Source organism: Thermococcus henrietii, assembly GCF_900198835.1.
GTDB classification, from domain to species: Archaea; Methanobacteriota_B; Thermococci; order Thermococcales; family Thermococcaceae; genus Thermococcus; species Thermococcus henrietii.
Genome location: NZ_LT900021.1, coordinates 383,885 through 439,671 on the forward strand (window position 1 = coordinate 383,885; position 55,787 = coordinate 439,671).

General features: G+C 55.6%; 57 protein-coding genes and 1 other RNA gene (2 of these 58 running past the window's edge). 42 read left to right on the plus strand and 16 right to left on the minus strand.

What is annotated here, in order from left to right; all coding sequences use genetic code 11:
* The 3 genes in view from CS910_RS02155 to CS910_RS02165 are tightly spaced (at most 5 nt apart) and all read right to left on the minus strand, a layout consistent with a single transcriptional unit that may run on beyond the window.
* On the minus strand, positions 1-1,507 hold the 5' portion of the coding sequence (locus CS910_RS02155) for a COG1470 family protein (protein WP_099209523.1). It extends 413 nt beyond the left edge of the window; 1,507 of the gene's 1,920 nt are visible here — the first part of the coding sequence; the start codon lies at positions 1,505-1,507; its stop codon lies off the left edge, out of view.
* 5 nt (positions 1,508-1,512) lie between these two features.
* Complete coding sequence (locus tag CS910_RS02160; protein WP_099209524.1) at positions 1,513-2,529, minus strand: ABC transporter permease; 1,017 nt, start codon at positions 2,527-2,529, stop codon at positions 1,513-1,515.
* Positions 2,526-3,449, minus strand: coding sequence for an ABC transporter ATP-binding protein (locus tag CS910_RS02165; RefSeq protein ID WP_099209525.1), 924 nt, complete (start codon positions 3,447-3,449; stop codon positions 2,526-2,528). The genes CS910_RS02160 and CS910_RS02165 overlap by 4 nt, the downstream gene beginning before the upstream one ends.
* A 109-nt stretch (positions 3,450-3,558) precedes the next feature.
* On the opposite strand from CS910_RS02165, the gene CS910_RS02170 reads away from it, so the two are divergent.
* The 11 genes from CS910_RS02170 to CS910_RS02220 all read left to right on the plus strand — a co-directional run bounded on the left by CS910_RS02170 (position 3,559) and on the right by CS910_RS02220 (position 11,772).
* Complete coding sequence (locus CS910_RS02170; RefSeq protein ID WP_099209526.1) at positions 3,559-4,074, plus strand: YkgJ family cysteine cluster protein; 516 nt, start codon at positions 3,559-3,561, stop codon at positions 4,072-4,074.
* A gap of 27 nt (positions 4,075-4,101) precedes the next feature.
* Positions 4,102-4,668, plus strand: a complete 567-nt coding sequence (locus tag CS910_RS02175) for a hypothetical protein (RefSeq protein ID WP_099209527.1) — start codon at positions 4,102-4,104, stop codon at positions 4,666-4,668.
* Between the two features lie 30 nt (positions 4,669-4,698).
* Positions 4,699-5,202: a PUA domain-containing protein gene (locus tag CS910_RS02180; protein ID WP_042691166.1), complete on the plus strand. Its 504-nt coding sequence runs from the start codon at positions 4,699-4,701 to the stop codon at positions 5,200-5,202.
* 365 nt (positions 5,203-5,567) lie between these two features.
* Entirely contained in the window at positions 5,568-5,915 is a 348-nt protein-coding gene (locus CS910_RS02185) for a hypothetical protein (RefSeq protein ID WP_145955335.1), read from the plus strand.
* A gap of 15 nt (positions 5,916-5,930) precedes the next feature.
* Positions 5,931-6,941: a hypothetical protein gene (locus CS910_RS02190; RefSeq protein ID WP_099209529.1), complete on the plus strand. Its 1,011-nt coding sequence runs from the start codon at positions 5,931-5,933 to the stop codon at positions 6,939-6,941.
* The gene (locus CS910_RS02195) at positions 6,938-7,708 is read left to right on the plus strand and encodes an ABC transporter permease (RefSeq protein ID WP_099209530.1); all 771 of its coding nucleotides are present in this window, start codon (positions 6,938-6,940) and stop codon (positions 7,706-7,708) included. The genes CS910_RS02190 and CS910_RS02195 overlap by 4 nt, the downstream gene beginning before the upstream one ends.
* Entirely contained in the window at positions 7,705-8,124 is a 420-nt protein-coding gene (locus CS910_RS02200) for a hypothetical protein (protein WP_099209531.1), read from the plus strand. The genes CS910_RS02195 and CS910_RS02200 overlap by 4 nt, the downstream gene beginning before the upstream one ends.
* A complete protein-coding gene (locus CS910_RS02205; protein WP_173866213.1) occupies positions 8,121-8,777 on the plus strand; it encodes an ABC transporter ATP-binding protein in 657 nt (218 codons plus the stop codon). The genes CS910_RS02200 and CS910_RS02205 overlap by 4 nt, the downstream gene beginning before the upstream one ends.
* Positions 8,734-10,365: a PEGA domain-containing protein gene (locus CS910_RS02210; protein WP_099209532.1), complete on the plus strand. Its 1,632-nt coding sequence runs from the start codon at positions 8,734-8,736 to the stop codon at positions 10,363-10,365. Before CS910_RS02205 ends, CS910_RS02210 begins: the two co-directional genes overlap by 44 nt.
* A gap of 92 nt (positions 10,366-10,457) precedes the next feature.
* Positions 10,458-11,204 carry a KaiC domain-containing protein gene (locus CS910_RS02215; protein WP_099209533.1) on the plus strand — a complete coding sequence of 249 codons (747 nt, stop codon included), beginning with the start codon at positions 10,458-10,460 and terminating at the stop codon, positions 11,202-11,204.
* Between the two features lie 22 nt (positions 11,205-11,226).
* On the plus strand, positions 11,227-11,772 hold the full coding sequence (locus CS910_RS02220; RefSeq protein WP_099209534.1) for a hypothetical protein: 546 nt from the start codon (positions 11,227-11,229) through the stop codon (positions 11,770-11,772).
* Position 11,773: 1 nt separating this feature from the next.
* On the opposite strand, the gene speD is transcribed toward CS910_RS02220, so the two are convergent.
* Complete coding sequence (speD, locus tag CS910_RS02225; RefSeq protein ID WP_099209535.1) at positions 11,774-12,199, minus strand: adenosylmethionine decarboxylase; 426 nt, start codon at positions 12,197-12,199, stop codon at positions 11,774-11,776.
* 305 nt (positions 12,200-12,504) lie between these two features.
* Here speD and CS910_RS02230 point away from each other — a divergent pair, with 305 nt between their 5' ends.
* The 15 genes from CS910_RS02230 (at position 12,505) to CS910_RS02300 (ending at position 27,313) form a co-directional block, all read left to right on the plus strand.
* The gene (locus CS910_RS02230) at positions 12,505-13,413 is read left to right on the plus strand and encodes a protein translocase subunit SecF (protein ID WP_099209536.1); all 909 of its coding nucleotides are present in this window, start codon (positions 12,505-12,507) and stop codon (positions 13,411-13,413) included.
* On the plus strand, positions 13,410-14,930 hold the full coding sequence (locus CS910_RS02235) for a preprotein translocase subunit SecD (protein ID WP_099209537.1): 1,521 nt from the start codon (positions 13,410-13,412) through the stop codon (positions 14,928-14,930). The genes CS910_RS02230 and CS910_RS02235 overlap by 4 nt, the downstream gene beginning before the upstream one ends.
* Positions 14,930-15,607 (plus strand): potassium channel family protein, encoded by a 678-nt coding sequence (locus CS910_RS02240; protein ID WP_099209538.1) that lies wholly within the window; start codon positions 14,930-14,932, stop codon positions 15,605-15,607. The genes CS910_RS02235 and CS910_RS02240 overlap by 1 nt, the downstream gene beginning before the upstream one ends.
* A 144-nt stretch (positions 15,608-15,751) precedes the next feature.
* Positions 15,752-16,063 carry a V-type ATP synthase subunit H gene (locus tag CS910_RS02245; RefSeq protein ID WP_099209539.1) on the plus strand — a complete coding sequence of 104 codons (312 nt, stop codon included), beginning with the start codon at positions 15,752-15,754 and terminating at the stop codon, positions 16,061-16,063.
* Position 16,064: 1 nt separating this feature from the next.
* Positions 16,065-18,074 (plus strand): V-type ATP synthase subunit I, encoded by a 2,010-nt coding sequence (locus CS910_RS02250; RefSeq protein ID WP_099209540.1) that lies wholly within the window; start codon positions 16,065-16,067, stop codon positions 18,072-18,074.
* 3 nt (positions 18,075-18,077) lie between these two features.
* Positions 18,078-18,563: a V-type ATP synthase subunit K gene (locus CS910_RS02255; protein ID WP_099209541.1), complete on the plus strand. Its 486-nt coding sequence runs from the start codon at positions 18,078-18,080 to the stop codon at positions 18,561-18,563.
* Between the two features lie 35 nt (positions 18,564-18,598).
* Positions 18,599-19,210: a V-type ATP synthase subunit E gene (locus tag CS910_RS02260; protein ID WP_099209542.1), complete on the plus strand. Its 612-nt coding sequence runs from the start codon at positions 18,599-18,601 to the stop codon at positions 19,208-19,210.
* Positions 19,210-20,310 carry a V-type ATP synthase subunit C gene (locus tag CS910_RS02265; RefSeq protein WP_099212375.1) on the plus strand — a complete coding sequence of 367 codons (1,101 nt, stop codon included), beginning with the start codon at positions 19,210-19,212 and terminating at the stop codon, positions 20,308-20,310. Before CS910_RS02260 ends, CS910_RS02265 begins: the two co-directional genes overlap by 1 nt.
* A complete protein-coding gene (locus CS910_RS02270) occupies positions 20,307-20,615 on the plus strand; it encodes a V-type ATP synthase subunit F (RefSeq protein WP_099209543.1) in 309 nt (102 codons plus the stop codon). Before CS910_RS02265 ends, CS910_RS02270 begins: the two co-directional genes overlap by 4 nt.
* 6 nt (positions 20,616-20,621) lie before the next feature.
* A complete protein-coding gene (locus CS910_RS02275) occupies positions 20,622-22,379 on the plus strand; it encodes an ATP synthase subunit A (protein WP_099209544.1) in 1,758 nt (585 codons plus the stop codon).
* A gap of 5 nt (positions 22,380-22,384) precedes the next feature.
* Positions 22,385-23,776, plus strand: coding sequence for an ATP synthase subunit B (locus CS910_RS02280; protein WP_099209545.1), 1,392 nt, complete (start codon positions 22,385-22,387; stop codon positions 23,774-23,776).
* Between the two features lie 28 nt (positions 23,777-23,804).
* Positions 23,805-24,449: a V-type ATP synthase subunit D gene (locus CS910_RS02285; protein ID WP_099209546.1), complete on the plus strand. Its 645-nt coding sequence runs from the start codon at positions 23,805-23,807 to the stop codon at positions 24,447-24,449.
* Between the two features lie 100 nt (positions 24,450-24,549).
* The gene (locus CS910_RS02290) at positions 24,550-25,317 is read left to right on the plus strand and encodes an oxygen-binding di-iron domain-containing protein (RefSeq protein WP_099209547.1); all 768 of its coding nucleotides are present in this window, start codon (positions 24,550-24,552) and stop codon (positions 25,315-25,317) included.
* A gap of 9 nt (positions 25,318-25,326) precedes the next feature.
* Entirely contained in the window at positions 25,327-26,079 is a 753-nt protein-coding gene (locus CS910_RS02295; protein ID WP_099209548.1) for a methyl-accepting chemotaxis protein, read from the plus strand.
* A 10-nt stretch (positions 26,080-26,089) separates the two neighbouring features.
* On the plus strand, positions 26,090-27,313 hold the full coding sequence (locus tag CS910_RS02300) for an alanyl-tRNA editing protein (RefSeq protein WP_099209549.1): 1,224 nt from the start codon (positions 26,090-26,092) through the stop codon (positions 27,311-27,313).
* On the opposite strand, the gene CS910_RS02305 is transcribed toward CS910_RS02300, so the two are convergent.
* Genes CS910_RS02305 through CS910_RS02335 form a run of 7 tightly spaced genes read right to left on the minus strand, consistent with a single transcriptional unit; the run spans position 27,291 to position 34,093 of the window.
* Entirely contained in the window at positions 27,291-28,559 is a 1,269-nt protein-coding gene (locus CS910_RS02305) for an ABC transporter permease (RefSeq protein ID WP_099209550.1), read from the minus strand. The two genes, CS910_RS02300 and CS910_RS02305, sit on opposite strands and share 23 nt — an antisense overlap.
* Positions 28,556-29,623 carry an ABC transporter permease subunit gene (locus CS910_RS02310; protein WP_099209551.1) on the minus strand — a complete coding sequence of 356 codons (1,068 nt, stop codon included), beginning with the start codon at positions 29,621-29,623 and terminating at the stop codon, positions 28,556-28,558. Before CS910_RS02310 ends, CS910_RS02305 begins: the two co-directional genes overlap by 4 nt.
* A 49-nt stretch (positions 29,624-29,672) precedes the next feature.
* Positions 29,673-30,506: a 7-cyano-7-deazaguanine synthase gene (locus CS910_RS02315; RefSeq protein WP_099209552.1), complete on the minus strand. Its 834-nt coding sequence runs from the start codon at positions 30,504-30,506 to the stop codon at positions 29,673-29,675.
* Between the two features lie 27 nt (positions 30,507-30,533).
* Positions 30,534-31,199: a hypothetical protein gene (locus tag CS910_RS02320; protein WP_099209553.1), complete on the minus strand. Its 666-nt coding sequence runs from the start codon at positions 31,197-31,199 to the stop codon at positions 30,534-30,536.
* Between the two features lie 17 nt (positions 31,200-31,216).
* On the minus strand, positions 31,217-32,137 hold the full coding sequence (locus tag CS910_RS02325; protein WP_099209554.1) for a radical SAM protein: 921 nt from the start codon (positions 32,135-32,137) through the stop codon (positions 31,217-31,219).
* Between the two features lie 47 nt (positions 32,138-32,184).
* The gene (locus tag CS910_RS02330; RefSeq protein ID WP_099209555.1) at positions 32,185-32,886 is read right to left on the minus strand and encodes a dihydroorotate dehydrogenase electron transfer subunit; all 702 of its coding nucleotides are present in this window, start codon (positions 32,884-32,886) and stop codon (positions 32,185-32,187) included.
* Positions 32,834-34,093, minus strand: a complete 1,260-nt coding sequence (locus CS910_RS02335; protein WP_099209556.1) for a dihydroorotase — start codon at positions 34,091-34,093, stop codon at positions 32,834-32,836. Before CS910_RS02335 ends, CS910_RS02330 begins: the two co-directional genes overlap by 53 nt.
* Positions 34,094-34,484: 391 nt before the next feature.
* Here CS910_RS02335 and CS910_RS02340 point away from each other — a divergent pair, with 391 nt between their 5' ends.
* From CS910_RS02340 to CS910_RS02375, 8 genes are all read left to right on the plus strand, one after another.
* Positions 34,485-36,971 carry a CGP-CTERM sorting domain-containing protein gene (locus CS910_RS02340; protein ID WP_449353736.1) on the plus strand — a complete coding sequence of 829 codons (2,487 nt, stop codon included), beginning with the start codon at positions 34,485-34,487 and terminating at the stop codon, positions 36,969-36,971.
* A 162-nt stretch (positions 36,972-37,133) separates the two neighbouring features.
* A complete protein-coding gene (locus CS910_RS02345; RefSeq protein ID WP_317450593.1) occupies positions 37,134-38,174 on the plus strand; it encodes an ABC transporter permease in 1,041 nt (346 codons plus the stop codon).
* A 10-nt stretch (positions 38,175-38,184) separates the two neighbouring features.
* The gene (locus tag CS910_RS02350) at positions 38,185-39,732 is read left to right on the plus strand and encodes an ABC transporter permease (protein ID WP_099209558.1); all 1,548 of its coding nucleotides are present in this window, start codon (positions 38,185-38,187) and stop codon (positions 39,730-39,732) included.
* 10 nt (positions 39,733-39,742) lie between these two features.
* Complete coding sequence (locus tag CS910_RS02355; RefSeq protein ID WP_099209559.1) at positions 39,743-40,702, plus strand: ABC transporter ATP-binding protein; 960 nt, start codon at positions 39,743-39,745, stop codon at positions 40,700-40,702.
* Between the two features lie 10 nt (positions 40,703-40,712).
* Positions 40,713-41,720, plus strand: coding sequence for an ABC transporter ATP-binding protein (locus CS910_RS02360; protein ID WP_099209560.1), 1,008 nt, complete (start codon positions 40,713-40,715; stop codon positions 41,718-41,720).
* Positions 41,721-41,744: 24 nt separating this feature from the next.
* Positions 41,745-42,221: a hypothetical protein gene (locus CS910_RS02365; protein WP_145955336.1), complete on the plus strand. Its 477-nt coding sequence runs from the start codon at positions 41,745-41,747 to the stop codon at positions 42,219-42,221.
* Positions 42,218-42,982 (plus strand): NAD+ synthase, encoded by a 765-nt coding sequence (locus CS910_RS02370; RefSeq protein WP_099209562.1) that lies wholly within the window; start codon positions 42,218-42,220, stop codon positions 42,980-42,982. The genes CS910_RS02365 and CS910_RS02370 overlap by 4 nt, the downstream gene beginning before the upstream one ends.
* 9 nt (positions 42,983-42,991) lie before the next feature.
* Positions 42,992-43,846 carry an EamA family transporter gene (locus tag CS910_RS02375; protein WP_099209563.1) on the plus strand — a complete coding sequence of 285 codons (855 nt, stop codon included), beginning with the start codon at positions 42,992-42,994 and terminating at the stop codon, positions 43,844-43,846.
* Here the strand turns inward: CS910_RS02375 and glnA are convergent.
* Entirely contained in the window at positions 43,837-45,159 is a 1,323-nt protein-coding gene (gene glnA, locus CS910_RS02380) for a type I glutamate--ammonia ligase (RefSeq protein WP_099209564.1), read from the minus strand. The genes CS910_RS02375 and glnA overlap by 10 nt on opposite strands.
* Positions 45,160-45,382: 223 nt before the next feature.
* On the opposite strand from glnA, the gene CS910_RS02385 reads away from it, so the two are divergent.
* The 4 genes from CS910_RS02385 (at position 45,383) to rnpB (ending at position 48,082) form a co-directional block, all read left to right on the plus strand.
* On the plus strand, positions 45,383-45,787 hold the full coding sequence (locus CS910_RS02385) for a DUF61 family protein (RefSeq protein ID WP_099209565.1): 405 nt from the start codon (positions 45,383-45,385) through the stop codon (positions 45,785-45,787).
* Positions 45,787-46,068, plus strand: a complete 282-nt coding sequence (locus CS910_RS02390; protein WP_317450594.1) for a hypothetical protein — start codon at positions 45,787-45,789, stop codon at positions 46,066-46,068. Before CS910_RS02385 ends, CS910_RS02390 begins: the two co-directional genes overlap by 1 nt.
* Positions 46,069-46,109: 41 nt before the next feature.
* Positions 46,110-47,723 (plus strand): COG1361 family protein, encoded by a 1,614-nt coding sequence (locus tag CS910_RS02395; RefSeq protein ID WP_099209567.1) that lies wholly within the window; start codon positions 46,110-46,112, stop codon positions 47,721-47,723.
* Between the two features lie 37 nt (positions 47,724-47,760).
* An RNA gene (gene rnpB, locus CS910_RS02400) (RNase P RNA component) lies at positions 47,761-48,082 on the plus strand.
* Here the strand turns inward: rnpB and CS910_RS02405 are convergent.
* From CS910_RS02405 to priL, 3 genes are read right to left on the minus strand one after another with little or no spacing between them, the layout of a single operon-like run.
* Positions 48,068-48,913 (minus strand): DMT family transporter, encoded by an 846-nt coding sequence (locus CS910_RS02405; RefSeq protein WP_099209568.1) that lies wholly within the window; start codon positions 48,911-48,913, stop codon positions 48,068-48,070. The genes rnpB and CS910_RS02405 overlap by 15 nt on opposite strands.
* A complete protein-coding gene (gene priS / locus CS910_RS02410; protein WP_099212380.1) occupies positions 48,910-49,944 on the minus strand; it encodes a DNA primase catalytic subunit PriS in 1,035 nt (344 codons plus the stop codon). Before priS ends, CS910_RS02405 begins: the two co-directional genes overlap by 4 nt.
* On the minus strand, positions 49,937-51,145 hold the full coding sequence (gene priL / locus CS910_RS02415) for a DNA primase large subunit PriL (RefSeq protein ID WP_099209569.1): 1,209 nt from the start codon (positions 51,143-51,145) through the stop codon (positions 49,937-49,939). The genes priS and priL overlap by 8 nt, the downstream gene beginning before the upstream one ends.
* 209 nt (positions 51,146-51,354) lie before the next feature.
* On the opposite strand from priL, the gene CS910_RS02420 reads away from it, so the two are divergent.
* The 3 genes from CS910_RS02420 to CS910_RS02430 are packed head-to-tail and all read left to right on the plus strand — an operon-like array spanning position 51,355 to position 54,414.
* On the plus strand, positions 51,355-52,107 hold the full coding sequence (locus tag CS910_RS02420; protein WP_099209570.1) for an ATPase domain-containing protein: 753 nt from the start codon (positions 51,355-51,357) through the stop codon (positions 52,105-52,107).
* A 40-nt stretch (positions 52,108-52,147) separates the two neighbouring features.
* Complete coding sequence (locus CS910_RS02425) at positions 52,148-53,311, plus strand: hypothetical protein (protein WP_099209571.1); 1,164 nt, start codon at positions 52,148-52,150, stop codon at positions 53,309-53,311.
* Positions 53,290-54,414 (plus strand): tripartite tricarboxylate transporter permease, encoded by a 1,125-nt coding sequence (locus CS910_RS02430; protein ID WP_099209572.1) that lies wholly within the window; start codon positions 53,290-53,292, stop codon positions 54,412-54,414. Before CS910_RS02425 ends, CS910_RS02430 begins: the two co-directional genes overlap by 22 nt.
* Before the next feature lie 4 nt (positions 54,415-54,418).
* Here CS910_RS02430 and CS910_RS02435 read toward each other — a convergent pair whose 3' ends face one another.
* On the minus strand, positions 54,419-54,727 hold the full coding sequence (locus tag CS910_RS02435; RefSeq protein WP_099209573.1) for a DUF5748 family protein: 309 nt from the start codon (positions 54,725-54,727) through the stop codon (positions 54,419-54,421).
* Between the two features lie 94 nt (positions 54,728-54,821).
* On the opposite strand from CS910_RS02435, the gene CS910_RS02440 reads away from it, so the two are divergent.
* A protein-coding gene (locus CS910_RS02440; protein WP_099209574.1) for a class I SAM-dependent rRNA methyltransferase crosses the window boundary here: on the plus strand, positions 54,822-55,787 show its 5' portion. 225 nt of this gene lie beyond the right edge of the window; the window shows 966 of its 1,191 coding nt (coding positions 1-966); the start codon lies at positions 54,822-54,824; its stop codon lies off the right edge, out of view.

A 55,787-nucleotide genomic window follows, 5' to 3' on the forward strand; every position in this document is an offset into this window, starting at 1 on the left:
TGAGCTGGGCTCTGAGCGTGACTTTCTTCTCTACGTCGCTTCCCAGCGACCTTACCGTCAGGTTTGCCGTGTAGTTCCCGAGCTTTGCCGTGTCGGGAGGTATTAGAATCACGTACAGCCTCTTCTCCTTGCCTGCATCTACGTACGTTGAGCTTATACCCGTCCTCGACTCCGGGCTTTCCACTATCATTCCGCCCCAGTTGGGGGGCACGCGGAGCGTTAACGAGTAGCTGTCGCTCTCCTTTCCGAGGTTCCTGAGTATTACCTCGTAGGTCAGCGTCTCTCCGAGAACGACGCTCTTCGAGGGTGCCGGCACGAAGACGTCGAAGTAGTACGGGAGCTTCTCCAGATTGACCGTGACTTCCGTTTTTTCTCCCGCCTTCAGTTGTACCGTCTCGGTGACCTTTTTGTAGGCTTCCTTGGAGACGATAAGCTTGTAAGCTCCCTCGGGCGCGTGGAGGACCGCGGTTCCGTCGGGAAGCGTCACGGCTTGGGTGGTGATTCCACCGCCGGTCAGCTCGACCTTAGCACCTCCCACGTAGGTGCCCGAGCCCTCATCCACGACTCTAACGACAAGCGTGCCGTTTTCCCCAGCGTGGGTCTCGGTCACGTAGACGTGAACCCAAACGCTCTCGTTTCCCGCGAGTATCTTGAGGGGATGGTCGCCTACGCTCGCGTTGCTCGGAATGCTCACGAGAGCGGTTACTGTTCTCTCCCCGCTCACCCTGACGATTCTAACCGGTGAGCCGCCTGCGAGGAACCTAACGCTCCATCCCGGCGGTGCCCGGGCGCTCAATGGGACGTCAGTTGGGGTTGACGAAGAGAGGTGAAGCGAGAAGCTGACGTTCGTCCCAGCAGCGGCCTCCTTCCCCGGGCAATCAACGTACGCTTGGAGGGGTCTTCCCTGGACGACTGCCAGGATTGTGACGCTTGCGTTTCCGGCCCCAACTTTTATCCTGTAAGTTCCTGGTGTACTTCCGGCCTTCAAGACGAGGGTCAGGGGAAAGCTCTCTCCGTGCTTCAGGTAGAGGCCGAGAACGCTGACGCTGCCGGATTTGAGGATTCCAGTCCACCCTCCCGGGACCTGAACGGAAAGGGGGACGTAGCCGGACTCTCCGAGATTCTTCACGGTCAGTCCTATTCCCACCTCTTCCCCTGGCGACAGCAGTACCTCGTGGATTTGGGTGCTCAGCTCGACGTGGGTCTCGCCTCCGGTAAGCTCCACCCGTTTTCCTATGAAGAACAGCCTTGCCTGGCCCCTGTCGGGAAACACGCTCCCGACGACGATGGAGAGGTTGTTGATTGTAACGTTGTCCCCAAAGGAGAGCACGTAGAGAGTTCCGTTGATTCTAACGGCCGCCCCTCCGTTTGAGGAAACGTCCACCAGCGTGACGTTCATGCCGTTTACTTTCACGGTCTCGCCGATGCTGAGCGTCACTCCCACCGTCTCAGCCAGAACGCCCGGAAGAAAAAGGAGGAGTATAAGCCCTGCAAGGGCCCGTCTCATGTTAATCACCTTATCTCAGCTCTCACGAACCCGAGGTACGCCAGCACAAACCAGAGGATTATGTAGGCGAACAGCGTTATTATCTCCTTCTTCGCAAAGGAGAGGCTTTCGCTCAGGCTGTACTTTGGAACCTTTTCCGTGGGGGAGTGGGGGATGAAGTACGATTCGCTGGACTCCTTGTACGGGTCCAAGACGTAGTCCGATATGACCTGGAAGTCGTTCATGGGTGACAGCATGGTTATGTAGTACTCGGTCTTCCAGTACCTCCTGCCCCACTCCATGGTCTTGTTCTCGTACTCCTCCATGAGCTTCTCGTACTTGTTGAGCTCGGCCAGGGTAACGTTCTTGCTGGAGTGTATCTTCTGGGACATTGCTTGGAGCTCCGGCGGCATCTTGGGCTGCGGTCCGACGATGACCCTCGCCACCACCGGGGCCACAGTCATTATGACCACTATGAATATCAGGAACATTACGAGGGAGTACATCAGGGCGTTGCCGCTCTTCTTTGCGTACGCCGAAAAAGCCACCGCCATGGTGAAGAACAGGAACAGATACAGGTAAGCGAACAGGAAGTACGTTATCAGCCTCGTGTAGCTGTCTATGGTTACGCCCGCCCATACGAGCATTCCCGTGACGACGAGGCCGGTTACAAGGACGGCAAATGCGAGGGTTATCGCACCCCCAAGGAGTTTGCCGAGGATTACCTGGTCTCGGAAAACTGGGTGGCTCATGAGAACCTTGAGCGTCCTGTCCTCCCTCTCGCGCGTTATGGCGTCGAAGCCGAGGGCCAGTGCGAAGATTGCCCCGACGAACTGAAGGTTCGACGTAACGCCGAACATCACCTCGTAGACCTTGCGCGTGCTCTCACCGGAAGACATTCCACCCAGGCTTATGACTTCTATGTTGAGCTTAACCTGGATGAGGGCCAGCACCATCACCACGAGCAGGAACCCGAAGAAAATCAGGAAGCGCCTGCTCGTCAGGTAGTCCCTAAACTCCTTCTCGGCTATCGCCCCAATCATTTCGCTCCCCTCCCGTAGACGAGTTCCATGAAGATTTCCTCGAGGCTGGGCTCGTGGAGGTGAACGTCGAGGACGGTGTACCCTTTCGCCCTCAGCTCCGTTACGAGGTCCTCCCTGATGTCCCTTTCAGCGTACACTACCAGTTTCCTGTCCCCGCTCCTCCTCCACTCTATCACGTTCGTTTCGAGACCCTCAAGCTCTAGGGGTTCCTTAGTCTCAACGGTTATCAGGTACCTGCCTTCCATGAACTTCCTCTTTATCTCCTCCTGGCTCCCGCTTATGAGGAGCTTACCCTGGGAGATTATGCCGATTTCATCGCTGACCTCTTCAACCTCCGCGAGTATGTGGCTTGAGAAGAATATCGTCCTGCCGTCCTTCTTCAGTTCCCTCACAAGCTCCCTAAGCTCCACGGCCCCCCTCGGGTCGAGGCCGTTCGTTGGCTCGTCAAGGAAGAGTATCTCCGGGTCGTTGAGGAGGGCCTGCGCGAGCAGAAGTCTCTGCTTCATTCCGGTCGAGAATCCCTCAACCTTCCTGTCCGCAACTTCCTTCAGGCCGACGAGCTCGAGGAGCTCCCTCGCCCTCTTTTCCGCCTCGTTCCTTGGCATTCTGTAGAACTTGGCGAAGTAGAGGAGGTTGTCGATTGCGCTCAAGTTCGGGTAGAGGCCGCCCTCCGCCGGCATGAAGCCCGTTATCCTCTTGACTTCCACGGGCTTTTCCATCACGTTGATTCCAGCGACGTGCGCCGTCCCTTCAGTCGGTTCTACGAGCCCAAGGAGCATAAGGATTGTCGTCGTTTTACCAGCCCCGTTGGGGCCCAAAAATCCATAGACCGTTCCCTTCTTAACCCTGAGGTTGAGGTGGTCCACGGCGACCGTTCCATCGTAGATTTTGGTCAGATTTTCTGTCTCTATCGCGTACATAAAGACCACCATGGGAAATGGAAATTGAAAACATATAAACCTTTCTGCAACTTCAAAATCGTTTGGAGTAAAACGAAGGGTTTTTATGCCGTCATAGTAATGGGGCCCTATGCGCTTTAAACCGAGACCTTTTGTTAAGCCCGTTGACTTCCGCTGTCTCTACTGCCTCGACTGTTGCAGGGGAAGGCACGTCTACCTGACTCTGAAGGACGTCGAGCGAATAGCCAGGGCCGGAAACGACCCCCAGGACTTCGTGACGTTCTCGGTCGAGGGGGACAGGATACGCTTCGTTCTCGCCATCCGCGAGTGGGATTTGGGTTGCGTCTTCCACGACCCGGAAACCGGAAAGTGCAGGATTCACGAGGTCAGGCCGGTTATCTGCCGCATCTACCCCTTCATGGTCTCCAGAAAACCGCTCGGCATCGAGGGTGAGAAGCCGTTCAATTACAAAGGAGAGACCCTGTGGCTCTACTACGACGAGGGCTGCCCTGGAATAAACGCCGAAAACCCGGAAACGACGATAACGCCCGAGGAGATAGCGGAGCTCGGGCTTGAGTTCGAGAGGGAGTTCGAGAAGACCGATATGGACGGCTTTGCAGGGCTCCTCGACGAGCTCGAAAAGTAGATATACAACTTCTCCCTAACACCTCTTATGAGGGGTCTCCTGCTGACTTCCGTTTATCTCGCTCAGGGCGTTCTCAACCTCGTCTTCTACGGGATTCCTTCGATAATGTTCTCCGTTCTCCTACCCCAGCGGGTGTTTCGTGAAGTTGCGTGGTTCCTTCCGTTCCTGGTTCTCCTGTACTTCGCCATCGGGGCGTTCTCCCTCTATTTTCTTGGTTTCACCCCACGGCCCGGTAGGGGGAGGCGCATTGGAGTCGTTTACTTCTCCATTGGGCTGGTTGGTTCAACGGCGGTCTCCCTTGAACCCTTCGGTGAGACTCCCCTCCTGAGGGTTCTCTTCGTTGCCTGGGCTCTCCTCTCGCTCCTCGGCATTTTCCTCCTGCTCCGCACGGAAAACCTTGAAAATGTTTCACCTCTGCTCATCGTTTCGGCGCTCCTGATTCTGCTGTTCTCGGGCGCGGTGAGCTTTCTGACCGCCCAGTGGATTGTTGAGGACTACTACGCCCACGTCCATATGAACGAAAGCGTTCCCGAGAACGCGACCGTTATAGTTGCCTACCCAGAAAACGTCAGTCCTCCTGGCGGAACGGGCTAAGCTTTTAAGTTCCGCGCCAAGGGTAGTGACATGAGCCAGGAACTCCGCTACCGCCGTGCCTCCGCATGGGAATACGACCTCATACTCCGCGAGGCCGAGAAGTACGGCGAGTTGAAGCACCACTTCTTCGCCGTTGTCGAGGGTAAGTTCAGGGACGTTTACGCCGTCAACGAGCGGGTCTGGAGGGAGCTTGAGGGGTTGAAGGTTAAGCCCTACGCTTACGGCACCTTCGTCGGCACGATTAAGGTTGACAATTTGGTTGAGAAGTTCTACCCCAACGTCGAGTTCTTCTACTTCGTTGAGGTCGAGAAGAACTACGCGGTGCTCAGTCCAAAGGCCGGCTTCCTCTTCACCACGGGCAAGGACGTCCCGAGGAGTGGCGTGCGAAAGTACGTCTGGCAGGGGACGAAGAAGCTCGTAATCTACGACGAGAACGGGATTATCCTCGGCATTGGCAGGATAAACCCCGAAAGCAGGAGGAAGTTCATCCTGAACGTCACCGACATCGGGGAGTTCCTGAGACGGAAGAGGTAGAATAACAACCTGCCTTAACCAGTTAGGGTGGGTTGTGCAGGAGAAATAAAGAGTGAAAAAGTTGTTTGGTTTATCCAACAGTCACAACGAGGGCATAGCCGTCGGTTGTTTTAGGTTCCGTCATCCTTATCGTTTCTTTTTTGGTGTTGGACGCCACTCCAGCGTTCCGAGGCCTTTGAGTATGCTGGTGGGTGATTCTGTCGATAATTAATAATTTGTAACCTCATTTTTGTATTTCTCTTTAGTAAAATATTTTTATTTAATGAAAAACTTTATATATTTTGATTATATTGTAATAATGAAAACCTTTGATGGAGGTGATACGTACGAAAAAGCTCGTAAAACTAAGCTTGCTCTTCTGTCTCGTGGGTTTGGTTTCCATAGCCAGCGTGTCCGCGTGGACCTCAAAGGCCCTCATCCCATCGTCTGGATGCTGGAGAATGTACGACCAGGACACCGACACTCCCTCCTGGGGTCAGGATGAGTGGGTCTGGGCCGGCGTCTCTGGATGGCTGAACATCTGCGACGGGAGAATAACCGTCGATACTTCAACCGTGAAGCATGTTGCGTACTGGTCAGGCGTCAAGGTGGACAGGTCCAAGGTGCAGGAATACACTGGAACCAGGGTCTCCTTCACAAAGATACCCTGCGAGAGGTATAACGGGGAGGAAGGGGAGGCTTTTGCATTGATTCCCCACTTCTACAAGCACTGACCTGGGTGACGCCGCGTGCGGGGTAAAATAACTCTTGCCCTCTGGGTTTTAATTTTTTGTCTGGGGGTCACTACAGTATCAGCCGCAGTCCCTGCCTGGCTCAAACCCGGAACCTACGTTACCTACGCGGTCATCGTTCCGAATGACGCGAGGTTCGGGACAAACGACATCATGGTTAAGATTGATATGCTCAACGAGCGCTCCTTCGAGGCGCTTTCTCGTTACCTTCACGTCTCGCGGGATGAGAACTACGTTACCGCCCTCTGGCCGATGGGGACGTCTTACCTCACCTTTAGGGTTCTCTCCGTGGAGAACGACACGGCCAAAATCCCCGTCAGGCTTGAGCTCCACGACGTGGCGATTGAAAGGCCCGACCTCGCGAACGCGAGCGTGCTGGTGCTTTCCGAGGTTCTCACCCTCGACCTTAGAACCGGCATGTACGTTTGCAACGGCACGCCTGTCGGCAGGCCGAGCTTCTTTGTAGACCCCTCCAATCCGCCAGGCCCCGGTGCCATCCTCCTGAACGTCACGGTTCCGGAAGGGGGAGACTGGGTGATGAGGGTTAAAAACCTGAGCTACTCCCGCTACCGTGGCTTTGAAATCCTGACGCACCTGCGCACCTTCCATCCGCCTTTCATCTACCTCGAATCCGACGCGGTGAGGTTCAACCTCCACGGCCCGGACTACAGCTTCTCCGGGGGCACTTCTTTCTCGGCCCTCTACGACCCCTCAACCGGCCTGATGATAGCGTCCGACATGTTCTCAACCCCTCCCGAACTCGTTCTCATGGGCGTGGTTAGCTCCACGATGGAGGACGTGAACGCCTCGCGGGCCCTCCGCAAACTCCTCGCCGAGGACTCTAAGAAGCGCTGGCTCCAGGGCTGGAACCTCTTCGCGACAAACGTGGAGTTCCCGAGGGAGCGCTCCTTTAGGGCGCCGGGCAGCCCCTTCGTTTACTACTTCGTCCTCGCGGTTCTCCTCGCCTTTGCGGTCGGTGTCAGGGACTTCAGGAGGTGGATTGGATGAGGATTCTCCGCTGGGAGCTTGAGGACCCGCTCAACCTTGCCGCGTTCGCCTTCGGCTTCCTTCTCATCGGAACTTCCCTGTTCCTTAAGGGAATTCGGGTCTCAAATCACTTTATGGTATCCCCGCCGAGCGAGGACTTCATAAGGGCTTTCTCCTACAGAACCATGGGCGTCAGCGTTCCCCTTCTCTCGGACGAAGTTTACACCGCCTTCATGCTGACGGCGGTTCTCCTGGCGTCGCTCGTCCTGCGGAACGACAGGGACACTCGCTTCGCCCTCTCGCTCTACTCCCTCCCCGTGGGAAGGAAGAGGCTTGTCCTCTCCAAGGTTCTGGCGGTTTTCGTAATGCTCTTCGTCGCATCTTTCGTCCCGTTCCTTCTGACGGTCATCTACATCTTCGGCGACACCGGGAACTTCCTTCTTACGGTTCTGCTTTCAAAGGGCCTCCTTCCCTTATACCTGCTCTACTGGGCTTTGGCAGTGCTCTACGCGGTCGCGGTTTCCTCCTTGGTGGCCATGAGTTCCCCCAACACCTTCGTCTCGGTGATGGTCGGCCTCTCGGTTCTCTACCTGCCCCACTCGTTCGGAGTCTCTTCCCTGCCCCCGGCGGTTCTAAACTCGGCGGTATTCCACGCGTACACTTCAAGCGTCTCCCTTTCCCACTGGTTCATGAAACTCCTCTCGTCCGCTTTCCTCTCCTGCGTTCTTCTTCCCTTCCTCCTCATCGCCATGACTCTCTACCTCGCGGAAAGGAGGGACGTCAGATGAGGTTCATCAGGCTCATCCTCTTCCTCGTCGCGGCCTTCACGCTGGTGGCCCTCGCGGTTCAGCACGCCGAGCTCTCCAAGCCCTACTCCGACTTCGCGGTTGGGCCCTCCTGCGCGGTCGTCCCGTCGGCGAGGGTTCTCGTTCTCAACATGAACGGTCAGGGCAACTACTCCGTGACGTTCTACGACCCAGTTGAGAACCGGGTCGTTTACTCCTCCACGCTCTCTGGCTACGGGAGAAAGGTCGTGAAGTTCAGCCACTCGGGCCCCTACTGTGTCGTGGTCTCCTCCGAGGTGCCGGCTTCCGTGGCAATCTCGGGTCGGGAGAGCTACCCCTCTTCGAGGGCCCTCTCGATTGAGTACCTCGTGGGCGGCACCTCGGCGCTCCTCTTCGCCCTCCTGGGGGTGAGGAGATGATAATCCGCGCAAAGCACCTCACGAAGCGCTTCGGCCACGTAACCGCGCTCGACTCGGTGAGCGTTGAAATCGGCGGGGGCGTAACCTTAATCCTCGGGCCCAACGGCGGGGGCAAGAGCACGTTCCTGAACCTCTGCGCCGGAACCTACAGGCCGACGGCCGGGACGGTCAGAGTGTTCGGCGGCGACCCGTGGGCCGATGAAGAAGTCAGGGCGAGGTTCGGCGTCTCCTTCGACCCGCCTGCCCTTCCGAGACATAGAACGGGCCGTGAGTGGCTTGAGTTCCTGGCCGAAATCCGCGGCGGCTCCATTTCGGAGGTCGTTGAGGCGTTCTCCCTCGGGGGCTTTATCGACAGGAGGATTTCAACCTACTCGGCCGGAATGGCGAAGCGCCTGAGCATAGCCTCGGCATTCATCGGGGAGCCGGAGCTCGTCCTGCTGGATGAGCCGCTCGCGAACCTTGACTTTGACGCGATACCTGAAATAGCCGGTCTGCTGAGGCGGTTTGCCTCGGAAGGCCTGTCCCTCGTTGTGGTCTCCCACATATGGAAGCCCTTCGTCGAGTTCGCCGACAGGGCGGTTGTTATAGCCGGGGGGAAGGTGAAACAAGATGGCGACGTTGAGAAGGTTGTTTCTGCTCTCAATCTTATTTAGCGTGCTGTTCGTACCGCTGGCGTCCCCAACGCCCGTGCTCTTTAAGTTCAGCGGACGGGTAAGGGTTGGGGATTTAAACGCGACCGCTCCGACCGTGCTGAACCTGAGCAACGGCAGATGGCAGGCTGAGCTGTCCATCGGAAACGTCACCCTCATCTTTAACCTGAGCGTTGGCGGTACGCCCCTCGTGGTTGAGGTGAACGAGTCACTCCTGAACGAATCCCTGGGCGGCTTCTCGACCGCGACCGTTTTCTTAGGGGGAAGAGAAGTCCCCACCCCGAAGTCCGAGGAAACTCCGTGCATGTCAGCTCCCAACTGGACCGAGGGGGAAGGTGCGAACTCGGCGATGGGGCCATCAGAACCGGTCCCCATGGAAACGGTTCTCTTCGCCTCGTGCCGCGTGAGGGACTACCTCCTCCTTCCAAGCGGTCTTCCTGTAGCCGCTGAATACGCAGGGGTCACAAAATACTGCCTCGTCAAAATTTCGGTGAGTAAAAGCGGCTGGAGTTCCTTCGGCGGCTGTTCTAGGGAGCCCATTGAAAACGCAGTAACCCCAGCTCCAGTGAGGATACTCTCAAGGCCGGCCAACGCCACGGTCTACGTCAACGGCTTCCATCTTTTTGGGGAGTGGTTTACCCCGATGAGGCTCTATCTCCCCTTTACTCCCCTGCTGAATTCGTATAACATCTCCCTTGGTGCCAACGGCTATCCGTTTGTCTCCGGCATCGTGGTTTCCGCTGGGGGAAACGTCACGGTCTTCGCCGACCTCTCCCTGCTGTCGCGGGCGGTTTCGGTTCATCCTGAGGCCGGAACCCTTGAGGTCTCGACGAGGCCCTCCAACGCAAGTCTGGCGATTTTTGCGGGGAATCGGAAGGTTTTCTCAGGAAAGAGTCCGCTCAGACTCATCCTTCCTGCGGGCACCTACACGGTCAGCGCTTCCCTTCGGGGCTACGGCGGCGTTGTGAAGAACGTGACGGTTCCGGCCAACGGAAGCGCCTCGCTGAACCTGGCCCTCAGCCCCCTGCCGGCCAGACTCAACGTGAGCACCTCTCCTCCCGGTGCTCTCGTTCGCGTCGGGAACAGGACCTGCACCACCCCGTGCTCCGTGAACCTAACTGCGGGCGTCTACAACGTTTCGGCCGCGCTCAATGGGTATCTCCCAAACTCCACCCTCGTCTCGCTGTCTCCCAATACCTCTGCTCATGTTTTCCTGAGATTAGTTAGGAAGCCAGTCCTCGAAGTTGTGACGTCCCCTCCTGGTGCGGCGGTCTCGGTGGGCGGAAAAACCTGCCTAACTCCCTGCAGCCTCCTCCTGGCCCCTGGAAACTACAGCGTGAGGGTTGAGAAGGAGGGATATGAGAGTGCTTACCTTCAGGTTTCCCTTCAGCCCGGAAAAACGGTCAGAGTAAACCTCTCCCTCACGGAAACGGGAATTCCCCTGGGTACTACCTCATCCTTTTCCCCCACCTTCGAAAGTTCTGGAGCTGAAACGCCATCAGAGACAAAAAGCGCAGGCTTTTCCGTGCTCCCTGCGCTTCTCATCGTGGTCGTGGTTTTGGCTGCGCTCCTTCTCTGGAGGAGGGGCTAACCTTGTTGAATTTTCTAACCGCACGTAACCTTTTTAAGACCTTTTGTGTAGAGCCTAATGGTAACTAAAGGTTACTAAAGGGGGTGACGCTCATGATTAGGAAGGTCAAGACCGGCATTCCGGGCATGGACGAAATCCTTCACGGGGGGATTCCCGAGAGGAACGTCGTCCTGCTCAGCGGCGGGCCGGGAACCGGCAAGTCCATATTCAGCCAGCAGTTCATCTGGAACGGCCTCCAGATGGGCGAGCCGGGAATCTACGTTGCCCTTGAGGAGCACCCGGTTCAGGTGAGACAGAACATGGCCCAGTTCGGCTGGGACGTCAGGAAGTACGAGGAGGAAGGCCTTTTCGCGATGGTTGACGCCTTCACCGCTGGAATCGGCAAGAGCAAGGAGTACGAGAAGTACATCGTCCACGACCTGACCGACATCAGGGAGTTCATAGACGTCCTCAGGACGGCCGTGAAGGACCTCGGAGCCAAGCGCGTTGTTATTGACTCGGTTACGACTCTCTACATCAACAAGCCCGCGATGGCGAGGAGCATCGTCATGCAGCTCAAGCGCGTTCTGGCCGGTCTCGGGGTTACGAGCATACTCGTGAGCCAGATAAGCGTCGGCGAGCGCGGATTCGGCGGACCGGGTGTTGAACACGGCGTCGACGGCATAATCAGGCTCGATTTGGATGAGATTGACGGCGAGCTCAAGCGCTCGCTGATAGTCTGGAAGATGCGCGGAACGAGCCACAGCATGAGGAGGCACCCCTTCGAGATAACCGACAAGGGAATCGTGGTTTACCCTGACAAGGTGCTGAAGAGGAAGACCGTTGTTGAGATTGAGTGAAAACTGAAAGGGGGTGAGAGGTATGGAGGTCCCGCTGAACCCGATTGGAAGGGAGGAGATACACAGGCTCGAGAGCATACTACTCTTCGCGACGCTCTTCAGGCCCGAGGTCATAGAGCTCATCAAGGACCCGGCCGAGAGGCTCACCTGGGTCGACAGCCTCGCCGTTGCAGCTGGAGCGATAGCGAGGGAGAAGGCTGGAATGACCGTCAGGGAAATCGCCGAGGAACTCGGCAGGACTGAGGCTACCATAAGGAAGCACCTCAAGGGCGAGACGAAGGCCGGTCAGCTCGTCAGGGAAACTTATGAACTCATAAAGCAGGGCAAGCTCGACGAGCTCGTCAGGAACGTTGAGGTTCTAGCTAAAGGAGGTCAGCTCGTTGCCATGGAGGAGTATGAGAAGCTCAAGCGCGAGAAGGAGGAGCTCCAGGCAAAGCTCAACGAGCTCCGGGAGCAGGTCGAAAAGCTTGAGGAGCAGAACCGCGAGCTCCAGGCGAAGCTTGAGAACGTCAGAAGGGTTCTAGGCGATGCACTCGAAAGGATAAGGGAAATAGAGAAACTGCTGTGACTTATCCCTTTCCATTCTTTCTGAGGGCCTCTTCCCAGGTCATTATCATGTGGGTGAAGGTGTCGTCGTCCTCTTCAATGCCCCTCTTTATCTCGGAGACGTGGGCGTACTTGGCCTTGAGCTTGTCGAGGATGTAGTCGACGGCCTTCTCGGGCTCGGCCTTGGTCCCGCAGGTGTAAACGTCCAGGGCTGCGTAGCCCTTCTCCGGCCAGGTATGGATTGAGATGTGGCTCTCCGCGACGATGACGACGCCACTGACGCCGGTCGGTGAGAACTTGAAGAAGTAGCTTGACTTGACCTCCATGTTGCCGACCTTTGCCGCCTCAAGGAATATCTGTCTTATCTTGTCAGCGTCACCGAGTATCCCTGGATCGCACCCGGCGGCTTCAACAACGTAGTGAAAGCCAATGGTCTCTATCTCGCTCATGGCTTCTCACCTGAGGGGTGGGTAGTGCGCTCCCTTTTTAAAGTTAATCCCGGAAGTGAACGGGAATGAGCGGACCGTTTCAGTTCTGAACTAACTGGAGCGGAGCTTTATCGATTTAAACTGAAAGTTTCTGGCAGTTTTTAGAAAATCCTGTTACTCTTGGCCAAAATGATTGTTAAGCCCTCTTCTGCCGTTTAAACTTTCCTGATGAGTGGTGCTCAACTCCATCCAGGGAACCACTAATCTTAAAACTCCCCCGTCAAATTAACCACAAGTCGAGATTAAAAACTCCCAGGGGTGAACGTATGGCCAAGAAGAAGGCTAAAAAGCCCGGGGCTACGAACGACTTCCGGGCAAAGAAACGGAACAAACTAAGATTTTTGGCCGAGATGGAACCGAAGAAGATGATAATCTACCCGCTCGTCGTGTTCATAGTTGCCCTGTTGCTCCTGGCGGTGCACTTTCCGCCCCTTGGAATAGACCTTAAGGGCGGTGTCGTCGTCACCGGCTACGGCATAAACGCCAACCCCGACCAGGTTGAGAAGTGGCTCAGCAAGGACCTCGGCGTTGAGGTTACGGTCGAGAGCTTCACGAGCGTTGAGGGTGCCAAGGGAATCCGCGTTTACGCTCCCGCCGGAGTCGACCCGGTTAAGATTATCAACCTGCTTAAGGAGAAGTATCCAAACGCTGAATACACCCACAGCGAGGTCCTTCCGACGTTCGGAGAACTCGCCAAGAAGCAGGGAATCAAGGCTATAGCCTTTGCCTTCCTCGCGATGGCGGTCGTTGTGTTCTTGTTCTTTAGGAACCCGATATCGTCAATGGCCATAATCTTCTCGGCCCTCTCGGACATGGTCATAGCGGTCGCGGTGATGGGAATCTTTAGAATTCAGCTTACAACGGCGACGATAGCGGCTCTGCTGATGCTCATAGGTTACACCGTCGATAGCAACATTCTGCTGACCACGAGACTTACGAGGAGGAAGGAAGACACGATAGAGGAGGCCTATCTAAGCGCGGTTTCAACGGGTTTCACGATGAGCACCACAACGCTGGGAGCGCTCTTCATGCTCTGGCTCATCTCAACGTCGCCAACGATAGACAACATAGCCATAGTCCTCATCTTCGGTCTCCTCGCGGACTTCATGAACACCTGGATTTTCAACGCCGGCGTTCTCAGGTGGTATCTCTCGACAAGGGGGGTTAAGGCATGAACAGGAAGCTTAAGAAGTTGCTCCTCAACTGGAGGATAATCCTTCTCATACTATTCCTCGCGGGCTCGATAGCAACCCTCGCGATGCGTCCCCTGACCTTTGGAATCGACATATCCGGCGGAGTCGCACTCATAGCCCAGACCGAGCATCCCGTCAATTCCAAGACTATGGAGCTCGTCGTTGATTCCCTTCAGAAGCGTTTGAACACCTTCGGTCTGAGGGACGTTCAGGTTCAGGGCCAGGGCAACGACATAGTCGTCGTCAAGGTGGCAAACGTCACGAGCGCGGAAGAGGCGAACCAGCTCAAGAAGGTCATCGAGAGCCAGGGTGTCTTCTACATGGAGTTCGACGGTGTAATCTTTGGAACCGGCAAGGACATAACCTATGTGGGTCCCTACCAGATAAAACCAGACAACAGCTGGTCAGTTCCGTTCAGGATAACCAAGAGTGCCGCCGAGAAGTTCGCGAAGCTGGCCAAGGGAAAGGCCGGCTGGCCGGTTGACATGTTCCTTGACCCCCCAACGAACTCTCTCTTGGTGGTTCCAAAGAGCATGTACGACCTAATGAACAGCACGGCCTTCAACGCCCAGGCACCGGATGCACCCTACCTCATAGTTAGAATCCACAAGGCCTTCAACATAACCACGGTGGCATATACCAACCAGAGCGCGGCCGAGCTCAAGAAGCTCGCCGATGGAAAGCCAATCGTCCTCGTCGCGGTAGGGGAGGACCTCGTGAACCAGCTCAAGTCCATGAACGTGAGCGTTCGCTACATCCCGAGGCAGGCGGGCGTCACTGACACGGCCCTCGTTAAGAGCGTCCTTGGTCTCTACGGACCGTACTCGCTCGGTGAAGGCCTCGCGAACGGAGAACCCCAGACGGACGTCCAGATAACGGGCCATGCCGCCAACAGACTTCAGGCCGAGCAGGAGGCCAAGACGGTTTACACTGTCCTGAAGAGCGGTTCGCTCCCGGTCAAGCTCAAGGTCATTGGAATGCAGTTCATATCGCCCAAGCTGGGTGAGAGCTTCAAGACCCAGGCCCTCTACGCGGGAATAGGTGCCCTGATAGCCGTCCTCCTGCTGGTTTATCTCCACTACAGGAACTGGAAGATAGCCATACCCGTTGCCAGCACGAGCCTCTTCGAGGTCACCATAATCCTCGGAATCGCCGCTTTGATAAGGTGGAACCTTGACCTGCCCAGTATCGCAGGTATTATCGCGGCCATCGGTACTGGAGTGGACCAACAGATAGTCATAACCGACGAGCTCCTCGGCGGTGAAAAATCGAGCAGGATTGCCAGACGTTCGAGCACTCTCAAGAGGATTGGAAGGGCGTTCTTCATCATATTTGCCTCGGCAGCAACCACGATAGCGGCCATGAGCTTCCTGCTGGTTTACTTCGTCGGGACGCTCAAGGGCTTCGCCGTGACGACCATCATCGGTGTCCTCATTGGAATATTCGTCACGAGACCAGCCTACGCTGAGATAGCCAAGTACCTAATCGGTGAGGACTGATGTACGTCATAATAATGGGTGCCGGCAGGGTTGGCTACCTCGTCGCCAAGATGCTCGAGGAGGACGGCCACGATGTCACCATAATAGAGATGGACAGAAAACGAGCGAAGGAACTGTCGATGCAAATAAACGGCCTTGTGATAGAGGGCGACGCGACCGACCCGAAGACGCTGGAAGAAGCAAACATAAAGCAGGCAGATGCTTTCGCCGCCTTAACCGGCAAGGACGACGCAAATCTACTGGCGTGCATACTGGCGAAGAACCTCAACCCCAACGTCAAGACCTCGCTGAGGATAAGCAACCCCAAGAACAGAAAAATCTTCGAGGAGGTAGGCGACCTCAAGAAGTACTTCGACTTTGTGATTTCGCCGGAGGAAATAGCGGCGGAGTACATAAGCAGGAACATAGTCACACCGGGCTTTGACCGTGTTCTCTTCCCAAAGGAGGGGGCCGAGATAGTCCGCTTTAACATCGACGAGAACAGCGAGATAGCCGGAAAGCTCGTCAAGGAACTCAACCTCCCCAAGGACGCTCTCATCATAGCGGTTTACGACGAAAAGGGCAACCTTATCATCCCCTCCGGCGATACGAAGTTGCCGGAGAGGGGTCAGGTAATCGTCTTCGCCAAGAACTCGGTCCTCAAGGAAGTGAAAGAACTTTTGGAAAGGAAGAGGTAGCATAAAAAGCGACCGGAATTTGATGTACATTTTTAATCATTTTTTCATTTCTGTCCCTCAAAACCATAAACTATTTAAACCAATTAGGGAAGCCAAAGGTGGCGAAAAGCTCACCTGTTTTCAGGGTCACCGGAGGGGCGGCTCATGGAGGACGTCATCAAGCGGATTGTTGATGCAGAAAAAGACGCAGAGGAGCGTATCGAACGAGCAAAGGAAGAGGCAAAGGAGATAATTGCAAAGGCCAAAGAAGAGGCCAAGTCCATAGAGGAGGAAATCCTCTCCAAGGCTCAGGTGGAGGCCGATGCCCTCGTTCAGAAGGCGAGGGAGGAGGGTGAGGTCGAGGCTAAGAAAATCCTCCAAGAGGGTGAGAGGGAAATTGATGCCCTTCGCTCGAAGGCCGAGGCCAACTTCGAGAGCGCCATCACCCAGGCAATAGAGCTCGTGAGAGGGGGCTGAGATGTTCAGGCCCGAGGAAATGGTCAAGCTTGACGTTATAACGCTCAACCGCTACAAGGATGCACTCCTCACGTACCTCCACGAAGTTGGTGCGGTTGAGCTCAGGGAGCTCAACGTCAGGATAGCCCAGAAGGACACCCCAAACGAGTACCACCGAAAGGCCGCTTCCTACAGCATAACCATCTCAAGGCTCGCCGACTTTCTTAAGGCCCACAAGAAGGCCCAGGGCGGAGGGATAAAGGAGCTCTTCTTCCCGAAAGAGAAGCCGAAGAAAACCTACCGCTACGAGGGCATCGAAAAGCTCATCAAGGACGTTGAGGACTTCCTCTCGAAGGCTGAGCCCGAGATAAAGGCCGTTGAGGGGAAGCTCAGCTCGCTTCAGACCGAGATTGAGAGGATTAAGGAAGCTATAGCCACCCTCGAACTTCTGTCCGTCTTCAAGCTCCCCGTTCAATACCTCAGGCACGGCGGTCTCGTCGAGGTTTCCGTCGGTTCCGTTGAGAGGGTCAAGCTCGGGGCCCTCCTTGAGGACCTCAAGAAAATAACGGAGGGCAAGGTTGCCGTCGTGACCAAGGAACTCGGCGACAAGGTTCTCCTGGCGATAGCCAACCTCTCGAAGGACCACGACAAGGTCAATTCCGTCCTTGCCAAGCACTCCTTCGAGAGGCTCGAGGTTCCCGAGGGGGATGGAACGCCCGACGAGCTCGCTAAGGAGTACCGGAAGAAGCTTGACGCCAAGCTTGGGAAACTCGACGAGGCGAAGAAAGAAGCCGAGAAGCTCGCCGAGAAGTACTACGACGACGTCGTCTTCTACCAGGAGCTGATGGAGAACGAGCGCGACAAGGCCTCAGTTCTCCCGATGCTCGCGAGGACGAACATGACCTTCGCCCTAACCGGCTGGCTCCCGAGGGTCGACGTTCCGAAGGTCCTCGAGGGTATAAAGAAGGTCACCGACGGAAAGGCCTACATAAACGTTCGCGAGCCTACTAAAGAGGACATCGAGGAGATTCCGATTAAGCTCAAGAACCCCGGCTGGGCGAGACCCTTCGAGATGCTCACCGAGATGTACGGCGTTCCGAGGTACGACGAGATAGACCCGACGCCGATAATAGCCTTCACGTACTCGTTCTTCTTCGGCTTCATGCTCACGGACTTCTTCTACGGCCTCATCGTCGGCATCGTCGCGGCACTGCTCGTCAAGGGCCACAAGAAGTTCAACGACGGAACCTACAAGTTCGCATACACCCTGCTCGTCAGCTCGTTCTTCACGATGCTCATGGGAATCCTCTTCGGCAGTTACTTCGGCAACGCCGGCGACATAGTCCTCCAGTACGTCACGGGCAACCCGAACGCGCACTTCCCGCGCATAGCGGACGCCTTGAAGGACCCGATGTTCGTCCTAATGCTCGCACTCGCCATAGGTCTCGCGCACCTCTTCACCGGCTACACCATAGGCTTCATCGTCAAGTGGAAGAACGGCGACAAGAAGGGCGCGGTACTTGAACAGCTCCCCTGGATGCTCATAATACTCAGCATAGTCTTCTTCGCGACCAAGAACGCCTCGCTGATGCTACCGGCCAAGGCACTCTTCGGAATCGGCATAGTCCTCTTCGCGGTCGGCGAGATAGTTGCCAACGGCGGACTCGCGGCGCTGATGATAATATCGGACTTCTTCGGCTTCGTGGGAACGTGGCTCAGCTACGCAAGGCTTATGGCCCTCGCACTGGCAACCAGCGGAATAGCGATGGTCGTCAACGTCCTTGCTGCGATGGTCTGGGGAATCAAGATAAGCGTCGTTCCGCTCGGAATCATCATAGGTTTGATTATCTTCATCGGCGGTCAGCTGTTTTCGACCGCCATAAACGCCCTCGGAGCGTTCGTTCACTCGCTCCGTCTCCAGTACGTTGAGTTCTTCGGAACCTTTTACTCGGGCGATGGAAAGCCCTTCACCCCGTTCAAGTCCAAGAGGGAGGTTTCGAAACTCGAGTTGAAAGCTGATGGAGGTGCATGAAGGATGGACCCGATAGTTTACGTTGCCCTCGGTGCGGCGCTCGCGAGCGGAATAGCGGGTGCCGCCTCAGCCTTCGGTGTTGGTATAGCAGGCGCTGCGGCTGCAGGAGTCGTTGCAGAGGACGAGAAGAACTTCAAGAACGCGCTGATACTCGAAGGTCTGCCGATGACCCAGAGTATCTACGGTCTCATTACGCTGTTCCTCATCCTGCTCAGCGCGGGAATCATAGGCGGCGGCTTCAAGTTCGCCCAGCCCACGACCGACAACATAGTTAAGAGCGCCATACTCTTCGGTGCCGGTCTTACCGTCGGCCTCACCGGTCTCTCCGCCATACCGCAGGGTATCATCGCCAGCGCTGGAATCGGTGCCGTTGCCAAGAACCCGAAGACCTTCACCCAGGGCATCATCTTCGCCGCTATGGCCGAGACCATGGCAATCTTCGGTCTCGTCGGTGCGCTCATCATGATTGCCACCGGCGTCGGTCTCTGAACCCTCTCCTTTTTACAGCTTGAGGAGGATTGAAGATGGAAGGGGCTGAACTGATAATTCAGGAGATAAACAGGGAGGCCGAGCAGAAGATACAGTACATACTCAGCGAAGCCAGGGAAGAGGCCGAGAAGCTCAAGGAAGAGGCCAGGAAGAGGGCGGAGGCCAAGGCCGAATGGATACTCCGAAAGGCCAAGACCCAGGCCGAGATAGAGAAGCAGAGGATAATCGCCAACGCCAAGCTCGAGGTCAGGAAGAAGAAGCTCGCCGTTCAGGAGGAGCTCATAAGGCAGGTCATCGAGTCCCTCAAGGAGAGGCTCGCGAACCTTCCCGAGGATGAGTACTTCCCGATGCTCGTTGAACTCACCGTCAAGGCCGTTGAGGAGCTCGGAACCGATAAGGTCGTCGTCCGCTCCAACGAGAGGACCCTCAAGCTCATCGTTGAGAAATTAGCCGAGTTCAGGGAGAAGCTCAAGGAGGCCCTCGGAAAGGACGTCGAGGTCACCGTCGGTGAGCCGATTCAGACCATCGGTGGAATCCTCGTGGAGAGCTCCGATGGAAGCGTCAGGGTGGACAACACCTTCGAGGCCAGGATAGAGCGCTTTGAGAGTGACCTGAGGGCTACGATTGCCAAGGCCCTCTTCGGGTGATTGATATGGAGGCAGTAACGGGAATCCTCAACACCACCATTGCAGTCGTCTTCACCTGGGTGGGCTACAAGACCGCCAGGATAATCTGGAAGTACACGCCTTACTCCTATCCAAACGCCAGAATCAAGGCGATGGACGCGAAGCTCCTCACCGAGCAGAAGTTCAACGAGCTGGCCGAAAGCAGGACCCTTCAGAACTTCGTCGTGAACCTGGAGGACACCGACTACAAGGACTATTTCGGAGACGTTTCGAGCTACACCGTTGAGGAGGTTGAGAAGGCCCTCGAGAGGGCCCTGGTTGGAACCTACGGGCTCATGTTTAAGATACTCCCCAAGCGCTCAAGGGGCTTCTTCGAGCTCCTCCTCGAGGGCTGGGACATCAGGAACATAGCCAACGTCGTCAAGGCTAAGCTCGCCGGAGAGCCAGCGGGTGACTACGTTGTCGAGCTCGGAACGATGCTCCCCAAGGTCAAGGCCATGGCCGAGGCGAAGACCCTCGAAGAAATCCTCGTAATCCTCGAGGGAACCCCCTACGAGGAGCCCTACCAGAAGCTCCTGCTCGGCGAGATAGACGTCACGCGCTTCGAGACCGAGCTCTACAGGATGCACTACGGAAAACTGCTGAGCTATGCCCTCTCAAGGAAGGACGACGAGAGGATTATCTTAGAGGAGTTCGTGAGGCTCTCGATAGACAGGGTCAACATCCTTACCGCGCTCAGGGCAAAGAAGGCAGGCCTGTCGGTGGAAGAGATAAAGCCGATGCTGATTCCGGGCGGAACCGTCAAGCTTGACCCGCTCTTGCACGTTGACTCCTTCGACATGGCCTTAGCCGAGCTCGACTCGACCAAGTACGGCCCGGTAATCAGGGACGTCAGGGAGGAAATAGAGAACGACCTAAGCGTCCTTGAGAAGGCACTCAACGACCACATAATCGAGAGGATTTCAGAGCTCGAACGCTTCTACCCGCTCAGCATAGCCACGCCACTGAGCTACGTCCTCAGGAAGGAGAGGGAAATCAGGAAGCTGAGGGCAATAGCCAAGCTGATAGAGAACGGCGTTGAGCCCGAAAGGATAAAGGAGCTCGCGGGTGAGGTGGCATGAAGATAGCCGTGCTCGGCGACAGGGACACCGCTCTGGGCTTCAAGCTCGCCGGTGCTCACGAGGTTTACGCCTTTGAGGATAGCCCCCTTGAGATGGAGAGGCTTAGGAACAAGCTTAAGGAGCTCGTTGAGAGGGGCGACGTGGGAATCATACTCATAACCGAGAGGTTCGCCCAGAGGATTGAAATTCCGGACGTTACGATTCCAATCATCCTTCAGGTGCCGGACAGGTCCGGCTCTAAGTTCGGTGAAGAGGCCCTCCGCGAGATAGTCAGGAGGGCTATCGGTGTTGAGCTCAAGAGGTGAAGGGAAATGGGAAGGATAATTCGTGTTACGGGACCACTCGTCGTTGCGGACGGCATGAGAGGAAGCAAGATGTACGAGGTCGTTCGCGTCGGTGAGATGGGTCTCATCGGAGAAATCATCCGTCTCGAAGGCGACACGGCAGTCATCCAGGTCTACGAGGAAACGTCAGGTATAAAGCCCGGTGAGCCGGTCGAGGGAACCGGTTCGTCGCTCAGCGTCGAGCTCGGTCCAGGTCTGCTCACCTCAATGTACGACGGGATTCAGAGACCGCTTGAAAAGCTCCGCGAGCTCAGCGGTGACTTCATAGCGAGGGGTTTGACGGCCCCGGCCCTGCCGAGGGACAAGAAGTGGCACTTCACGCCAACCGTTAAGGTCGGCGACAAGGTCACCGGTGGAGACGTCCTCGGTACCGTTCCTGAAACCAGCATCATCGAGCACAAAATCCTTGTTCCACCTTGGGTCGAGGGTGAGATAGTCGAGATAGCCGAGGAAGGCGACTACACCGTTGAAGAGGTTATCGCCAAGGTCAAGAAGCCCGACGGAAGCGTAGAGGAGCTCAAGATGTACCACAAGTGGCCTGTCCGTGTCAAAAGGCCCTACAAGAACAAGCTCCCGCCCGAGGTCCCGCTCATCACCGGACAGAGAACTATCGATACTTTCTTCTCGATAGCCAAGGGTGGAACTGCAGCAATTCCGGGTCCGTTCGGTTCAGGAAAGACCGTCACCCAGCACCAGCTGGCGAAGTGGAGTGACGCGCAGGTCGTCGTCTACATCGGTTGCGGTGAGCGCGGAAACGAGATGACCGACGTCCTTGAGGAGTTCCCCAAGCTCAAGGACCCGAAGACCGGTAAACCGCTCATGGAGAGAACCGTCCTCATAGCCAACACCTCGAACATGCCGGTCGCGGCTCGTGAGGCTTCAATCTACACCGGAATCACCATAGCGGAATACTTCCGCGACCAGGGCTACGACGTCGCTCTGATGGCCGACTCCACCTCAAGATGGGCCGAGGCCCTGCGTGAGATTTCCGGCCGTCTCGAGGAGATGCCAGGTGAGGAAGGTTACCCGGCCTACCTCGCCAGTAAGATTGCGGAGTTCTACGAGCGTGCCGGCCGCGTTGTGACCCTTGGAAGCGAGCCCAGGGTCGGTAGCGTCTCCGTCATCGGTGCCGTTTCACCGCCGGGTGGAGACTTCAGCGAGCCCGTCGTCCAGAACACCCTGCGTGTCGTCAAGGTCTTCTGGGCCCTCGATGCCGACCTCGCGAGGAGGAGGCACTTCCCGGCAATCAACTGGCTGAGGAGCTACTCGCTCTACCTCGACTCGATACAGGACTGGTGGCACAAGAACGTTGATCCCGAGTGGAGGAAGATGCGCGACACCGCTATGGCCCTCCTCCAGAAGGAGGCTGAACTCCAGGAGATTGTCAGAATCGTCGGTCCTGACGCGTTACCCGACAGGGAGAAGGCCATACTCATCGTCACCAGGATGCTCCGTGAGGACTACCTCCAGCAAGATGCTTTCGATGAGGTTGACACCTACTGCCCGCCGAAGAAGCAGGTCACCATGATGCGCGTTATCCTCAACTTCTACAACAAGACCATGGAGGCCGTGAGCAGGGGAGTTCCAGTTGACGAGATAGCCAAGCTCCCGGTCAGGGAGAAGATAGGTCGTATGAAGTTCGAGCCCGACGTTGAGAAGATTAGGGCGCTCATAGATGAGACGAACGAGCAGTTTGAAGAGCTCTTCAAGAAGTACGGGGCGTGATGCTCATGCCGGGAATGGAGTACTCCACCGTTAGCAAGATTTACGGCCCGCTGATGATTGTCGAGGGCGTCAAGGGAGTTGCCTACGGTGAGGTCGTCGAGATAGAGACCGAGAGCGGGGAGAAGAGGAAGGGACAGGTGCTCGAGGCCAGGGAGAACCTCGCGATAGTCCAGGTCTTCGAGGGAACCCGCGATTTGGACGTCAAGACCACCAGCGTCCGTTTCACCGGCGAGACCCTCAAGGTTCCCGTTTCAATGGACATGCTGGGAAGAATCTTCAACGGTATCGGTAAGCCCATCGACGGCGGACCGGAAATCATCCCCGAGGACAGGAGGGACGTTCACGGTGCACCGCTCAACCCCGTCGCGAGAGCCTACCCGAGGGACTTCATCCAGACGGGTATCTCGGCCATAGACGGTATGAACACCCTCGTTCGCGGTCAGAAGCTTCCGATATTCAGCGGTTCAGGTTTACCGCACAACATGCTCGCGGCGCAGATTGCGAGGCAGGCGAAGGTCCTCGGTGAGGAGGAGCAGTTCGCCGTCGTCTTCGCGGCGATGGGTATCACCTACGAAGAGGCCAACTTCTTCAAGAAGAGCTTCGAGGAGACCGGAGCAATAGAGAGGGCCGTCCTGTTCCTCAACCTCGCCGACGACCCGGCCATCGAGCGTATCATTACCCCGCGTATGGCCCTGACCGTTGCAGAGTATCTGGCTTTCGACTACGACATGCAGGTTCTGGTTATCCTCACGGACATGACCAACTACGCAGAGGCTCTCCGTGAGATTTCGGCAGCGAGAGAAGAGGTTCCCGGAAGGCGCGGTTATCCGGGTTACATGTACACTGACTTGGCCACAATCTACGAGCGTGCTGGAAGGGTCAGGGGCAAGAAGGGAAGCATAACCCAGATGCCAATCCTCACGATGCCCGACGACGACATCACCCACCCGATTCCGGACCTTACCGGTTACATCACCGAGGGCCAGATAGTCCTCAGCAGGGAACTCCACAGGAAGGGTATCTACCCACCAATCGACGTCCTTCCGAGTCTCAGCCGTCTGATGAAGGACGGTATCGGTAAGGGAAGAACCAGGGAAGACCACCCGCAGCTGGCCCAGCAGCTCTACGCGGCCTACGCCGAGGGACGCTCCCTCAGGGACCTCGTCGCCGTCGTCGGTGAGGAAGCTTTGAGCGAGACCGACAGGAAGTACCTCAAGTTTGCAGACAGGTTCGAGCGCGAGTTCATCGCTCAGCGCTACGACGAGGACAGGAGCATCTTCGAGACCCTCGACCTCGGCTGGGAGCTCTTGGCGGAGCTTCCGGAGAGCGAGCTCAAGCGTGTCAGGAAGGAGTACATCCTCAAGTACCACCCCAAGTACAGGAAGAGGGGCGAGTGAGCCCCTACCAACTTTTTAGGTGGTCGAGATGGCAGAACTGCTCAACGTGAAGCCGACGCGAATGGAGCTCCTCAACCTGAAGAGGCGCATCCAGCTGGCCAAGAAGGGCCACAAGCTCCTCAAGGACAAGCAAGATGCTTTAGTCATGGAGTTCTTCACAATCTACGACGAGGCGCTCCAGCTGAGGCGCGAGCTCAACCTCAAGATGAAGGAGGCCTTTGAGGCCCTTCAGATGGCCGAGATTGACGTCGGAACGCTCCGCCTCAAGGAGATAAGCCTCTCCGTGAAGCCCAACAGGGAGGTCGAGATTAGGAAGAGGAACGTCATGGGCGTTCCGGTTCCCCTCATCGAGGCCGAAAGCTTCAAGAGGAACGCGGGGGAGAGGGGTTACGCCTTCGTTTCGAGCTCCGCCAAGGTTGACCTCGTGGCCGAGAAGTTCGAGGAGGTCCTTGATTTAGCGGTCCGCCTCGCTGAGGTGGAGGAAACCCTCAAGAGGCTTGCGAGGGAAATCGAGGTCACCAAGAGGCGCGTCAACGCGCTCGAGTACATCATAATCCCGCGCATGGAGGCTACCGTCAAGTTCATCAAGCAGAGGCTCGACGAGATGGAGCGCGAAAACTTCTTCAGGCTCAAGAGGGTTAAGGCGTTAATCGAGGCCAGGGGCGGTTCCTGAGCCCACTGAGCTCTCCTTTTTCTGTCCGGCGTTTATGTAGGTGCTTGTGTAGGCAAATCGCTTAAATATAACCTTTCCGTAACTAAACTGGGGGTGAGCGATGGGGGAGTATCACATCGAGCCCGGACTCGACCCGAGAAAGGACCACGTTCTCTACGAGGATGATGAGCACCTCGTCGTTTACCTTGGAACGCAGGAGGGCGGCGAGGACATTGACGTCAACAGCTACCTCATAGTCAGCAGGGGGAAGGGCATTCTCATAGACCCCGGAGGATACAAGATTTTCTCGAAGGTTCTCGCCAACATATCCAAGTACATCGACCCGAGGGACATCGAGTACATCTACATATGCCACCAGGACCCGGACGTTGCAGGCAGTTTGCCCCTGTGGAGGGAGGTGAGCAACGCGAAAATCATAGTTCACTGGCTCTGGACGAGGTTTTTACCGCACTTCGGTTTTGAGGATGCCAAGGCGGTGACCCACGAGCTGCCGGACGAGGGCGAGACGATGCCCTTCGGCGCGACCACGCTCGAGTTCATACCTGCCCACTTCCTCCACAGCCCGGGACACTTCACGATATACGACCACAGGAGCAAGTTCCTCTTCACAGGTGATATCGGCATAGCGCTCCTGGACGAGCCCTATATAGTCGTTGAGAACATGGAAAGGCACATTCAGGCGATGAGGCCGGTTCACGAGAGGCTTATGGCCAGCAACAGGGCCATAAAGGCCTGGCTCGACAGGGTGAAGTTCCTCGACGTCGAGGCGATACTGCCCCAGCACGGGGCGATAATACCTAAGAGGTTCATACCGCGCTTTTACGACTTCCTTGAGAACCTGAAGTGCGGCGTTGACCTCTACCGCTGAGGTGGTAGCATGAACGTCAGGAGCATCGAGAAGGCATCGAACGCCCTGGCCCAGTCGGTTCGTATAAAAACCTCCAGCAGGGAGTCCAGCAAAATCATAGACGAGCTGGCGGAGCAGATTAGCGGGCAGTTCCTTGAGAACAACATGGTGATTATTGAGAACATTGAGAAGCTCTCTCAGGTTATGAAGGAACTTGAGAGGTTCCAGCAGGAGTTCCTTCCCTTCTTCCAGCGCTTTGAGGTCTTTGCCCAGGAGTTCAACACCCTCGTCGAGAACCTTGAGTACGTCTCAAGGATAAGCGACTCGATAGCGAGCGTGGCAAAGCAGACCAACCTCGTTGCCCTGAACGCCTCCATTGAAGCCGCCCGCGCCGGGGAAGCGGGAAGGGGCTTCGCGGTTGTCGCCGATGAGATTCGAAAGATGGCCGTTCAAACGATGAACCTCGCCAAGGAGATAAAGGACTTCAACACCCGGGTCATGGGCCAGCTCGAGACGCTCCGCGACGCCTTGGCCGTCATGGACAGGATTAAAGAGGGCACGGACATACTTGGGAGAGACATAGAGGCCATGGTCGAGATTAGCTCTGTCCTCGACGAGATTTCACGCGAGCAGGAGGAGATAGTGAACGACATCAAGAGGCTCAAGGGAATAGCCTTAGCTTTGAGAAAGTTCGCCGACATGCAGGACAAGTACAACAAGGAGCTGGCTTCCCTCCTCAGGATGATGGTCAGCGAGTACGCGAAGGAGCAGGCCGAAAAGTGAGGTGTTGGGAATGACGGAGAGGCTTTACTATTCCGACCCCTACCTTAAGGAAACCACCGCGAAGGTTGTTGAGGTTAAAGATTTGGGCAACGGCCTCGTTGAGGTCCTCCTCGACAGAACGATATTCTATCCCGAAGGCGGTGGCCAGCCCTCCGACAGGGGGCTTATAGAGGGCGACGGGTTCACGATAGAGGTCACCAAGGTTAAGGAGCGGGAGGAAATCTGGCACGAGGGCGTTATCGAAGGAAGGCTCCCCGGAAATGGCGAGGAAGTTAAGCTGAAGCTTGACTGGGACTGGAGATACGAGAACATGAAGAACCACACCGGCCAGCACATCCTCTCGGCCGTTCTGAAGAAGCTCTACGACCTCGACACGACGGGCTTCCAGATTTTTGAGCACTACAACAAGATTGAGGTCAACGGCCCGCTCGACTGGGAGATGATTACCGAGGCCGAAATCGAGGCCAACAGGGTGATAGCGGAGGGAATTCCCGTAACGGTCGAGGAGTTCAAGTACCTTCCCGACGACATCGTCAAGACCCTCAGGAAGCACGTGAGCAAGGTAACGGACAGGGTCAGGATAGTGAGCATCGGCGACGTTGACAGGACTCCCTGCGGTGGAACCCACGTTAGGAACACCTCCGAGATAGGGTTCATCAAGGTTCTCCGCTTCTACAAGAAGTCCAAGAACCTCTGGCGGATAGAGTTCGTCGCCGGAAACAGGGCTTTAAGGACGCTCAACGAGCTCCTTGAAGACTACTGGAACGCTCTGGACGAGATGCCGAACAAGAACAGACCCCTCGTTGAGAGGGTAGGGGAGCTGAAGGCCGAGATGGATTCCCTTGAGGAAAAGCTCGACGAGCTCAGGCACGAGCTCTGGCGCTGGAAGGGTCTTGCCTTGATTGGGGAGGCCGAGGAGGTCGGGCACTACAACGTGGTTGCCCTCATCGAGAAGTGGCCCATGAAGGATGCCCAGGCCTTTGCGGTGAACTTCGTCAAGGAGAACCCCGGCTCGATACTCCTACTCGCCAGCGAGGAATACGTCCTCTTTGCAAGGAACGAGGAAGTTGAGGTTTCGATGAAGGGGCTCCTCTCGAAGGTCATCGAGGAGCTCGGCGGCAAGGGCGGTGGAACCGACAACCTGGCTAGGGGAAGGGTTGAGGCGGAGCCCGAGGACATCCTCGACGTTGCAAAGGAAAAGCTGAGGGAGCTTATAAACTCTTCCAGGGATTGATAAACCTCTCCTCAATCTCACTTTTTACCAGCAACAGACCTATGGCAAGCAGGGTTATCGCCATTCCAACGGGCAGGACCATCCACCAAGCGTTGTTGTAGATGGCCTTTTGAGTTACCACCATCGTGAACAGTTCCCCCCAGTTGAAGCCGAAACTCACCCTGAAGAACCCAAGTATTGAAATCAACGCTATAACCTTGGCGCTAATCAGGATGAACTGGGAGCTCACGTAGGGCAGAACCGCCCTTAACACATGCCTTCTAAGAACCCATGCATCGCTTGCACCGGCCGCCTTTGAAGCTAAGATGTGCTCTTTGGAGAGTTCAGTCATGGTTATAGTCCTGACATTCTGGCTGACCTTGCCGAAGAGGAGGAGTGAGAGGGCGAGGACAACGGGCCAAAGAGGTATTTTAATCTCCCCATAGTAGCTAACCCCTCCGAGTATCGGGACGAGGAGAATCATCACGGGAATGAGAGGTAGCATTGAGGATACCTTTGCAAAGCCCTCCACGAGGACTCCCAGCTTCCCTGAGAGGGCTCCAAACAGACCGGCCGCGGTGCCGAGCAGAACCGTTGTAAGGGCGGTCATAAAAACTATTACGAGAGTTTGGGGCAGTCCTCCGATGAATATAACCGCTATGTCCCTTCCGTAAGAGTCTGTTCCTAGGGGACCGTAACTCATTCCGACGACCCGGAGGGTTACCTTCGATGATGCCCTAACAGTGAAGAGGTAGTCCCCTTTTACGGGAACCCACTTGCCGCCTTCCTTCCTGAAGAATAGGATTTTGAGACCCTCCCCCGTAACTATCATATCCGAGATGTCTCCTTTAACCCCCATTTGCTTTGCGAGGTTGAAGACTGTGGAAAACGACCTTCCCGTGGACGTTATTCCGGTTACCCTGCCGGAGTAAAGAGTTACCCTTTTTCCGTCAGGGGTTAGTACTCTCACATCCACAAAGCCAGACCAGTTTGATTGAGGTATTATTAAGATGTCTTGGGGTGGCTGGGAGTAATGGAAGTTGTAGACGTATTCCCCGGGTTTTTCTTCCCTTAGGTTGCCCGTTGGGGGAAGGTTCTCTCCAAAAAGGTTGACCCACTCTGGTGGGGCCATCCTTGGATTCTTCTCCCAGTAGGTTATGTAGTGCCAGTTCCTAATGTCGTTCTGGTTTACAAGAATGGGTGAAACCGCCGCAAGGAACAGGTAGGCGACGATTATCGCGGTTCCGACTTTGAGTTTTACGCTCATGTTCTCACCCTCGGGTCGAGGTAAACGTAGAGCAGGTCGACGAGAAGGGAGTTGAGGTAGTAGAGCAGTATCATGAAAAAGCCGACCGTGAATATTGCCTGGGGATAGTAGTAGTACTCGACACCGTGAGGGGGCACGTTGACGGCTTTGAACGAATTCAATAGGATGTACCCAAGGCCGGGAACGTCAAAGACAACCTCGATGACGAGAACGCTCATGAGAACTTCCATGAAGTTGTAGCTCGTATAGGTTAGAAAACTTGGAAGGACCAGCCTCAGGAGTTTTCGTCGAATTCTCCCCTCTGGGAGTCCCCTGGCTCTGTCGTAGATGACGTAGTCGTTCTCCTTCTCGGTTGCCAGGATGTTTCTAAGCGTGTATGCGTACTCCCAGACCGAAGCGAGGACCATTGTTATCGCCGGCAGAAGGAAACCGATGATGTATGCGCTCGCTTTTCCAGTGGTTCCCGTTGCCGTGAGCTGGAGTCTCATTGTGAAATCTGGGATGACGGAGACCCTCCAGGAGAGGAGGAATATAAGTGCACCAATGAACCACACGGGCACCGCTGAGAATAGCTGAGCGAGCGTGGAGATGAGTGCGTCGAGTTTTCCTCCATCATAACCAGCCTTAAGGCCGAGGTAAGTTCCGAGCCCGAGGATGGTGAGCTCAACGAGGAGGAGTATGATTAACGTGTTTCTTAAGTAGTACCAGACTGACTGACGGAAACCTCCGCTGAATAGTTCCCTACCAGTTTTTCCGAAAATGGAGAACGCCGTCCTCGCGTAGTACTCGAGGGTCCCCGTGAATGTTGGTCGTATGTTGAGCTGTTTGTAGGTCAGATACCAAGCGTACTCCGTCTCGTTCATTCCTAGTTTCTCCATCTCCCCCTCAAGATGTTCCTTGTTCTCCCGGACGAAGGCGAGATTGCTGATGAATACATCCTTCATCTTGAACTTCGTGACGCTCCATTGGGCAGCCGTCACCAGTGTCAAAAAGAGGAGTGCCACTATGATAAACAACACCGTGTTCTTGAGTACAACCCGTCCCGCTTGGTTTCTCCTTCCCATGGCTCACATCGAATTATCTACCATCTGAAAGTTAAAAAATTTGTGTGTGTCAAAAGTTGAACTCGTTCTTATCGAGCCCAAGCCTTTTCAGTACGATTTTCCACTGCTCCCCCGGTACCTCCGGCTTTTGGAGCTCCTTCTCCGCCCTCTCCCTGCTCATGAGGCCGTAGCGAACGAGGGCCGCTATTCGTCTGTGCTCGAAGCTGTGGCCGTGCCTCTCCCAGTAGAGCTGCAGAGCCGGCCCAAGAACGAGGCAGTTGGTGGTGTAGCCCGGAAGCTCCGGGAACTCGAAGGGAAGCTTTTCCAGGATTTCAAAGCGCTCTTCCTCGGTCATCATTGAGAGGAGCCTAATCTGAACGACTCCACCGCTCATGAGCCTGTACGGGTGGTGGCCGAATGGAAGCTCGTGGCCCGTTATTATGTACTTGTAGCCGTTCCTGAGGGTGTACTTCCTCAGCTTCTCCATCGTCCTCTTCGAGCAGGCCCTGCAGGGACTCTGGGCTTTGAGAAGGGCGTTTCTGAATATGTCGGAGTAGTCGTAGCGTAAGACTTTGAAGGGAACTCCAAGATGCTCGGCTATTCTCTTCGCGTTCTCTATGGCTTCTTCCGCCATGAGTCCGTGGTCTATCATCACGGCCTCAAGTTCCGGGATTTTATAGACTTCCCTGGCTAAATAGAGGGCCACCACGCTGTCCTTTCCGCCGGAGTAGGCAACCACTGCCCTGTCGACGTCCTTCATGAGCTTTTCGAGTTCCTTTCTGATTTTCTCCCTGTCGAGGGGGTGCTTTAGGTAAACCTGGCATTCACGGCATATCGGCTTTCCGTTTACGATGTCTATCCTCGACGTTCTCTCATCGTTGACACAAAGTGAGCACTTCAGCATGGCGAGAGAAAAGAAAGGCCCTTTAAATCATTTTTTGAAGCGCGAGGCCAGTGAATTTTTCTTGGACTTTATGAGCTCGACTTTTTCCTCGGTCTTTTCAACGCCCTTCTTTCCCGCGAAGAGGAGCACGAGGGCAATCTGGTCCCTCAGCAGGATTCCCCCGTTGTTTCTAGCCACGAGCCACCCAAAGGCAAAGCCCGAGAGCAATCCTAGAAGCCATAGTTTAAGAATGAAAATTCCAACGGGGCCTCTGGACGTTGAAAGCGCTGAGAGCGCCTTATACGCCAGGGCGAGGGCCAGTATAAAGGCTCCCTCCAAGAGAAGCCCAAGCCTCGTGACCCTCGCAAGGGTCCCTAAGAGCCTTCCCCTCAGGTCCTTCAGGATTTCCCCATCGTGGTGGCTGTAGACGAGGAGTTTAGACACGTTTGCTCCGCTTCTGAACGCTAGAAACGCGAAGAGCATCGCCAAATAGTCCCAGCGAACCTTCCAGGCGCCGTAGAGGCCAACCCCAATCCAAATCGGCGTGAACAGCCCTTCGAGGGCCTTCTTCTCATTCTCTGGAAGTTCTATGTGGAGGGCTTTTCTTGCTAGTTTTCCAGTTATCTTGGCCGTGAACCGGATGAACGAGAGCCAGAGGTTTATTCCTATGAAAATGAGAATGATTAATGGAGAGAGTATTCTTAGAAGCCCCATGGGTACCCTCTTTTTAACTACTCCTGCTCCCTTTTGAGGTTTTCCCTTGTCCTCTTCACAACCGGCGCTACTTCCCTCGCGACCCTCTTGACGCTGAAGAGCGTGAGCGCGTCCATTTCCTTGAGCTGGGCTAAAAGGCAACCGCTTATCCTGACGTCTATGTACTTCTTCGACTCCATAGCCGTTTTTAGGAGCTCCCTCATGCTCTCTGCCCTCTCGAAGTCGAGGCCGGCTTTCCTGAGCCGGTCCACGTTGAGCTCGTGAATTGTCAACGGCTGAAGGTGCATCTCGTCTATCCCGAGCGAAGATGCCAGCTCCGCTATCTTCGGTATGTCCGCATCGTTTATTCCCGGCATGAAGATGGTTCTCACAACCGAGCGGACGCTCTTGTCGCTCCCAACTATCCTCAGCGCGTTGACGACGGCATCGAACGTGTCGGCGTTCGTAATTTTGAGGTGCTTTTCGCGCGTCGAGGCGTCAAGGCTTATCATGACCATGTCGAAGTCAAGCTTTTGCCAGAGATCCTCGGTGAGGAGCGAACCGTTAGTCTGGAGGTCGAGCCTCGCCTCGGGAAAGCGCTCGCGGAGGAGCCTGTTGACCTCCACTATTCGCTTGCTCAGCAGGGGCTCCCCGTACTGCGAAACGGTTATTGCCTTCGGGTTCTCCCAGCCGTAGTAGCCCGGCTTCGGGGCCTTCCCGAGCTTCACCGCGACGTTCGAGTAGCAGAAGATGCAGTCGTGGTTGCACGCTGGAGTAAGCTCGTAGCTCGGATGGTGAACGGGGTTTGGATTGTTCAAATCGAGGCCCTGGCAGTATCTGCAGTGGCTCGGGTAGAGCATATCGTCAACGAACCGCTTTAAAAGCCTCGCCTCCTCGTTCTCCAAAACCTGGGGCTCGACGCCCATCTTCCTCGCGAACTCCTCCCAGCTGTACCTCATCCTCTCACCGGCCGGAGCGGAGAAAAGGGGCTTAAAAAGATGATTGGTCAGAGAAGTCCCCTGAGCTGGAATCCATCGAAGACCGGGCCGTCCCTGCATACGAGGTACTTCCCGAGGTTGCATGAACCGCAGACGCCGATTCCGCACTTCATATAGCGCTCCGCAGAGACCTGGACGTTTTCGTAGTCCATAACCTTGAGCACAGCTTTTAGCATCGGCTCCGGACCGCAGGCGTAAACCCCCTCAAATTCACCCTTCCTCTCCGCCAAGACGTCCGTTGGGAAGCCCTTTCTCCCAAAAGAGCCGTCGTCAGTAGTGATTACAACCTCGTCCACGTAGTCCTCGATGTCGAGTAGCGCTAACTCTTCCTTCGAGCGGGCGCCGTAGATTAGTGTTATCTTCTCAAATTCATTTCTCCATGCCCTTGCAAGGGCGTAGAGCGGTGGAATCCCGATTCCCCCTGCGACGAGCGCTACCCTTTCCCACTTCCTCTCGAAGCCCCTCCCGTAGGGTCCGCGAACCCAGAGCCTCTCGCCTTCGCTTAGCTCGAAGAGCTTTGAGGTGAAGGGCCCGACGCGTTTAACCAAGAGCAGGTCCTTCCACGCCAGACTGAAGGGCTTCTCGCCAACCCCCGGAAGCCAGACCATCACGAACTGCCCCGGCGTGAAGTCAAACCCCTTCGAGAGCCTGAAGGCCCTAACGTCCTTCGCGACCTCCCAAGTTTTCCTCAGCCCAACCACGCTGTACATCCAGACGAACCCCCTCCGGCTTTCCTACGATTTCATCTTCCTCCATAACGACCCTTCCATGGAGAATCGTCATCACGACCTTTCCCTTCAGCTTTCTCCCCTCCCAGGGGCTCCATTTGGCCTTGGTGTAGAACTCCTCCGGTTTGACCGTCCACTCCAGCTTAAGGTCAACGACCGTAAAGGTCGCATCATTTCCGACGGCGAAGTCCCTGCCCCGGATTCCGAAGACCTTAATCGGGTTGTCATGCATTTTCTCAACGATGTCAAAGATATCCATAACCCCCCGGTTCACAGCATCGAGGAGGAGCGCAACCTCCGTCTCGAGCCCCGGAATCCCCGCCGCTCCCGCTTCCTTGTCCTCGAGCGTGTGCGGTGCGTGGTCGCTCGCTATTATGGGAATCCGCGAGAAGTTTTCCCAGAGCGCTTTAACGTGCTCCTCCGTCCTCAGCGGAGGGTAGACCTTGAGGAGCGGGTTCCTCTCGTAGTCTCTTCTCGTCAGGAACAGGTGATGGGGGGTAACTTCAAAGCTCATCCAGGGGAGGTTTTTTTGGAGTATTGCTTCAATTCCCCCCTTCGTTGAGACGTGGCAAATGTTCAGCGGTTTTTTGAGCCTCTCGGCGCTTTCAAGGACTCGCTTTACGGCCACTTCTTCGACCTCAGGTGGCCTCTCCGGTTTCTCCTGGATTAGCTTCGCATCTTCCGCGTGAACGCTCAAAACGCCTGGTGAGCAAGAATAATCCCTCTCAAAATCCTCCGAGTAGATTCCGCCCGTTGACGCCCCCATGAAGGCCTTGTAGAAGTCGGCCCCTGTCTTTTTGGCTTCTTCACAGTTGCTCCGTATCAGAAAGCCGATGGCGTAGTCGGCGTAGGCTTTTTTCTGGAAGAGCTTAAGGCGCTTTTCGAACGTTTTTGAGTTCATTACCGGCGGTTTCGTGTTTGGCATATCAAAGACGGCCGTGATTCCCCCGTGTATGGCCGATTTCGTTCCGCTCTCGACTGTTTCCTTGTTTCCCTGCTCAAAGTCCCTCAGGTGAACGTGCGTATCTATGAGGCCAGGGAGAATGATGTATCCGGATAGGTTCAGCACACTTTCTCCCTCAAGGTCATGAGCGGCTATCTTAGATATTCTCCCGTTGTCAACTCCTATGCTTCCCCTTACGAGTTCCCCATTGGCTGGAAACTTTCCCCTTAAAACGAGCTCGTGCATTGAAGCCCGCACGAGGTTTTCCTGGCCGGAGTTTTAAGATTTTTGACTGGTCAAAAATTGCTCCAACCCTTTTTTCGAATTTCTATATACTCTATATAGCTTGAAATACTAAATAGGGCTCTTGTATTGTCTAATTAACCTATCTGCAGGAGGTATGTGTCGCATTATTCTGATATTCAGTGGAATTCGCGTGATTTGGCTGTATCTTGATTGTCCTCTTAGTTGCATTTCGGCTCCTTTTACATTAACGTAACCCTTAAATAGGGCCCGAATGTATAGCTTCATGCCATTATACGCCGTATGTGGCAAACGTTGCCAAAAGTGAAGGAGGCAGTGGAGTATGAATAGGAAGGCCCTAAGCCTGTTCGTTATGGGCTTGATGTTGTTTAGTGTGTTCTTGGTTGCACAGCCAGCCAGCGCCCAGAGCACCCAGCTTGGGAACAAGCTTAAAATCGTCATACTGGCGTCCCAGGGTTCAATCTTCATGGACGTCTTCTCCCCGATGGGATTCAGTGACGTTTACACGATTCGTGTCAGGTACTTCCTCTCTGACCCAGCTTACGTCACCGGTCCGGACGCCAAGTTCCACAACTACCGCTGTGAGCTCGTTAGCGTTCAGTACAACGTCAAGGTTCCGGCCGATGCTATAATCTGGAACGGAACCCAGAAGAAGTGGGTTGCCCCCTACGCCGGTAAGACCGCTCAGAGTGCCGTCACCTGGAAGTGCGGCCTCGGAAAGTGGCAGGACGGCCAGCCGGTAACCCTCGCAGACATCCTCTTCAACTACGCGATGGACTGGGAGTGGAGCTACCAGGACGGCAAGAACGACAAGTACTACAATCAGAAGTGGGCAGTTGGTATGCAGCCCGTTCTGAAGCTCGTCCTTGGTCTGAAGGTTGACAAGGTCACCGACCAGTACGTCGAGTACACCCTCTACCAGAACTACGCCGTTCCCTACGACAAGTGGACCACCGCCGTTGGAAACGCCATGTGGTACACTATGTGGCCGTGGGAGCTCTACTACGTTATGGACGAGATGGTTGTTAACGGTGTTAACGGCAAGACATTTGACTGGACCACCCAGCCCCAGAACGGCTTCAGGCTCAACATGATTGACCCGAACCAGGCCCCGTACTTCGCGGCCGAGGCCGAGAAGCTCGCTGCCGACGGAACAATCCCGATTTGGCTCAGCACCCTCAAGCCCTGGCTCCAGAAGTGGGGCATCACCGAGGAGCAGGCCGGCATAACCACTGACCTCGCCAAGGCCGGCTACCAGGCTATAGCCAACTGGGCCAAGGAGTACAAGAACGCTTACATAAGCAACGGTCCGTACTACCTCTACAAGTACGACCCGAAGGCCATGACCCTCGTCCTCAAGCTCTCTGACAAGGTTCAGAGGATTGGATTCCCCGACAAGATTAACGGTCAGCCCCTCCCGTGGGACCCCTACTGGAAGGAGGTTGACATTTACGGTACCCTCAACGCTCAGACTGCCCTCCTGGCCGTCGCCAAGGGTGACTACGCCCTCTACTGGTACAACGCCAAGTTCAGCGACATCCAGAAGATTCTCCAAGAGTACAAGAACAACGTCTACCCAGTTAGGACCATAAGCACTTGGGATGCCCTCCAGATAAACGACATCGGTGACCAGCAGACCGGTCTTGTGAACTCCAGCGGTAAGGAAGTCTTCAACGTCATGGCCCTCCGCGGCGTCAGGTACGCCCTCCAGTGGCTCGTCAACAGGCAGTACATCGTCAGCCAGATACTCCAGGGAAGTGGTGCCCCAATGTTCGGTCCCGAGGTCAGCGGGCAGGCCAACGCCTACCAGAGGATAATGACCGTTGCCAACGCCATGGGTCTCACCCCGCAGGGTGACGAGCAGTACGCCCTCAAGCTCATCGACCAGGCCATGAACAAGGCCGCGCAGAACCTCAAGGCTAAGGGCTATGTCCTCGAGAAGAAGGACGGCAAGTGGTACTTCGGAAAGGCCGGGGGAAGCCTCAGCCCGGTTACCGTTAATGTCATCGCCCGTGTTGAGGATGAGAGGCTTGACATCGGTAAGTACACTGCCCAGCTCCTCGAGAAGGCCGGCTTCACCGTGAACCTCCTCAAGTGGAACAGGGTTAAGGCCAACAAGGCCGTCTACAACGGTGACCCGCACACCCTCCAGTGGCAGGTTTACACCGCTGGATTCGTTTCAAGCGGTATCCAGCCGCTCACCTGGATAGTCTGGGACTACTGGGCCTTTGACTACTATTACAACCCGTCCCCGATGGCTCCCCAGGAGGACACCTACACCGTTAAGGACCTCGTCAACGCCGTCTCAAACGGTGACCTCAACAAGTTCATCCAGGAGTTCAACCTCAAGTACTACAACACTCCGGACAAGCTGAAGCCGCTCCTCGACTGGAATGGCTACCAGCTCGACAACCTGCTCGCCTTCAACAGCTGGAAGGGACCGAACAACCAGACCCTTACCATAACCAGCCTTGACCAGCTCTGGGACATCTACAAGATTGCCTACGGTCTCAATATCTACAACTCCCCGTTCGTGTACCTCGTTGAGACCTGGACGTTCTACCTCACCAACAAGAAGCTCATCAAGCTCGGAATGACCGACCCGGTCAGCGGTCTCGGAAGCTTCCTCTCCGCCAGGGCCATAATGCCTGCTACCACTCAGACCACCACTACGAGCACCTCAAGTACCTCAACCAGCACCGTGACCCACACCAGCAGCCAGACCAGCACCAACACTGCCACCAGCACTCAGGCTCCGACGAGTAGCACTACTACTTCGAAGAGCAGCAAGGGCATCTGCGGTCCGGCCGCGATAGTCGGACTCGCAATAATACCGCTCCTCCTCAGGAGGAGGAAGTGACCCTTTCCTTCTTTCTTTACACTCTCCCTGATGGACATCCCTGTTCTTGTGTTCAAAATGTGTACATTTGTGCTCTTTTTGGGGAAAACTATTTAAACTTTAACTGGCACGTAAAAGTTGACTTCATAGAATGCCAGTAGTATCGTTGCTGGAGGGGATAGAATGGGGATGAGCTTTGGAAAGTACGTGCTGTACCGTGTGGTAAACGCGTTAATCCTCCTCTTCCTGGCCGTGCTCTTGATGTCGGCCCTCTTCACGAAACTTGCGACGGTACAATTGAACGCCCAGATAAACTCCGAGGTTCAGCAGTGGATTCGTACCTACCAGCAGAAGAGCCACCAGGCACCTACACAGGAGGCAATAGAGGCGTATCGCAAGAGCCTTGAGCACCAGTACGGTCTTGACAAACCCTACTGGCAGAGGGCCTGGAATTATGCAATAGACACGTTTACGTTTAAATGGGGGCAATCGATTCCTCCTATATACGGTACCCACAACGTTAAGGACCAGATAAAGACCGCCCTCGCCAACACGATTCTGCTATTCACGACGGCGCAGATTCTGATAATCCTCATAGGACTCTCCCTCGGTATCAAGAGCGCCCGCAACCCAGGAAGCCTACTCGACAGAACGATATCCATCCTGGCAATGATTACCACGAGCCTCCCGATGTGGTGGCTTGGAATGCTAATGATACTCCTCTTCGTTGTCTACCTCGGCTGGTTGCCGATAACCCTGTACTCCCAGGTTGAGGTCTCTGGATGGGTCAATCTGCTCAAGAAGATGACACTGCCGCTCGTTACAATCGTGCTCGTTTCCTTTGGAGGCTGGTCATGGACCACCAGGAACATCATGATTGGCACAATGCAGGAGGACTTCATCATGGTTGCCAGGGCTAAGGGTGTTCCTGAGAGGAAGATAATCTACGGACACGCCCTCAAAGCCGCCGCTCCGCCGATTATCACCATGGTTATATTCGGTATGATTGGTTCAATGGGCGGTGCCATGATTACGGAGATAGTCTTCAACTGGCCTGGAATGGGACGTCTCTACTGGATGGCCATAGGCCAGAACGCCGTTAGAACCATGATGGCACTCAACTACATGTTTGCAGTGATGACCGTGTTCTCAATGCTTCTGGCGGACATACTCTACGCGTACCTCGACCCGAGAATCAGGATTGGTGCCGCGGCCAGCTCGTGAGGTGGTGTAAATGAGATGGGTTGATTTCAAGGACAGCTTCAAGAGGTTTTGGAGCGAGTACAAGCATCAGAAGAGTGGAATGCTTGGTTTGTTTTTCCTCCTGCTGCTCATAATCCTGGCAATCGCCGCTCCCTTCATAACCAGCCCCAACATACCCGCGGAGTGGCAGACCGGAACCGCCTGGATTACCAACCCCAAGAACGCCCCGCCCTCATGGGAGAACTACTTCAGCCACCAGAGCAGGGCACCTCAGAAGGTCTATACCCTCAAGGACCTCAACGAGAAGACGTACGTCAACGGCTCCTACCGCTACTACGTCCTCACATTCACGTACGATATGAAGTACTACTACCCGCCCAAGGACCTCGTTGTCACTGGTATAACTTCCAACGCATCAACTCCGAAGGACAACCCTGTAATTGACGTTGTCATCACGAGGCCTCCCGAGAAGGGAGTTAAGTACAACACCCTCGTCGTTGCCCACAACTACCAGATGACCAGTGGGGGCTTCCTCCAGCTCTCGTACACACCGTCCTCAAAGAGTCTCGTGTTCCTCTGGCTCTACGAGAACGGCGTCCTTAAGCTCCCGATGGCGATACCGAACAACCTTCCCCTTGACATGAAGCTCATGTACATTTCCCAGCAGGTTACCATGAACAACACCCTCTACGGCTATTCCCAGGCCATGGACCTGATGAGGGTCATCTTCGGTAAGATAACCGACGATAACGGTAAGCCCCTCTCACTCACCGACGTCATATACAACGCCAAGCCCCTCCAGGGCAACTACAAGGTTGAGGTTATAGTCAAGGCGCCAAAGTACGTCCACGTGGACCTCAGCAACATGAAGGTTGTCATGGTTGGTAGGAGCTACGGCATCCTCGGAACTGACCAGTTCGGCAGGCCAATAGCAGTCGGTCTCCTCTGGGGAATCCGCGTTGCCCTTGCCATAGGTCTGTCGGTTTCGGTTAGCACCGTCCTCATAGGAATCCTCATCGGAGTTACGAGCGCCTACCTTGGAGGCTGGGCGGACGAGGCCATACAGACGTTCACAATGTTCATGATGACCCTGCCAGTGCTTCCGATGCTCATCCTGCTCTCGCTGTACTTCGGAGGAAAGATTTCGCTGACGCAGCTGGTGTTCATCCTGGTGCTCTTCGGATGGATGGGCACCACGAGGGTTGCGAGGAGTATGGCACTTCAGATTAAGGAACAGACTTACGTTGAAGCGGCTAGGGCCCTCGGTGCGAGCACCGGAAGGATAGTCTTCAAGCACATCGTTCCACAGCTCCTCCCATACGCGTTCGCCAGCATAGCCCTCAGCGTTCCTGGAGCAATCCTCAGCGAGGCCGGACTGAGCTTCCTTGGTCTCACGAGCAAGAACATGATAACCTGGGGTCAGATGCTCAACAACGCACAGGCCAACGGTGCTACGCTCAACGGCTACTGGTGGCAGATTATACCGCCGGGACTTGCTATAGCCTTCGTGGGACTGATATTCGTCCTGATTGGTGTGTCACTCGACACGGTCCTCAACCCGAGGCTCAAGCGCGCGTGAGGTGGTTTAGATGGCTAAGAACGTCCTTGAAGTTAGGAACCTCAAGATGTATTACTTCACCAGCAAAGGCGTCGTCAAGGCAGTTGACAACATCAGCTTCGACCTCAAAAAAGGAGAAGTGCTTGGACTTGCCGGTGAGAGCGGTTGCGGCAAGTCCTCCCTTGGTTTTACTCTCTTAGGCATGCCCACCCCTCCTGGAAAAATAGTTGACGGGAGCATCAAGATTGACGGAAGGGAAATAGTCGGCCTTCCGGAGGACGTGCTTAGAAAGGAAATCCGCTGGCAGAAGATTTCGATGATATTCCAGGGAGCAATGAACGCCCTCAACCCTGTCTACACAGTTGGGTACCAGATGATTGAGCCTCTCCTCTACCACAAGCACATGAACGAAGAGGAGGCTCTCGACAGGGCTCAGAAGTACCTCGAGCTCGTTGGCCTCGACCCTGAAATAGTCTACCGCTACCCGCACGAGTTGAGCGGTGGTATGAAGCAGCGTGTCGTCATTGCAATGGCTCTCCTTATGGAGCCCAGCGTCATCATCGCCGACGAGCCGACTACCGCTCTGGACGTTATCGTTCAGGCACAGATTATCAACCTCATGAAGAGGCTCAAGAAGGAGCTCAACCTCTCAATGATATTCATCACCCACGACCTCAGTATCTTGGCGGAGATTAGCGACAAGGTTGCCATCATGTACGCGGGTAAGATTGTAGAAATCGGTGACAGCGAGAAGATTTACTATGAGCCGGCCCATCCGTACACTCAGAAGCTCCTCGCGGCAATCCCGAGACTTCACGAGGACGTTGAGAGGCTCGAGTTCATTCCTGGTCAACCACCCAACCTCATCAACCCGCCGAAGGGGTGCCGCTTCCACCCGAGGTGTCCCTACGCGATGGACGTTTGTAAAGAGCAGGAGCCCGAGCTGAAGGAGATTGATAAAGACCACTATGCGGCATGCTGGCTGCTGTGAGGTGTGAGAAATGGCGGAGCCGGTACTCAAAGTTGAAAACCTCAAGAAGTACTTCCCACTCAAGAGGGGTCTCCTCGCTGGTCTGCGCGGTGAGCCTCAGCGCTTCGTTCACGCGGTTGACGGAGTCAGCTTTGAAATCTACAAGCAACAGGTCTTTGCCCTCGTCGGCGAGAGTGGCTGTGGAAAGTCTACCACCGGAAGGCTCATCGTCAAGCTCCTCGAGCCAACGGACGGTAAGATTTACCTTGAGGGTGAGGACGTCACGGACATTAAGACCAAGGAGGAAGTCCTGGCTTACAGAAGGAGAGTGCAGATGATATTCCAGGACCCGTTCGCTTCGCTTAACCCGCGCTTCAGGATTTTTGACGTCCTCGAGGAGCCGCTCCTGATTCACGGCATCGGTGAAACCAGGGCCGAGCGTGAGGAGCTCATCTACAAGGCCCTTGAGATGGTCAAGATTACGCCGCCCGAAGATTACGTTAGCAGGTTCCCGCACATGCTTTCGGGTGGACAGAGGCAGCGTGTGGCAATAGCGAGAGCCCTCATCCTGAATCCAACGTTCATTGTTGCAGATGAGCCGGTGTCGATGCTCGACGTTTCAATCCGTGCGGAAATCCTCGAGCTCATGAAGAGCCTCAAAGACAAGATGGGCGTCACCTACCTCTACATCACCCACGACATGTCCACCGCAAGGTACTTCGCGGACTGGATGGCGGTCATGTACCTTGGCAGAATCGTAGAGATGGGTCCTGCGGAGAAGGTCATAGACAACCCGCTTCACCCGTACACGAGGGCGTTGCTGGCGGCGGTTCCAGAGCCGAAGCCAGAGAGGAGGAACGTCATCAAGGAACTCCCGATTAAGGGTGAGGTTCCGAGTGCCGTGAATATTCCACCGGGATGCAGGTTCCATCCGAGGTGTATTTACTTCAAGAAGGGCCTCTGTGACGTGGAGCAGCCGAAGCTTATCGAGTACGAGCACAACCACTGGGCGGAGTGCCACCTCGTCGGCAAATTCTGACCCTCTCTTTTTTCCTCGTTGGTGATGGGAATGAAGGAAGCTCTCAAGCTCATTTCTAGGTCGAAGCTCATGGTTGCCGGCTTCACCATGCTAGTCTTGGCCATGCTTCTGTCGGCCCTCGCAGTATTTTACACGACGACACCCACTTACTCTTCAGGTGGTAGTCTTGGGCAGGGGGTCCACGTCATTGGCAACGGAAGCTTTGAGGATAGGTACTCATACTACAACCGAACCCTTACACTGAGTGCAAACAACGCCACGGTTCAGGTTTCTTGGACGGGTTTCAACAGAACATACAGCATCAGGGGAAACGTTACGGTTTACCCGTCCGACAGGCCTGAGGTGAACGTTATTAACGGCACCGTCACTTACACGTACAGGGTGAAGGCCATAAGCCACCCCTACTCTGACCTCGCGATACCCGCGTCGATTCTCGCAGTCGCTGGAACGATAACTTTTTGGGTTGCCTACGTTCACGCATTCAGGGGGAAGCGGAAATGAGGTCCCTCGACTACAACTCCGTCGTCGAGATAATCACGGCCTTTATCCGAGAGAAGGTAGAGGAGGCGAGAGCTGAGGGCGTTGTGATAGGGATAAGCGGCGGCATAGACAGCGCCACGACCGCTTACCTCGCCGTTAAGGCTCTTGGAAGGGAGCGCGTTCTCGGCCTGATAATGCCCTACTACCAGAACAGGGACGTTGAAGATGCGAGGCTCGTCTGCTCCTCCCTTGGAATCGAGTGCAGGGAGATAAACATAAAGCCCATCGTTGACTCGTTCGTTTCTCAGCTCGGCTTCCAGCCCGACAGGAGGAGCCTTGGCAACATCATGGCGAGAACGAGGATGGTTCTCCTCTACGCTCACGCCAATGAGAAGAACCGCCTCGTCCTTGGAACAAGCAACAGGAGCGAGTTCCTCACCGGCTACTTTACCAAGTGGGGCGATGGGGCGAGCGACTACGCGCCTCTCATAAACCTCTACAAAACCGAGGTCTGGGAGGTTGCGAAGCTCATCGGCGTTCCCGAGAGGATAATCGAGAAGAAACCCACCGCCGGTCTCTGGGAGGGTCAGACAGACGAGGACGAGCTCGGCATAAGCTACCGCCTCCTCGACGAAATCCTCTGGCGCCTCGTTGACCTGCTGAAGGACAAGGAGGAAATAGCTGAGGAGCTGGGCGTACCAATCGAGCGGGTCGAATACGTTGAGAACCTTGTTAAAAGGAGCGAGCACAAGCGCCGTCTGCCACTGGGCCCGAGCTTCTGAGGTGAGCCGATGAAGCGCGGTTACCTTCTCGTTTTTCTCGCTGCTTCAATGTGGGGAACCCTGGGAATCTTCGCGACCTACATCTACCGCTATAACGTTGATTCCTTCACGATGGTCTTCTGGCGCGTTCTCTTTGCTCTAATCATTCTCGGAACCTACATCTCGCTCTTCCTGCGCGAGAACCCCTTCACGCGCGAGAAACTGTGGTTCTACGCTGTTTACGGCCTCGTTGGAGTTTTCGCCTTCTACACCCTCTACTTCTACACCGTCAAAATCTCGTCAGTCGGTTTCGCGGTTCTGCTCGTCTACACAGCCCCCGCTTTCTCTGTAATCCTCGGCAGGTTAATCTTCAAGGAGCCGATAACGACCGAGAAGGCGATAGCCCTGGTGATGGTCCTTACAGGGGTCGTTCTCGTTGCAGGGAACGTTGACTTCAACGTGAGCCACTTGGCTTTACTGACAGGCATAGCGACCGGCTTCACCTACGCCCTCTATGGAGTCCTCGCCAAGTTCGGTGTCAGAAACGAGAGACCCGAGAGGGTTCTCTTCATGACCCTGCTCTTCGGCCTGTTCTTCCTCGCTCCCTTCTCTAAGTTCTCCGTTCCGAGGGGAGCGATTCCCTACCTTCTCGGTTTAGCGTTTTTCCCGACGTTCCTCGGCTACACCCTCTACAACCACGCCCTCAAAGAAGTGGAGGTCAGCAGGGCTAGCATAGTGGCGACCGTTGAGCCGGTGGTTGCAATAGTCCTCGCATACATCCTGTTTGATGAGGCTTTAACGCCCCTTCAGCTCCTCGGCGGGGCGCTCATAATAGGGGCATCAATCCTCGTGCACATGAGGGAAGGAAGGGGGAATCAGACGTAGAAGTACCTCTCGAGCTCCCACTCGGTCACCTTCTTGGTCTCCAGCGGGAGTTCTCTGCTCTCGAGGTAGGCGACGTACTCGCTCCATTCCCTTTCCTTGTAGGCGATGAAGTTCTCGTAGGCCTCTCCGAGTGCCGCTCTGATGACCTTGTCCTTTTTCAGCTCCTCCAGCGCCTCCCCGAGGCTTCCCGGAAGGGTCTCGATTCCCGCTTTGCTCCTCTCCTCTTCGCTCATCTCGTAGACGTTGGTCTCGACGTAGGCCTCAGGCTCAAGCTTCCTCTTAATTCCGTCGAGCCCGGCCAGAAGTATCGCCGAGAAAGCCAGGTACGGGTTGGCGCTCGGGTCTGGACAGCGGTACTCTATCCTAGCCCCGTTGCCCCAGAATGCCGGGACGCGGATTAGCGCGCTCCTGTTCCTGTAACCCCAGCTGATGTAGACAGGAGCCTCATAACCCGGAACGAGGCGCTTGTAGCTGTTCACCGTCGGGTTGGTCAGGGCCGTCAACGCCTTCGCGTGTTTGAGTATTCCAGCTATGAAATGAAGAGCCGTCTCGCTCAGCCCGTCCTCGCCGATGAATGCATTTTCTCCGTCCTTCCAGAGGCTTATGTGGAGGTGCATTCCGTTGCCCGGGTAGCCGTAGATGGGTTTCGGCATGAACGTTGCATACAACCCACGCATTTCGGCGATGGCCTTGACGACGTACTTGAAGCTCACGATGTTGTCGGCGGTTTTGAGGGCCTCATCGTAGCGGAAGTCAATCTCGTGCTGGGCCTTTCCAACCTCGTGGTGGAGCACCTCCGGAACGAGGCCGAAGGCCGGCATGTAGAGGGCTATCTCCCTCCTCAGCTCCCTCGCCTTGTCGAGAGTTACGAGGTCGAAGTAGCCCCCGCTGTCGGGTATGTGGAGCTCCCAGGTTCCGTTCTTCTTGAAGAGATAGAACTCCGGCTCCGGCCCGAGGTAGGCCTTGAAGCCGGCTTTCTCAAGCCTTTCAAGGGCCCTCCTGAGGACTCCCCTTGGGTCGGCCTTGTAGGGCTTTTCGTCCTTGTATATGTAGCCGTAGACCCTCGCTATGCCCTCCCAGGGAACCTCGGCGTAGGTGCTCGGGTCGGCCTTAAAGATAAGGTCGCTGTCCTCTATGCCCTGGAACCCGGGAATCGAGGAGCCGTCGAAGGCTATGCCCTCCTCTATTGCCTCCTCATACCTTGCTATAGGAACCTCCATTCCCTTCGGAACGCCGTTTATGTCCACGAATATGAGCTGGAGGAACCTCGGACCCTTCGTCTCGACTCCGAGGAGTTTTGCACTTTCGTTCATTTTTTCATCACCGTATTGATTTATTGTTCAATTATTTCCGCTAGATGCTGAACAGATACACCTAATTAACCCTTTCCCCTGAATTTTTGAACACCTGACGAAAAACGGCCTATGAACGTCATCGTTTTGACATAGATAAGTCTATTCTTTTGCTTAACTTTGAACTTTTTGACGAGAAGATGTTAAACAATGTTTATCTGTCTTGGCTCGAATTGACACCCGTATGAACCCTGAAAACGCCCTCTTGAGAGAAATCTACCGCATAAACAGCCACCTTCCGGCGAAGAGGCCAACCCTCGCCCGGCTCCTAGAAGACAACGAGCCATCGGTTAGGCTAAGGGACGGGAGCGTGCACTCCTTCCGAAAGGCAGAGCTCGAGAGGATTAAGGACCTTCTCGACCCCGGCGGCGAGGAGAAACTGCTCCTCCCGATAGTCCTTGAGATAGTGAGCGACTTCAGGGGCTACTTCAGGGTTAGGGGAAGGGTCGCGGTCAAGGTGATAGACAGGCTCCTCGGCTCCTATGATCCCCTAGACGAGCCGGAGGAAAGGCTCTACCCGAGGTACCTGCTCCCCAGGGTGAGGCGGGAGTTGCCGACGGCGACAACCTATGCCTTCATAGCGGAGTGATGGGTATGGATGACGATAGGAAGGTTTTCCTCAACTATCTCGCCTTCACTGTTCCCCACGTTACGGTTTTCGCCGGGGCGGTCTTTGGAATCCTCGTGCTCCTCGGCATAAAGACATCGCTAGCCCTTGGAATCTTCGCCCTCCTCTACGGAGTGATGCTTCTTGCCATAGCCCTCGTCGCCAGGGAGCACTTCTCCGGTCTAGGACTTTACAGGTTGTTCCTCCTTCTCTCGTTCATCCTGACCGTTTCGGGCGCGGTTCTGCTGGCACTCGGTCGGTAGTGTTTTATACCCTCCAGTTGTATAACCTTAGGGTGGTTTGAATGCGGAGGCTTTCCTCGGCCGTCATCCTCCTTATGTTGCTAGCCCTCATACCACCGAGCTCGGCGTCATCAAGTCAGGCGATTCAGGTTATAGCCGGGGATTACGCCGTTGGAACGTTCACGGTTTCAAACCCAACTGATGCCTCATACAAGCTCGCCGTGGTGAGGGACATCTGGGTTGAGGATTCCAGCGGAAAACGGGTGGAGGGCTTCAACGTAACGGTATCACCCCACATAGTCCAGGGATGGGGACCGCGGGAGGAGAAGACCTTCTCATACAATGTGAGTTGTTCTCCCAATGTTCCCGCGGGAAGCTACTACCTAAAGATTAGGTTCCTGGTTTCCCTATCAACTGGTGGCCTGTCCGCGTTCACGGCTTCAGTACCTTTGACGGTCCTCTCAACTCCTCTGCGCTTCGGTGAGGTCCACGCGTACACTCCCTCGGGCACCTGGCCGCTCGTTTTTATGGGCGAGGGCTTCGTTGTGTATTCCACGGTTCATAACCTAGGCCACAAAACCGTTAAAGGGACCGCGTACTTGACGGTTCTTCACGACGGAAAGCCCTACGTTCACCTGAGTAAGGGCGTCGTCTTTGGACCTGGAACTACGTCGGTGAGCTTTGAGGTGAAGACCCCGTACTCCCTCCCTCCGGGACACTACGTTTTTAACTACACCATAAGGACCCCCCGGGGAACGTTTTCCAGAACCAAAGCTTTCACCCTCAGCTGGGGTGTCTCACTCCTCGGTGTTTCTCTCGAGAGAAGTAGTGTTTACACGGGCGACAAGGTGGTTGCCTACGTTTCTGTTCTCTCCCAAAGAAACGTGCGGGCGAACCTGAGCGTGAAGTTCTACCTAAACGGGAAGCCGGTTTATTCCCTCACAAAACCTCTCTCACTCGACCAGGGCACTCTCGTCTTCAACGTGCCTCTGTTCACGAAAAAACCCGGTCAGTACCGCGTCTCGGTTTCCCTGCTCGTGGCTGGAAAGATTGTCGGCACTGCATCCTCGGAGTACAGGGTTATAGCGCCCCCCAAGATATCCTCGGTGGTACCAGCCCGTTCGGAGAAACTCCTTGAGTTCAGGGTTCTCCTTTCGAATCCAGGCCCCGCGACCTCTGGGCTCCTCTCGTACGTTGTTCGTCTCGAAAACGGCACGACCTACAGCGGCTCGAGGGTAGTTGATATACCCCCCGGAAACTCGACGGTTGACTTCTCTTTCCCCTCTGGTGAAGTTGGTGTGACGTACTCGTTCAACCTTTCCACCGACGGTCACGTTAGCTCGGTTAGTGGGACTCTTGCACCGCCCGTCCAGACCACGACCACCACCTCTACCAACAGCCCAACCTCTACTGAGACACTGGAAACCACATCAACTTCTTCCTCCCCCTCCAACTCAACGGCCCTCTCGAGCTCTGGAGGCAACGGGTGGTGGCCTGCTCTCGTTATCCTGCTGATAGTTCTCGTCGCCGTCGGTGCTTACTACACCCACTGGAACTCTGGTGGTAAGAAACGTCGGGGGAAGAGGGGGCCAAAGCGCCGTTCACCGCTCGGGAGGTTCAAGAGGCCAAAACCGCCAAAGTTCCATGAGAGGGACTCCCTGCCCAAAAAGAAGTGACCAAACCTTTTTATTCTCCCTTTTCTACTTCCTTACGGCGAGGGGGTCGGGGGCTCTCGGGGCACTCCCGAGGAAGTTCCGCCCACCGCACCGGGGCCGCGGTGCCGTAAGGCACCTCCCGGGAGGGAGGGCAACGGCGCAGAAACGACACGGCCCCCGGGAGATGTGGATGACGCGCGCGAAGGGCCCGGCGACGGGCACCGAGCTAACCCGCAGACAATCCTGGGGGATGCGGTGAAACGGCCGTCCCGCGGGGTGCAAGGCCGTGGGAGGGGCGATGAGTTCCCGGTGCGAGCCCCGTGGTAGGCCGCTCAGTCGAATGCCCCCTTGACACAGAAGGCGGGCTACGACCCCCTCGCCAAATCAATAGCTGAGGCGAGCAGAATTAGGGCGCCACCTATCACGGTTCTAACTCCCGGCACCTCTCCAAAGACTAGGAACGCGTAAACTATCGCGCTCAGCGGGTCGAGGTAGCTCAACAAAGAGGCGTCTTTGACCTCCACCTTCTTCAGCCCGTCCATGTAGATGTAGAGGGCGAACACCGTGTGGAGCAAGACGAGAACCGCTATTGCCCACCAGACCGGGCTTCCAACGTTCTCAACGGCCACAAAGGGAATTAAAACGACTGACGCTACCGCCAGCTGGAGGAAGGTTAGGCTCTCACCGTCAACGCCCCTCAGGAACCTGCCGAGGTTCGGAATCAGGGCATAGAAGAGCGCTCCCAGAAACGCGAACACGATTCCTGTGAATTCCTTGTCGGAGAGGCTGATTCTCTGGGAAGATGTTATGAGGAGCAGTCCCGTGAAGGCTATGGCGAGGCTCAGAACCTTTCCTGCGTCGAGCCTTTCATGGAGGAAGCGCCATGAAATCAGCGTCGCCAGAACCGGGGCGGTGTAGTAAACGAGAACTGCGTTCGCTATGGTTGTGTAGTTGAAGGCCGTGAAGAGGAAGACCCAATTCAAAGCTAAGGCCGTCCCGAGCGCGAGCATGTGATAGGGCCTCTCTCTAAGCTCTCTCAAAGCGTTTCCGAGCTTTCTCCTGAGGCCGAGGATTGGGAGAAGGACGAGCGCTCCAAGCGAAACCCTCGCAAAGGCGACGCCCAGGCCGGAAAGCCCGGAGAGCCTGCCGAATATCCCGACGCTCCCCCATATAAGCATTGCAAGCGCTATCTGGGCCTTTCCCCGGTTCATAGCGACTGCTCCCACTCCTCGTACGCTTCCTTCACTTCCTCCTTCCTGAACTCTGGCACGGCGTCCCTGAAGGGGTTAAAGCGCTCGAGTTTCCCCTCGTCTGGGCCGATGTAGGTCGCTATCAACCCCACCTTGGAGTGCAGGCTCGACGGCAGGCGGAGGATTCTCTTGACGTCAACTGTAACGCGCCCGTCGAAGTAGGCCTTGGAGAACGTACTCGATATCGAGAAGAGTCTTATGAGGGTTTTGTAGCCAACCCCGCTTGGAAAGGCCGCCAGCAGACCCCTCTCGACGAAGCTCCTGACGATTCTCTCCCGGCTCTCATCGCTCAGGAGTTTTCTGGCAAGGCCCTTCTTTATCCCCGCGCTTATCAGGTGGTTCTCGTTGGCCCTCCTTATGAAGTAACCGAAGCGGAGGCGGAAAACCCTGAAGTAGCCACTCGACAGCATAATCCTCCTGCTCATCACGTCCTCATAGGTTACCTCCTCCGAGGCGCTGATGTAGGCTAAAATTTTCTCGCGGGCCTTGGCGTCGAGCCTCAACGCCCACTCGTCGAGAACCCTTATGTGGTAGCCCCTGCCGGAGTAAATCACGTGGACGTTCTCGAAGCCGAAGTCCTCCTTAAGGACAACCAGGGTGTCCCTCGCGAGCTCCTTCGCGTCCTCCAGGCAGATTGGGCACACCTGCCCGCTCGGGTGCCTGTCCATACACCTCCTGAGGGGCAAGTCCTTGGCGTCTATGTCGAAGACGAGCTCTGCACCGAGCCAGCCCTCCATCTGGGCCGGCTCGCGGTAGAGCGCAACCGATGTGTAGATTGCGTAGGGGGAGGTGGCCTTAACGTAGTCCTCCAAATCTCTAACGTCGGTGAATACGTTCTTCCTGTCGCTCGGCCCCTCCCCGGTGTGGTCGAAGCCGAACTCGCGCTTTTCGAGGCTATCAAGGATGAACTCCGGAATCCTCTCGGCCTTCCACTCGCCCTTGTAGTAGAGCTCCCTCTCCTCCCTGCTGACCTCTCTGAGCAGTTCAGCCACCCTCCTCACCCCCTTCACCGGTTTCGCTCCGCTCCTCCCTCGCGAGCCTTCTCAGATAGTAGGTCAGCGGGTTCTTGACCCCCCTGCAGTACCTGTCCGGCTTGCATAGCTGGGGAGCGTTGGCCCTTATCTTGTCGCAGTTCGGCGGGAAGTACCACGTTGAGTTCCCGCTGTCCTCGAGCGTTGGCTTGTCGGTTAATCCGAAGCCGAGGTGGTACCAGATGTTCTTAATCTCGTGGGGCTGGTCCTCGAAGAGCGGCGGCTTGCAGCGGTTGCCGGCCTCAATGATAACGGGTAGAATCTCCTCCTCGACGACCCTTAAATCGCTCACGCAGTCCTTAACGCGGACGTCCTTCCTCGGCGGATTTGGACAGATGCGCGCGTAGCTCAGGAAGCTCGTTAAAAGGACCGTAATCGCATAGTTCCTCATTCCAGCGGGGACGCCTTTTAGGGCTTCTTTAACGCACGGCGGGAAGAGGTCGAAGCGGAGCGGTTTCGCGCCAACCTTTCCGAGCTTCTCAAGCCTCTCCTTGAAGTACTCCCCGGCGAGCTCCTCAAGCTTCTCTTTGAGCTCCTCGTAGAACCCGGGGAGTTCGTCCCTGACGTCCGCGAGAAGACCAACGGCCCTGTCGAAGCGCCTCTCGAAGGCCATCTCCCAGAGCTTTAACGCCTCGTCCCAGCGGAGGTAGGCGTATCCTTTCCTCACGTAGACCTCTTTCAGCGACCCCTCCCAGAGCTCAAGGAACTCGCTCAAGTGCATTCTGTACTTCAGCTTGAGTTTCCCCCTCTCCTCCTCGGGCAGACTTCTGTCCATCGCCCTCTCCAGTATCTTCCTGTCCCTTTCAGGTATTCCCTTTGCCGGCTCAATCTTTAGAAGGCTACCCTCCAGCAAGCCCTTTCTCTCTATTCTCGCGCGGTAGAGCCTCGCGGTCGCTTTCTTCACGAACTCGGCCTCGATACCGTAAGGGGAGAAAGCCAGCGCCCCGAGGAGGGCGTAGAATCGGAAAAGGTCTCTGAGCTCCTCAAGTGTGTCGACGGTGAGGAGGTTTTCGGGGGGCTCCTTTGATTCGAGCATCCACCTGACGAGTGAGATGGCTTCATCTGGGTCTATGCTTGAGGGGATTCTCTCAAGGAGCGTTAAAACATCGCCGAATTCACGCCTTATTAGTTCCTGTGCCTCCCTTCCAAAGGGGTCGGGCATGGTTTCACCTTGCTCTCACTTTGCCTTTTTCAATAAAACGTTTCCGCCCCGATGGTACCCCTTGGCGGTTTTGAGTGGGCCCCGTTGTAAATCTTCCATTGAAAGGGACTTTAGTTCCGTTATCTTCCAAAAGTTTTATATCCACAAACCATCAAATAGCTATAGCGGATGAACTAAGGGATTCCCTAACAGCCATCACGGTGATTCGTATGACCAGAGAGATGTGGCAAGTTCGCAGGGTCAAGACCGGGATTCCCGGTTTTGACGACCTCGTTGAGGGGGGATTCCCAGAGGGAACCACGGTCCTTGTAACCGGTCCCACCGGAAGCGGTAAGACAACGTTCGCGGTTCAGTTCGTTTACAAGGGTGTTGAACTCTACGATGAGCCTGGAGTGATAGTTACCCTAGAGGAGCGGGCACAGGACTTGAGAAGGGAGATGAGGACCTTCGGTTGGGATATTGAGCAGTACGAGAAACAGGGAAAGATAGCAATCGTTGACGGTGTCAGCGCGGTCGTTGGGCTCCCATCGGAGGAACAGTACGTTCTCGAGGGCAATCTCAACGCCGAGGACTTCCTTCGTTACATCTACCGCGTCGTTAAGGCAATCAACGCCAGAAGGCTCGTTATAGATTCAATTCCCTCGATAGCCTTCCGCCTCAAGAAGGAGGAAGAAATCAGGGAAATGCTTCTTCAGCTCAATACGATACTTCTTGAGATGGGCGTCACGTCAATCCTCACAACCGAGGCTCCCGACCCCGGCAGGGGCAAAATCAGCAGGTACGGCGTCGAGGAGTACATCTCCAGGGGCGTCATCCTTCTCGACTTCATCGAGAGGGAGGTTGAACTCAAGCGCTACCTCCTAATCAGGAAGATGCGCGAAACTCGGCACTCGATGAAGAAGTACCCCTTCGAGATAACCGAAGAGGGCATCGTCGTCTACCCAAGCGGGGAAATCTACTGATACCTAAAATTTTTTAAGGTCTCCCTCCTTACCATTTTCAATGGTTCAGCGGCGATTATTGGTATTCGTCCTGCTGTCCTCACTCTTCATCGTTTCCCTTTCGCTTAGCCGTTACTCCCCGGAGAAAGAGTCCTTCACCGGCCTCTGCGTTTACTCTTCCGGCTCCCTATCAGTTCTCTACAACGGCACCGCAACGGTTGCGCTCGGGAAGTCTTTGGAGCTCGGAAGGGTCTACACCGTCGAGGGCAGGCTCAGGGCAACCCACCGCGGTCTCTGGATGGACGTTTCCGCAGTAGTCCCTGCAAACGCGACGTTTCCCCTTGAGAGCCTTGAAGGGGCTTACTGGTACTCTAACGGCCCGGTTCTGCTAACCCCCTCGAGGGTCCTTCTTGCCTACGCACTCACCGTTCCGAAGGGAAGCCGCGTAAGGCTTGAGGGACTGACCTATGGCTCGAAGTTCTATCCCGTCAATGTTGAGGAGCTCGGCTATTTGAGGGAACCCAAAAACGGCATGCCCTACCCGCTTGAGGGCGTTGTTCTCTACGGTGGAAACCCCGCAGCAGTCTGGAACGGGAGCGAGGAGTTCAGGGTTTACCTCCCCCACGGCCTTTCCCTCAGACCGGGCCTTCGCGTCAAAGTCCTCGGCGTTGTGAGGCTTTACTCGACGATTACCCTCTACGTCGATTCCGTCAACGACGTTAATGTCCTTGGGTCTGCAGAGAAGAAACCCATCAATCTGGCCCAAATCGGGGATATAGCCACCGGCGAGTGTCTCGTTATCAAAAGTACCTCCCGCTACCTGAAGCTCGACTGCACAAGCTTGAGGCTCTACGGTTTCCATGCGAGAACCGGCGACACGGTTCGTTTTGAGGCCCTGAGAAGGAAGTCCAGTTTGCTCTGCCTGAACTGCTCCATCGTGAAGCCCCGGGAGAAACTGCCCAACGGCATATGTTCCTTCAACGAAGGCTCCTTCGCGAGAATCTCGGGAAAAGTCACCTGGGTAACGGTTTACAGGAGCGGCTTTGGAATAGCAAACGTGACAAACGGCACCTGCTCGGTTCTCCTCAAGCTCCCATCGAGGCTCGGTGTCTCTCTGGCTGAAAACGAGAGCATAACCACCTACGGCTTCTTCACGACCTACAGGGGAAAGCCGGCGTTTGAAGTTCAGTCTGGTGAGGACCTTTGCTCCGGGAAGCACTGTTAGGCCTCCTGCTCGGCACTTTCACGGGAATAACGCCGGGAATTCATGTGAACACTTTGGCTTCCCTTCTCCGCGGTTTCGGCCTAAGCGCGGTCGTTCTCTTTGCGATGGGATTAACTCACACGTTCCTCGACGTAATCCCTTCAACTTTTCTTGGAGTTCCCGATGAAGGAACGGCCCTCGGCGTTTTGCCGGCTCACCGGCTCGTGCTCAGCGGTAGGGGCCTTGAAGTCGTCAGGATAGCGCTCATCGCGAGTTTTCTGGCAGTCATTTTCTTCCTCCCGCTGGTCCCATTATACCTTCTCCTCGCCCCCCTCTACAGGCCGGCCTTTGGAAAGTTCGCCGTCCTGCTCCTAATAATTCTCCTCGTCTTCACAGAGCGGAGTGTGAAAAGGATTTATGCGCTCTTCGTGGTGCTCCTCTCCGGACTCCTGGGCCTTTTTATTCTCTCGCTCCCGCTGAACGAGCCATTTTATGTCCTCTTCACCGGGCTCTTCGGCGTTCCGGTTATAGTCTCCTCCCTCCTGGCCGGGGCCAAGCGGGTAGAGCCTGGCAGTCCGGAGCTCGAGATTACTCCCAGAAGGCTCACTCTGTTTTCTTTCATGGGGACGCTCTTCGGTATGCTTGCTTCCCTCCTCCCGGCCTTCACGGCATCGCAGGCGGCCCTGCTCGGCTCGTTCATCTCCCGGGACGAGCGCTCGTTCCTGACAATCGTCTATTCCGTCAACACCGCCAACTTCCTCTTCGCCTTCCTCAACTTCCTTGAAACGGGAAGGGAAAGAAACGGAGTGGTGACGCTGATGGAGCCCCTGAGCGTCAAAGCCCTCCCGGCGTTCCTACTCGTTGCGCTCTTCGTGGGCCTCGCGGTTCTCCTCTACGGCGAGTCCCTTGCGAGGTTTCTGGCGGGGGCCCTATCGAGGCTCCCGTACCGGTTTATCAACCTCACTGTTCTGGCGTTTCTGGTTCTCCTGGCCTTCATCTTCGACGGCCTTCCGGGCCTGTTCGCGCTGACCGCTTCCTCGATTGTGGGTTACCTAACCGTTCTCCTCGGGGTGAAGAGGACGGCCTGCATGGGCTCCCTGATGCTCCCGGTTCTGCTAAGATGAAACGTCAGGCGGACTTCTCCTTCATAATCTTCTGGAACTCGGAGTAATCCGTCACGATTCTCTTGCCGTCGAGGGTCTCGAAGTACACCTTCTTGACCTTAATCTTCTTGACGTCGGTGTACTTCATCTCGGGCGGGTCGTAGGAGCCTGGCTCCACAACCTCGTCCTCGACGACGTAGGTCTTCAGCTCGGGCTGGCCGATGTATTTCCAAACCTCGTAGAAGACCTCGGGCTCGAGGTGGATTTCGCCGTCGAGCTCAATCCAGTCGGCGCCAATCTCTTCCAAGAACTCCTTTACAACGTCGAAGTGCATAGAAACCACCGCTCTAATATAGGGTTCCGGGGGTTAAATACCTATCGCCGGGCAGGTTTTTAAACCCCCTTCTCTAACCCCTCCGGTGGTGAGAATGGCGAGGGTAATCGTTGACGCCCAGGCGGCGAGGGCCATAGGGAAGGGCGCGATGATAGTCTTCAAGAAGGGTGTCGTGAGAACCGAGGGGGACTTTGAGCCCGGGGATATAGTAGAGGTCTACACGAGGGGAGGGAAGTTCCTCGGCAGGGGCTTCGTCAACCCCAACTCAAACATAATGGTCCGCCTGCTCATCAAGGACAGGGAAACCCCGATAACGAAGGAGCTCTTCAAGGAGAGGATTAGGAAGGCCAACGAGTACAGGAAGAAGGTTCTCGGCTACGACAAGGCTTACAGAATGGTCTACGGCGAGGCCGACTATCTGCCCGGCCTGATAGTCGACCGCTTCAACGAGATAGCCTCACTTCAGATTTCGAGCATCGGCATGGAGAAGTTTAAGCTCGATTTGGCCGAGGCCATAATGGAGGTCGAACCGGAAATAGAGACCGTTTTCGAGAAGAACACCGGAAGGAGCAGGCGCAGGGAGGGGTTACCTGAAATCGAGCGCGTTCTCCTCGGTAAGGAGAAGTACAGAACGATAATCGAGGAAGGAAAGGCCAAGTTCATCGTCGACATGCGCGGTCAGAAAACGGGCTTCTTCCTCGACCAGCGCGAGAACAGGATAGCCCTGGAGAAGTACGTCAAGCCGGGAATGAGGGTTCTCGACGTCTTCACCTACACCGGTGGCTTCGCGATACACGCAGCGGTGGCTGGAGCCGAGGAAGTGGTTGCGGTTGACAAGTCCCCACGGGCCATTGAAACCGCCAAGGAGAACGCCAGGCTCAACGGCGTTGAAGATAAAATGAAGTTCATCGTCGGTTCCGCCTTCCCCGTTATGGAGGAGATGCTCAGGAGGGGCGAGAAGTTCGACATAGTTATCCTTGACCCACCTGCCTTCGTCCAGCACGAGAAGGACCTCCAGCGCGGACTCAGGGCTTACTTCAACGTCAACCACGCCGGCCTG

Bases quoted from the DNA above. Each gene is read 5' to 3' on its own strand.
- CS910_RS02165 (WP_099209525.1), bottom strand. From the start codon at position 3,449: ATGTACGCGATAGAGACAGAAAATCTGACCAAAATCTACGATGGAACG.
- CS910_RS02220 (WP_099209534.1), top strand. From the start codon at position 11,227: ATGGAGGTCCCGCTGAACCCGATTGGAAGGGAGGAGATACACAGGCTC.
- CS910_RS02355 (WP_099209559.1), top strand. From the start codon at position 39,743: ATGGCTAAGAACGTCCTTGAAGTTAGGAACCTCAAGATGTATTACTTC.
- CS910_RS02435 (WP_099209573.1), bottom strand. From the start codon at position 54,727: ATGCACTTCGACGTTGTAAAGGAGTTCTTGGAAGAGATTGGCGCCGAC.
- CS910_RS02385 (WP_099209565.1), top strand. From the start codon at position 45,383: ATGAACCCTGAAAACGCCCTCTTGAGAGAAATCTACCGCATAAACAGC.
- CS910_RS02290 (WP_099209547.1), top strand. From the start codon at position 24,550: ATGGGGGAGTATCACATCGAGCCCGGACTCGACCCGAGAAAGGACCAC.
- CS910_RS02250 (WP_099209540.1), top strand. From the start codon at position 16,065: ATGTTCAGGCCCGAGGAAATGGTCAAGCTTGACGTTATAACGCTCAAC.
- CS910_RS02325 (WP_099209554.1), bottom strand. From the start codon at position 32,137: ATGAGGTACAGCTGGGAGGAGTTCGCGAGGAAGATGGGCGTCGAGCCC.
- CS910_RS02345 (WP_317450593.1), top strand. From the start codon at position 37,134: ATGGGGATGAGCTTTGGAAAGTACGTGCTGTACCGTGTGGTAAACGCG.
- CS910_RS02175 (WP_099209527.1), top strand. From the start codon at position 4,102: ATGAGGGGTCTCCTGCTGACTTCCGTTTATCTCGCTCAGGGCGTTCTC.
- CS910_RS02275 (WP_099209544.1), top strand. From the start codon at position 20,622: ATGGGAAGGATAATTCGTGTTACGGGACCACTCGTCGTTGCGGACGGC.
- CS910_RS02320 (WP_099209553.1), bottom strand. From the start codon at position 31,199: ATGGGGCTTCTAAGAATACTCTCTCCATTAATCATTCTCATTTTCATA.
- speD (WP_099209535.1), bottom strand. From the start codon at position 12,199: ATGAGCGAGATAGAGACCATTGGCTTTCACTACGTTGTTGAAGCCGCC.
- CS910_RS02395 (WP_099209567.1), top strand. From the start codon at position 46,110: ATGCGGAGGCTTTCCTCGGCCGTCATCCTCCTTATGTTGCTAGCCCTC.
- CS910_RS02240 (WP_099209538.1), top strand. From the start codon at position 14,930: ATGTACGTCATAATAATGGGTGCCGGCAGGGTTGGCTACCTCGTCGCC.
- CS910_RS02245 (WP_099209539.1), top strand. From the start codon at position 15,752: ATGGAGGACGTCATCAAGCGGATTGTTGATGCAGAAAAAGACGCAGAG.
- CS910_RS02365 (WP_145955336.1), top strand. From the start codon at position 41,745: ATGGGAATGAAGGAAGCTCTCAAGCTCATTTCTAGGTCGAAGCTCATG.
- glnA (WP_099209564.1), bottom strand. From the start codon at position 45,159: ATGAACGAAAGTGCAAAACTCCTCGGAGTCGAGACGAAGGGTCCGAGG.
- CS910_RS02255 (WP_099209541.1), top strand. From the start codon at position 18,078: ATGGACCCGATAGTTTACGTTGCCCTCGGTGCGGCGCTCGCGAGCGGA.
- CS910_RS02160 (WP_099209524.1), bottom strand. From the start codon at position 2,529: ATGATTGGGGCGATAGCCGAGAAGGAGTTTAGGGACTACCTGACGAGC.
- CS910_RS02330 (WP_099209555.1), bottom strand. From the start codon at position 32,886: ATGTACAGCGTGGTTGGGCTGAGGAAAACTTGGGAGGTCGCGAAGGAC.
- CS910_RS02315 (WP_099209552.1), bottom strand. From the start codon at position 30,506: ATGCTGAAGTGCTCACTTTGTGTCAACGATGAGAGAACGTCGAGGATA.
- CS910_RS02300 (WP_099209549.1), top strand. From the start codon at position 26,090: ATGACGGAGAGGCTTTACTATTCCGACCCCTACCTTAAGGAAACCACC.
- CS910_RS02335 (WP_099209556.1), bottom strand. From the start codon at position 34,093: ATGCACGAGCTCGTTTTAAGGGGAAAGTTTCCAGCCAATGGGGAACTC.
- CS910_RS02200 (WP_099209531.1), top strand. From the start codon at position 7,705: ATGAGGTTCATCAGGCTCATCCTCTTCCTCGTCGCGGCCTTCACGCTG.
- CS910_RS02305 (WP_099209550.1), bottom strand. From the start codon at position 28,559: ATGAGCGTAAAACTCAAAGTCGGAACCGCGATAATCGTCGCCTACCTG.
- CS910_RS02270 (WP_099209543.1), top strand. From the start codon at position 20,307: ATGAAGATAGCCGTGCTCGGCGACAGGGACACCGCTCTGGGCTTCAAG.
- CS910_RS02230 (WP_099209536.1), top strand. From the start codon at position 12,505: ATGGCCAAGAAGAAGGCTAAAAAGCCCGGGGCTACGAACGACTTCCGG.
- CS910_RS02350 (WP_099209558.1), top strand. From the start codon at position 38,185: ATGAGATGGGTTGATTTCAAGGACAGCTTCAAGAGGTTTTGGAGCGAG.
- CS910_RS02180 (WP_042691166.1), top strand. From the start codon at position 4,699: ATGAGCCAGGAACTCCGCTACCGCCGTGCCTCCGCATGGGAATACGAC.
- CS910_RS02195 (WP_099209530.1), top strand. From the start codon at position 6,938: ATGAGGATTCTCCGCTGGGAGCTTGAGGACCCGCTCAACCTTGCCGCG.
- CS910_RS02390 (WP_317450594.1), top strand. From the start codon at position 45,787: ATGGGTATGGATGACGATAGGAAGGTTTTCCTCAACTATCTCGCCTTC.
- CS910_RS02205 (WP_173866213.1), top strand. From the start codon at position 8,121: ATGATAATCCGCGCAAAGCACCTCACGAAGCGCTTCGGCCACGTAACC.
- CS910_RS02235 (WP_099209537.1), top strand. From the start codon at position 13,410: ATGAACAGGAAGCTTAAGAAGTTGCTCCTCAACTGGAGGATAATCCTT.
- CS910_RS02405 (WP_099209568.1), bottom strand. From the start codon at position 48,913: ATGAACCGGGGAAAGGCCCAGATAGCGCTTGCAATGCTTATATGGGGG.
- CS910_RS02310 (WP_099209551.1), bottom strand. From the start codon at position 29,623: ATGGGAAGGAGAAACCAAGCGGGACGGGTTGTACTCAAGAACACGGTG.
- CS910_RS02295 (WP_099209548.1), top strand. From the start codon at position 25,327: ATGAACGTCAGGAGCATCGAGAAGGCATCGAACGCCCTGGCCCAGTCG.
- priL (WP_099209569.1), bottom strand. From the start codon at position 51,145: ATGCCCGACCCCTTTGGAAGGGAGGCACAGGAACTAATAAGGCGTGAA.
- CS910_RS02420 (WP_099209570.1), top strand. From the start codon at position 51,355: ATGACCAGAGAGATGTGGCAAGTTCGCAGGGTCAAGACCGGGATTCCC.
- CS910_RS02210 (WP_099209532.1), top strand. From the start codon at position 8,734: ATGGCGACGTTGAGAAGGTTGTTTCTGCTCTCAATCTTATTTAGCGTG.
- CS910_RS02360 (WP_099209560.1), top strand. From the start codon at position 40,713: ATGGCGGAGCCGGTACTCAAAGTTGAAAACCTCAAGAAGTACTTCCCA.
- CS910_RS02375 (WP_099209563.1), top strand. From the start codon at position 42,992: ATGAAGCGCGGTTACCTTCTCGTTTTTCTCGCTGCTTCAATGTGGGGA.
- CS910_RS02370 (WP_099209562.1), top strand. From the start codon at position 42,218: ATGAGGTCCCTCGACTACAACTCCGTCGTCGAGATAATCACGGCCTTT.
- CS910_RS02280 (WP_099209545.1), top strand. From the start codon at position 22,385: ATGCCGGGAATGGAGTACTCCACCGTTAGCAAGATTTACGGCCCGCTG.
- CS910_RS02425 (WP_099209571.1), top strand. From the start codon at position 52,148: ATGGTTCAGCGGCGATTATTGGTATTCGTCCTGCTGTCCTCACTCTTC.
- CS910_RS02215 (WP_099209533.1), top strand. From the start codon at position 10,458: ATGATTAGGAAGGTCAAGACCGGCATTCCGGGCATGGACGAAATCCTT.
- CS910_RS02285 (WP_099209546.1), top strand. From the start codon at position 23,805: ATGGCAGAACTGCTCAACGTGAAGCCGACGCGAATGGAGCTCCTCAAC.
- CS910_RS02170 (WP_099209526.1), top strand. From the start codon at position 3,559: ATGCGCTTTAAACCGAGACCTTTTGTTAAGCCCGTTGACTTCCGCTGT.
- CS910_RS02260 (WP_099209542.1), top strand. From the start codon at position 18,599: ATGGAAGGGGCTGAACTGATAATTCAGGAGATAAACAGGGAGGCCGAG.